This window comes from Arthrobacter sp. zg-Y238, assembly GCF_024385525.1.
GTDB lineage: Bacteria > Actinomycetota > Actinomycetes > Actinomycetales > Micrococcaceae > Arthrobacter_B > Arthrobacter_B jinronghuae.
In genome coordinates, this window is the sequence record NZ_JANFLU010000011.1 from 566943 (window position 1) to 614065 (window position 47123).

Genomic DNA, 47123 nt, shown 5'->3' on the forward strand with positions numbered 1-47123 from the left:
CGGCAATCTCGGCGTCGTACGGTGTGACAATCTGCGCCCCGCGGCCGGGGCCCTTGACCGTCCGGCCGCCCAGGTAGACCTTGTAGCCGTTGTCGGCGGCAGGGTTGTGGCTGGCGGTGACCATCACACCTGCGTCCGTGTCCAGGGCACGCACCGCGTAGGCGAGCAGCGGCGTCGGAAGCGTGCAGGGCAGCAGGAACGTTTCGATGCCGGCGGCACCGAAAACGGCAGCCGTTTCCAGCGCGAAGTCCTTCGACTTGTACCGGGCGTCGTAGCCGATCACGGCACTGGGGGTCCAGTTGTCGCCGGCTGTGTCCTGCAGGAAGGAGGCGATGCCGGCAGCGGTGCGCCGCACCACCACACGGTTCATCCGGCGGGAACCGGCGCCCAGCTCCGCACGCAGCCCAGCAGTTCCGAACTCAAGCGTGCCGGCAAACCGGTCCGCTAGGTCCGCCGCAGCTTCGTCTGCGCCGTCCGCACCGTCCGTGTCCGCGAGGGTGCGGAGGAGGGCGCGGAGTTCACGGGCGGTGTCCGGGTCAGGGTCACTGTCCGCCCACGCGTGCGCGGCGGCGGTTAGTTCTTCGAGGTCGACGGGGATCAGAGTCATGTGGATACCTACTGTTGCTGGTGCGGGTAGCTGTGCGGCGGAGAGCTGCTAGATCTTGTTGATGATCTCGGCAAGCAGCTTGGAGATGCGCGGTCCGGCGGCCTGTCCCGCTTCCAGGACCTCGCCGTGGCTCAGTGCCACCGGGCTGATGCCGGCGGCCAGGTTGGTGACCAGGGAGATGCCGAAGACCTCCATGCCGGCGTGCCGTGCGGCAATGGCTTCGAGTGCCGTGGACATGCCGACCAGATCGGCGCCGATGGTCTTGGCGTAGCGGACCTCTGCCGGAGTTTCGTAGTGCGGGCCGGTGAACTGGGCGTAAACGCCTTCATCCAGGGTCGGGTCCACGCTGCGTGCCACGTCCCGCAGACGGGACGAGTACAGGTCCGTCAGGTCTACGAACGTGGCGCCTTCAAGCGGGGAGGTGGCCGTCAGGTTCAGGTGGTCGCTGATCAGCACCGGGGTGCCCGGCGTCCAGTCGGGGTTGAGCCCGCCGCAGCCGTTGGTGAGGACCATGACCTTCGCGCCGGCAGCTGCTGCCGTGCGGACACCGTGGACGACGGCGCGGACGCCCTTGCCCTCGTAGTAGTGGGTGCGTGCACCCAAGACCAGAGCACGCTTGCCGTCGGTGGTGAGGACGGAGCGGATGGTGCCGACGTGCCCCTGCACGGCGGGGGCGGAGAAGCCCGGGATATCCGAGGCGGAAAGCGTTGCGGTGGTCTCGCCGATCAGTTCGGCGGCTTCTCCCCAGCCGCTTCCGAGGACCAGTGCAATGTCGTGGGAGGGTACGCCGGTGTGCTCTGCAATGTAGTCGGCGGCCTGCTGGGCAAGTTCAAATGGGTCGTTAGTCACTTAATAAACTTACAGCCTTGCCGGCCTGCCCAAGTCCGCGCCCGGTACCGCCGTTTGAGCGCCGTCACTCGATGGGACAGAATAGAGCCTTGTGACCACCCAACTAGATTTCACTGCCCGAAAACTTGCAATTCTCGGAGGCGGCCCCGGCGGCTATGAGGCTGCCCTCGTGGCAGCATCCCTCGGAGCGGACGTAACCATCGTCGAGCGGCAGGGACTGGGCGGCTCCGCCGTACTCACCGACGTCGTTCCTTCCAAGACCCTGATCGCCACCGCCGATGTGATGACGCGGATGAACGCGGCCCGGAACCTCGGCGTCGAATTCGGTGATGTGGCTTCTCCGGTCTTCGCCGACCTGAAGGTGGTCAATCACCGCCTGCTGGCGCTGGCCAAGGAGCAGTCCAACGATATCCGCAGCACCCTTGAACGTGCGGGCGTGAAGGTGAAGATCGGCAGCGGCCGGCTCCTGGACAACTCCACCATCGAGGTCACGGCCGACGACGGCACCGTGGAAACGGTCAAGGCCGAGGCGCTGCTGATTGCCACCGGCGCGAACCCCCGCGAGCTGGACACCTCGGTGCCCGACGGCGAACGGATCTTCACCTGGAAGCAGATCTACAACCTCACCGAGGTTCCCGAGCACCTGATTGTCATTGGTTCCGGCGTTACCGGCGCGGAATTTGCCTCCGCCTACAACGGGCTCGGCACCAAGGTCACACTGATCTCCAGCCGTGACCGGGTGCTCCCCGGCGAGGACGCGGACGCCGCCGTCGTTCTGGAGGACGTCTTCCAGGCCCGCGGCATGACCGTGCTCAGCCGGTCCCGCGCCGATTCCGTGAAGAACACCGGCGACGGCGTTCTGGTGACGCTTTCCGACGGACGCACCCTGGAGGGCAGCCACTGCCTCGTGGCCGTGGGTGCCATTCCCAACACCGCCGGAATCGGGCTGGAAGAGGCCGGCGTGCAGCTGGACGAACGCGGCCAGATCCGGGTCGACGGCGTCTCCCGCACCACGGCGGACAACGTCTACGCCGCGGGCGACTGCACCGGCGTTTTCAACCTGGCATCCGTGGCGGCCATGCAGGGCCGCATTGCCGTAGCGCACCTGATGGGCGACGGCGTGAAGCCGCTGAAGCTCAAGACCGTGGCCTCCAACATCTTCACCTCCCCGGAAATTGCCTCCGTGGGTGTCTCCGAGGCCGACGTGGCCGAGGGCCGCTACCAGGGCGACGTCATCAAGCTGTCCCTGCACACCAACGCCCGGGCCAAGATGATGGACGTCAAGGAAGGCTTCGTGAAGATCATTGCCCGCAAGGGCTCCGGCAGTGTGATCGGCGGCGTTGTGGTGGGGCCCCGTGCCTCGGAACTGATCTTCCCGATTGCCATTGCGGTCAGCCAGAAGCTGCACGTGGATGACCTGGCCAGCACGTTTGCCGTGTACCCGTCCCTCACCGGATCTATTTCGGAGGCTGCCCGGCGGCTGCACGTGCACCTGTAGGGATTACTCTTTTCTTTCCCGCGTCCGCGGCGGATTATCCGTCGCGGGCGCGGGATTTTTTCTGTCCGGATATCGGCGCTCCGAAACATTTGTCCATTATCTGGACATAAATCTCAAATAACGGACGCAAGCTCCTAGGATGTGTGTACTTCAATTCCTCTTGCGAAAGAGTTCCAATGTCTACTAAGAATCCCTCCGCGGCATCCACGCCGGTGCCGGTGCCGGCCAAGGCCAATTCCAAGGGCCGCGTGATTGTCGCCAGCCTCGTCGGAACCTCCATCGAGTTCTACGACTTCTACGTATACGCAACGGCTGCAGTCCTCGTCTTCCCCCGGTTGTTCTTTCCGAACGCCGAGGGGGTCACGGCCCTGCTGAGCTCGTTCGCCGTCTTTGGGGTGGCTTTCATTGCCCGGCCGCTGGGCTCCATCGTCTTCGGGCACTTCGGTGACAAGGTGGGCCGCAAGGGAACCCTGGTGGCATCGCTGCTGACCATGGGCATTGCGACGTTCCTCATCGGTTGCCTGCCGACCGCGGAAAACGGCTGGACGATCCTGGCTCCCGCAATGCTGGTGGTCCTGCGGTTTGCCCAGGGTCTGGCCCTGGGTGGGGAATGGTCCGGAGCGGCGCTGCTCGCCACGGAGAACGCGCCGGCCAACAAGCGTGCCGTCTGGGGAACCTTCCCGCAGCTGGGCGCGCCGATCGGGTTCATCCTGGCCAACGGCCTGTTCCTGCTGCTGAGCCTCCAGCTGGATGCCGAGCAGTTCGACTCCTGGGGCTGGCGCGTGCCGTTCCTGGCCAGCGCCATCATGGTGATCATCGGCCTGTACGTCAGGCTGAAGCTGGTTGAGACGCCGGCCTTCCAGAAGGTTGTGGATTCGGGAGAGATCAGCAAGCTGCCCCTGAGCCGCGCCTTCAAGTACAGCTGGCGCCAGATGATTGCCGGCACCTTCATCATGCTGGCGACGTATGTGCTGTTCTACCTGATGACCACCTTCACGCTGTCCTACGGGACCGCGGCTAAGAGCGAGGAAGCCGCCAAGGCTGCCGCGGACAAGGCCGGCAAGGCCTTCGACCCGGAGACCTTCACCGCCGGTCTGGGCTACGCCCGCAACGACTTCCTGATCATGCTGATTATCGGTGTGGTGTTCTTCGGGATCTTCACGCTCGTCGCCGGTCCGCTGGCGGAGAAGTTCGGACGCCGCAAGACACTGTTGGTTGTCACCGCCGGCATCTTCCTCTTCGGCTTCACGTTCTCGCCGCTGCTGGGCGGCGGAACCGTGGGGGTGATGGCACTGCTGATCATCGGCTTCACGCTCATGGGCCTGACCTTCGGACCGATGGGAGCCCTGCTGCCGGAGCTCTTCCCGACCAACGTGCGGTACACGGGCTCGGCCATTGCCTACAACTTCTCGTCCATCCTGGGTGCGGCCGTGGCTCCGTTCATCGCCGTCGCCCTGTGGCAGGCAGCGGACGGCAGCCCGTGGCTGGTGGGGATCTACCTGTCCTCCATGGCGGTGCTGACGCTGATCGCACTATTCGTGACCAAGGAAACCCGCGACGTCGACTACGAAAACAATTCCAGTGAGGCCGTGAAGGTCCTCTAGACCGTTCAAGCACAGCAGGCCCGGTTCCCTCTGCGGGAACCGGGCCTGCTTTTTGCCTGTTGGGCTGCCGTTGCCCCGGGATCGTCCGGGATCAGTCCAGGATCGAGGCGATGACGGCGCCGGCGGACACCGTCGCGCCGGGCAGTGCGCTCAGTCCGGAGATGGTGCCGGACTTGTGCGCGGTCAACGGCTGTTCCATCTTCATGGCCTCGAGCACCACCACGAGGTCACCCTCACGAACTGCCGCGCCGTCCTCGACGGCCACCTTGACGATGGTTCCCTGCATGGGGGAGGTCAGGTCATCGCCCGCGGCCGCGGTGGAAGCACCTCCGCGGGAACGCTTGCGGGACTTTCCGTTGCCGCGGGCGCCGTTGGGAGCGCCGGCTGCGGGGCCGCCAAGGCCGGCCGGGAGCACAACCTCGAGCCGCTTGCCGCCTACCTCAACGGTGACGCGCCGACGCTCGTCGTCGTCGCCCGTTCCGGGTTCGCCGCTCCAGGCCGGGATGGTGTTCTCGAACTCGGTCTCGATCCAGCGCGTGTGGACGCCGAAGGTGTCCTCGCCGGTGAAGGCGGGGTCTGCGGTGACGGCGCGGTGGAAGGGGAGCACGGTAGGCAGGCCGACGACGTCGATTTCCGCCAGGGCACGGCGTGCACGCTGCAGCGCTTCGCGGCGGGTGGCGCCGGTGACAATCAGCTTGGCGAGCATGGAATCGAAGTTCCCGCCCACGGTTTCGCCCGCTTCGATGCCCGAGTCCACGCGGACGCCGGGGCCGGTGGGCAGCTTGAACTCGGAGACGGTGCCGGGGGCGGGCATGAAGTTGCGTCCCGGGTCTTCGCCGTTGATGCGGAACTCGAAGGAATGCCCGCGCACTTCCGGGTCGCCGTAGCCCAGTGCCTCGCCGCGGGCGATGCGGAACTGTTCGCGGACCAGGTCCAGGCCGGTGACTTCCTCGGAGACCGGGTGTTCCACCTGCAGCCGCGTGTTGACCTCCAGGAAGGAAATGGTGCCGTCCTTGCCGACCAGGAATTCGCAGGTTCCGGCGCCCTGGTAGCCGGCTTCCTTGAGGATTGCCTTCGACGCCGAGTAGAGGCGGGCGTTCTGCTCTTCGGTGAGGAACGGGGCCGGGGCTTCCTCGACAAGCTTCTGGTTGCGGCGCTGCAGGGAGCAGTCGCGGGTGGAAATCACCACGACGTTGCCGTAGGCGTCCGCCAGGCACTGGGTTTCCACGTGGCGCGGGGCATCCAGGAAGCGCTCGATGAAGCACTCACCGCGGCCGAAGGCAGCCGTGGCCTCGCGGACGGCCGAGTCGAACATTTCGGGAATCTCTTCGCGGGTGCGGGCAACCTTGATGCCGCGGCCGCCGCCGCCGAAGGCTGCCTTGATGGCCAGCGGCAGTCCGTGGCGGTCCGCGAAATCCAGGACATCCTGGGCGGACTCGACCGGATCCTGCGTGCCCGGAACCAGCGGGGCGCCCACCTTGGCGGCGATGTGGCGGGCCTGCACCTTGTCCCCGAGTGAGGAGATGGCGCTGGGGGAGGGGCCGATCCAGGTCAGGCCGGCATCGATGACGCGCTGCGCGAACTCGGCGTTTTCGGAGAGGAAGCCGTAGCCGGGGTGGATGGCGTCGGCGCCTGCGCGTGCGGCGGCGTCGAGGATCTTGTCCATGTCCAGGTAGGACTCGGCCGCGGTGCTGCCGCCCAAGGCGTAGGCCTCGTCGGCGAGGCGGACGTGCAGGGCGTCGCGGTCGGGATCGGCGTAAACCGCAACGGCGGCAATTCCCTCATCGCGGGCGGCGCGGATAACCCGGACCGCAATCTCGCCGCGGTTGGCAATGAGGATCTTGGTGAGTGCCTTGGCGGGGGTCGCAGCAGGCTCGGGGATGTTCTGGCTCATTGGTGCACTGGCTCCTTTTGATCTGTTCGGAGCCTAGCGCGGTTTTGTGGTCTCGGGCCATAATGCGTGCTGTTTCTGCGTGGGAACCGGCCGTTCGTTGTGGGGATTCTACAAAAGCCGGGAGCTCCTTGGGCGCGCGGCGGGGTCGGCAACTATCCCTCCACCGGCGTCTACCCTTCCTCGTCCGGAGGCTCTGTTCCTCCACCGGCCGATGCTGACGGCGCGCTGCTCCCGGTAGGGCCCGCTGGGGGTGCGAACTCCGATGCCGCGTGGTTGATGGAGACATGAGATCTCCCAGTCCGCTCCCTGCCGGGATTAATGGCACGCCCTTCACTGTCTCGAAAGCCCAGGCACAAGGTGTCGGTGCGGAGCGGCTCCGTGCTTCTGACCTGAGGACTCCCAGCCGGTCCGTCCGCGTGCCAGCAGGAGGCCGGTTCTCCCTGGCTGAGAGCTGCCGTCCGTACGTGGAGTTACTGCCGGACGCCGTCGTCAGCCATGCAACGGCGGCGCGGCTGCACGGACTGGTGCTTCCGCGGAGGCTGGCCGAGGAACCGGTGATCCATTTGAGCCGGCCCCCAGGGCGAGGGAAGCCAAGGAGACGGAATGTCGTGGGGCACCGTTTGGACCTAATGGCGCATGAGACGGAGGAGGTCCAGGGACTGCCCGTCACCAGCATTGCCCGCACGTGGCTGGATCTTGCCGGGATGTTGTCTCCGGAAGAGCTTGTTGTTATGGGGGACCAGATGGTCAGCGAGCATCAGCGGAATTTTGGAACGCCCCGTGTGGCGCTCGTGCAATTGGCGGATCTGCGCGAATTTATCAACGACAAGGCGAACAACTCCCATGTCCGTAAATGCCGGACTGCACTGGACCTCCTCCGCGTGGGAGTGGATTCACCGCCGGAAACGCGGTTGCGGTTGATGCTGCTTGCTGATCCGGAACTGCCCGAATTCCTTCCAAATGTTGCCATCTGTGATGCCACGGGGGAGCCGCAGGTATGGACTGATCTCGGCTGCAGGGAATACCGGACCTGTCTTGAGTACGACGGCGTGCATCACCTAACTCCCGAACAGCAGGCCCGTGATCACTATCGGGATCTCAAGACGGCCGAGCTGGGCTGGATTCAGGTCAAGATAAGCAAAGCTGACTTCGCGCAGGGCCAGCACCGTATCAGGGCAAAGGTACGGAGAGGCCTGGCCCTGGCCGGGTGGCGCCCGGGTAGCGGCTCGTAGGGCTGCTGTCCCGCGGTGCTAGTACAGATAACGGGGTTTTGGGGTCGGGATAAGCCCGTTATCTGTACAACGGTTGCGGTCCGGGCCCGGGTAAGCACGTTATCTGTACAACGGTTGCGGTTGCGCGGTGCTAGTACAGGTAACGGGGTTTTGGGGTCGGGATAAGCCCGTTATCTGTACAACGGCTGCGGACCGGGTCGGGATAAGCCCGTTATCTGTACAACGGCTGCGGTCCGGGCCGGGATGAGCCCGTTATCTGTACAACGGCTGCGGTTGCGCGGTGCTAGTACAGATAACGGGGTTCTGGCGCCGGGATAAGCCCGTTATCTGTACAACGGCTGCGGACCGGGCCGGGGTAAGCCCGTCATCCGCTCAGTAGATCGCCCCAGCACCGTCAAACGCGGCGCAGGAACTACTTCCAGAGGTCGATGATCCGCACGTCGGCGCTGGCCAGCAGCTGGCGCAGCGTCGAAACGGAAAGACCGACGACGGCGTGCGGGTCGCCGTCGACCCGCTCGATGAACGCCCCGCCCAGGGAATCGATAGTGAAGGAACCGGCCACCTGCAGCGGCTCGCCCGTGGCGATGTAGGCCTCGATCTCGTCCTCCGAAAGCTTCACGAAGTGCACCTCGGCGGAGGACACCGCCCCGAGGGTGGCCCCGGAACCGTCCTCGTCCGTGTCGCGGCAGTCCACCAGCCAGTGCCCGGTGTGCAGCACCCCGGAGGAACCGCTCATGCGGCGGATCCGTTCGCGGGCGACGTCGGCCTCCCACGGCTTGCCGTGCGCCTCGCCGTCGAACTCGAAGACCGAATCGCAGCCGATCACCAGGGCGCCGTCGGCCTCGGGCAGGGACGCCACGGCTTCGGCCTTGGCGCGGGCCAGCAGCAGGGCCGTGTCGTGCGGGTCGGTCAGGCCGTAGCGGGCGGTGACGGCGTCTTCATCGACGTCGGAGACGAGGACGGTGTGGCTGATGCCGGCGTCGGTCAGCAGCTTGGTGCGGGCGGGGGACGCGGAGGCCAGGATGAGGCTAAGGTTCGGGTTGGTCACGGGTTCAAGCCTAGTGCCGGTGCGGACCGGCCAGGAAACCAAAAACGCCGGGCCGCCCCCGAAGGGACGGCCCGGCGTCGTACTGCAGGGAGGATCAGCTCTTGGACTCAACCAGCAGGGGAACCTCGATCTGCTCGGAATCGTCCGCGAAGGGATCGCCCTGGCGGCGTGCGTTGTACAGTCCGCTGTCCAGCAGTCCGTTGCGCCGGGCCACGAGGGTGGGGACCACCGTCTGGCCGGCCACGTTCACGGCGGTGCGGCCCATGTCCAGGATCGGATCGATGGCCAGCAGCAGGCCGACGCCGGCCAGCGGCAGGCCGAGGGTGGACAGGGTCAGCGTGAGCATCACGACGGCGCCGGTGGTGCCGGCGGTTGCGGCGGAACCCAGGACCGAAACCAGTGCAATCAGCAGGTAGTCGGTGAAGACCAGGTCCACGTTGAAGAACTGTGCCACGAAGATCGCGGAGACGGCCGGGTAGATGGAGGCGCAGCCGTCCATCTTGGTGGTTGCACCCAGGGGCACGGCGAAGGATGCGTAGGCGCGGGGCACGCCGAGGTTGCGCTCGGTCACTCGCTGGGTCAGCGGCAGCGTTCCCACCGAGGAGCGGGAAACGAAGGCCAGCTGGATAGCGGGCCAGGCGCCGGAGAACCACTGGCGGACGGAGAGGCCGTGGGCCTTGATCAGCGCCGGGTAGACACCGAACAGCACCAGGAACAGGCCGAGGTAAACGGTGAGGGCGAACATGCCCAGGGATCCGATGGTGTCCCAGCCGTAGGTGGCGACGGCGGTGCCGATGAGGCCGACCGTGCCAACCGGTGCGAGGCGGATGATCCACCACAGGACCTTCTGGATGACGGCCAGCGCCGAGGCATTCAGGGCCAGGAACGCTTCAGCGGGCTTGCCGACCTTGAGGGCGGCGATGCCGACGGCGATCGCGATCACGAGGATCTGCAGCACGTTGAAGCTGACGCTAGTGGTGACGTCACCGGACTCCGCCACCTTGGAGCTGGCACCGAGTCCCAGGAAGTTGGCCGGCACCAGTCCGGTCAGGAAGCCCACCCAGCTGCCCTGGCTGCCGTTGAACTCCTCACCCTGGCTCACGTCGGCGTTGTTGCCGGGCTGCAGGAAGAAGCCGAGCAGGATGCCGATGACAACGCTGATAAGTGCCGTAATGGCGAACCAGAGCAGCGTCTGCCAGGCCAGGCGGGCGGCGTTGGACACGGCCCGGAGGTTGGCGATGGAGCTGACCACGGCGGTGAAGATCAGCGGGACAACGGCGGCCTTCAACAGCGAGACGTAGCTCGTGCCGATGGTGTCCAGAGTGGTGGTGAGCCAGTTCGGCTCATCGTCAACGGTACCCATTGACTTGGCCAGCAGGCCCAGCGCCAGGCCCGCAATAAGGGCGGCGATGATCTGCGGTCCGAAGGACGTTACCCACTTGGGCAGCCGCCGGGCGGGGGATTCAGGGGAGGAGGTCTGTGAGGTCACGGAAAGACTCTAGCCGTGCGCCATTATCAGAACTGCCTCAAAGTTGCGAAATGTGACGGACCGAAAAAGCTGCGGCAGGTACCTGGTGGTGGCCGGATCCGCGCCGTTACTGCCAGGAAACGGCAGTGGCCCGGGGGACTCCCCGGGCCACTGTGACTAAGATCGCAGGCGCTTACTTCCCAAGCAGGGCCCGCCGCAGCGTGTCCAGTCCCACGGAGCCGAGCTGTAGGGCCCGGGTGTGGAAAGCCTTCTCATCGAACGCCTCGCCCTCCCGGCTGCGGACCTCGTCGCGGATCTGTTCCCAGAGCCGCTGGCCCAGCTTGTAGGAGGGGGCCTGGCCCGGCCAGCCCAGGTACCGGGTGAACTCGAAGTTCAGCTGTCCCTCGCTGATGGTCATGTTTTCCTTCAGGAACGCGTAGCCCTTGTCGGCGGTCCAGGTGCCTTCGCCCCAGCGTTCCGGGATTTCCAGTTCGAGGTGGACTCCGATGTCGAAGACCACGCGTGCGGCACGCATCCGCTGCGCGTCCAGCATTCCCATCCGGTCGCCCGGGTCGCTGAGGTAGCCCAGCTGCTCCATGAGCCGTTCGGCGTACAGCGCCCAGCCCTCGCCGTGGCCGGAAACCCAGCAGATGTTCCGCCGCCAGTCGTTGAGCAGCCCGCGGGAGGCGGTCGCCGTCGCAATCTGCAGGTGGTGCCCCGGAACGCCCTCGTGGTAGACGGTGGTGGTTTCCTGCCAGGTGGTGAAGGTGTCCTCGCCGGCCGGCACGGACCACCACATGCGGCCCGGACGGGAGAAGTCGTCGCTGGGGCCGGTGTAGTAGATCCCGCCCTCCTGTGTGGGGGCAATCATGCACTCGATCCGGCGCATCGGTTCGCTGATCTCGAAGTGGGATCCGGACAGATCGGCGACGGCACGGTCCGCCAGGTCCTGCATCCAGGCCTGCAACTCGTCCGTTCCGTGCAACTGGCGTGCCGGGTCCTCATCGAGGATGCGCATGGCTTCAGCCACGGTGGCGCCGGGCCGGATCTGCTCGGCCACGGCTTCCTGCTCGGCGATGATGCGGTCCAGTTCCTCCACGCCCCACTGGTAGGTCTCGTCCAGATCAACGGCGGATCCGAGGAACTGGCGGGACATCAGTGCGTAACGCTCCCGGCCCACGGCATCCTCGGCAGGGGCCGCCGGAAGCAATTCCTCTTCAAGGAACGAAGCGAGGCTGGTGTAGGCCCGGCGGGCCGCGTCGGCGCCGGTCCGCAGGTCTGCGCGAAGTGGGGCGGGCAGCTCCGCGCCGCCGGGCAGGGAGGCGTTGGCGGCAAGGGCGTCAAAGAATCCGCCGTCCTCGGCATAGGCGGAGGCCTGCTCAATGACGATCTTCACCTGCCGGCGGGCGGCCACCCGGCCGCGTGCGATGCCGCTGCGCAGGCTGGTGATGTAGCCCGCGACGGCGTCGTCCACGTTGTTCAGGCGGCCCGCAATATGGAGCCACTGCTCCTCGGTGTCCGTGGGCATCAGGTCGAAGATGCTGCGGATTCTCTGCGCGGGGGAAGCAATGTTGTTCAGCTCCGCCAGGTCCCAGCCGGACTCGTGGATTTCCAGGTCCAGGCCGAGGCGCTCGTGCATGGCGTCAAGGGTCACGCTGTCGACGTCGTCAGCGGGCTGCAGTCCGTCCAGCCGTCCGAGCGTCTCCCGGACGGCTTCGGCCATGGACTCCAGACCGGCAGGCGAGTAGTCGCCGTATTCGGTTTCCCGGCCGGGGATGCCCAGGGACGTGGCGAGGGAGGGGTCCAGCTGCAGGAGCGTGGCGGTGAAGGCATCGGCAACGGCGTCGATGGCGGTGGGCTGGCGTACCGGGGCACTGCTGGCAGCGGCGGACGCGGGCACGAAAGGAGGTGTCTGTTGGGTCACAAAGGTAGCCTAACCGCAGAGCGGCACGCCGGTCTTGTTTGTGACTAGCGGAAACTCCGCCGCCAGGACCCGGGCCCGGGCTTCGGGTCCAGGCGCAGGTTCCGCCGCCGTGCCCACGCGCGGTGGGCCGGGCGGACAGGAGGCAGGGGTGCGGTCTGTGCTCCCAACCCGGCGACGACGGCGGCCAGGGCCGCGAGTTCCTCGTCCGTCGGGGAACCGGAAACCACCGAAAACAACGGCTCCGGAGCCGGTTCCGGGGCCGTGCCGTCGATGCTCACAGCGGCATGTTCCCGTGCTTCTTGGCGGGCAGGGATGCCCGCTTGTCCCGCAGCGCACGCAGGCCCCTGATCAGCTGCAGGCGGGTCTCCGAAGGGGCGATGACGGCGTCCACGTAACCGAGCTCGGCCGCCTGGTAGGGGTTGAGCAGCTCGTCTTCATACTGCTCGATGTATTGGCGCCGGACGTCCTCAACGTCCCCGCCGGCGTCGGCCGCTGCCTTGAGCGGTGCACGGTAGAGGATGTTCACCGCACCCTGGGCGCCCATCACGCCGATCTGCGCCGTGGGCCAGGCGAGGTTAATGTCCGCGCCGAGCTTCTTGGAGCCCATCACGATGTAGGCGCCGCCGTAGGCCTTGCGGGTAATGACCGTCAGCTTGGGAACCGTGGCCTCGGCGTAGGCGTAGAGGAGCTTGGCGCCGCGGCGGATGATGCCCTGGAACTCCTGGTCCTTGCCCGGCAGGAAGCCCGGCACGTCCACGAAGGTCAGGATCGGGATATTGAAGGCGTCGCAGTTGCGGACAAACCGGGCCGCTTTCTCGGAGGCGGCGATGTCCAGGGTGCCGGCAAACTGCATGGGCTGGTTGGCCACGATGCCTACGGTGTGGCCCTCCATGCGGCCGTAGCCGATGATCACGTTCGGGGCGTACAGCGCCTGCATTTCCAGGAAGTGCCCGTCGTCCAGGACGGTCTCAATGACGGTGCGGATGTCATAGGGCTGGTTCGCGGAGTCAGGGATCAGCTCATCCAGGGCCAGATCGGCGTCGGTGGTTTCCGGATCGGAGTCGAACGCGGTCAGCGGGGCTTCGGCCAGGTTGTTCGACGGAAGGAAATCGAGCAGTTCGCGCACGAACTCCACGGCGTCCTCTTCGTCGGAGGCGAGATAGGCGGATGTGCCCGTGTTGGCGTTGTGCTGCCGGGCGCCGCCGAGGGTTTCCATATCCACGTCTTCACCCGTGACCGTCTTGATGACGTCGGGTCCGGTGATGAACATGTGCGAAGTCTTGTCCACCATCACCACGTAGTCGGTGAGGGCGGGGGAGTAGGCGGCACCGCCGGCCGAGGGACCCATGATCAGTGAGATCTGGGGAACGACGCCGGAGGCGTGGACATTGTTGCGGAAGATATCGGCGAACATGGCCAGCGAGGCGACGCCTTCCTGGATGCGGGCTCCGCCGCCATCCAGGATGCCGATCACCGGGCAGCCGTTGCGCAGGGCGAATTCCTGCACCTTGACGATCTTCTCGCCGTTGACCTGGCTCAGGGAGCCGCCGTAAACACTGAAGTCCTGGCTGTAGACAGCCACGGGGCGCCCGTCGACTGTGGCGTAACCGGAAACCAGTCCGTCGCCGAGGGGCTTCTTCTTTTCCATGCCGAAAGCCGTGGAGCGGTGCACGGCGAGGGCATCGAACTCCACGAAGGATCCCGCGTCCACCAGCAGGTCGATCCGCTCGCGGGCGGTGTGCTTGCCGCGGGCGTGCTGCTTTTCCACTGCCGCCTCCCCCGAGGGCATCGCTGCCAATGCCTGCCGACGCCGGAACTCGGCAATCTTGCCGGCCGTCGTATGCAGGGACAGGTCCTGGTCGATGCTCAAAGGGGCCTCCGGGTGCTTCAGTTCAGACGCTGCCGAGCCTTCGGGGGATCCCGGGGCTGAGGCAGTGCAGGGCGTTAAGTAGGTTCCGCACAAAATGCGTGACGGTTTACCCAGTCTAGTGAGCCGCAGCAGGGGGACCGAGTGTAGAAAACCTACAATTTCGTCTCCCGCCGGTTGGTCCGGCCCATTGAGCCCCAGGTTTGGTGAACGTCACCCTGGGTTGTCCGGATCCCTGCACGTTGTCCGGATCCCCGCGGGTTGTCCCCCCGGTTTGTCCGGATCCCCCGGGTTGTCCCCCCGGTTTGTCCGGATCCCTGCGCTTTGTGACAATCCCTCCGCCGCGCGGTGCAGGGATTGCCACAAAACGCGGGGATTGCGACAAACTGCAGGGTTTCCCCTCCCGGACACGATGTTACCGGCTAGTAACATAGCAGTGAGGTGCATTACCCTGTGCCTATGAGCATCCCCAACAGCACCCCGGAAACGGCGTCCCGGTCCCTCGCCGGACGCACCATCCTGATGTCCGGCGGAAGCCGCGGCATCGGCCTCGCCATTGCCCTGCGCGCAGCAGCGGACGGCGCCAACATCGCCATGCTCGCTAAAACGGCGCAGCCGCACCCGAAGCTCGAAGGGACCGTCTACACGGCCGCCGAACAGCTGGAAGCAGCCGGCGGCAAGGCCCTGCCGATCATCGGCGACGTGCGCAGCGACGAAGACGTTGCCCGCGCCGTCGAATCCACCATCGAGCAGTTCGGCGGGATCGACATTGTCCTGAACAACGCCTCAGCCATCGACCTTTCCGGCACCGACGCCGTGTCGATGAAGAGCTATGACCTGATGGCCGACATCAACACCCGCGGCACGTTTATGCTTTCCAAGTTCTCCCTGGATGCCCTGCGCCGCTCCGGCAACGGCCACATCCTCACCCTTTCCCCGCCCCTGAACCTGGATCCCAAGTGGGCCGGCGGCTACCTGGCGTACACCATGGCCAAGTACGGCATGTCCCTCACGACGCTCGGCCTGGCCGAGGAACTGAAGAACGACGGCGTGTCCGTGAACTCGCTCTGGCCGGTGACCGGGATTAACACCGCGGCCATCCGCAACATGCCCGGGGGAGACAAGCTCGCCGCGGCCTCCCGCAGCGCGGACATCATGGCGGACGCGGCGCACGCGGTCCTCACCCGTCCCAGCGGCCAGTCCACCGGCAACTTCTATACGGATGAGGAAGTGCTGCGGGAGGAAGGGATCACGGATTTCAGCCGCTATGCACCCGGCGTGCCCGCGGACAAGCTGATGCCGGACTTCTTCCTCTAACCTGCGCTGCCGGGCCGTGCGCGAAGGGAATGTCAGGGCGCCCGCGTAAGATCGGAAGAATGCAACTGCACTACTCCAGCATGGAAAGACCTGCCCTGGACCCCGGCCGCCTGAGGGCGGCGCTGGTGGCACCCAACGGTCCCTTCGCTGCGCTGGAAGTGGTGGAGGAGACCGGATCCACCAATACGGATCTGGCAGATGCTGCACGGCTGCGCCCCTGGGAGGTTGCGGACCTAACTGTCCTGACCGCCGAACTGCAGACGGCAGGCCGCGGCCGGATGGACCGCAGCTGGGTGGCTCCGGTGCGTTCCTCGCTGTTCGTGAGCGTGCTGCTGCGTCCGGTGAACCCGTCCGGGCGGCCCCTGCCCACAACCTCCTACGGCTGGCTGTCGCTGCTGGCCGCCCTGGCCATGGCCGAAAGCGTGGCCGCGCGCACCGGCGTCGAGGCCCGGTTGAAATGGCCGAACGATGTCATGGTGGACGGGCGGAAACTCGCCGGTGTGCTGGCCCAGTTGGTTCCGGCGTCCGACGGCGGCCCGCCGGCCGTGGTGGTCGGCGTCGGCCTGAACGTGAGCCTCACGGACGAGGACCTGCCCGTCCCCACCGCCACCAGCCTGTTGATGGAATATGCCTCCACTACGGACCGGAACATCCTCCTGCAGGATTACCTGTTGGCGTTGGCCGCCCGGTACCGGGCGTTCTGCTCGGTGGACGGCGACCCGGAAGCCGTGCCTGCCGGATCCCGGGAATCCCTGCGGGACGAGGTGGCGGCACGCCTGGGCACCCTGGGCCGGGGTGTGAGTGCGCAGCTGCCCGGCGGAAACGTCCTTACCGGACGTGCCGTTGCCCTGGCACCGACGGGAGCGCTGGTGATTGTCGACGACGCCGGCGCCACGCATACCGTCAGCGCCGCCGACGTCGTACACCTGCGCCCCGAGCAGCCGTGAGGGCCCAATCCATCCGCCTGCCGGGAGGCGCCCCGTGCGCCTGAAGCTCTCTCCCGGCGAGCACATCATCGCCGCAGGCCGCCCGCACGCCCGTTCCCTGTGGAAACCGCTGGTGTTCGCTGGAATCACCGGAGCCCTCGCCGGTTACGCCCTGGGATGGCTGGGCCGTGACTCGCTGCCCGGACAGCTGGCCGAATTCAGCCCCTACCTCCAGCCGGCGGTCGTGGTGCTGGCTGTGCTGCTGCTGGCCCGCTACGCCGTTCCGCCCGTGCTGCGCTGGCTGGCCGGGCGCATCATCCTCACCGACCGGAGGCTGATCCAGCGGCAGGGAGTGCTGATGCGCCGCGAGCACGAGATTGCCCTTGCCGCCATCTACCAGCTGGAAATCCGGCAGTCCGTGACGGACCGGATGCAGCGCAGCGGGACCCTCATCCTCGACCTCGGACACGGGCGGATCATGCAGTATCCGGCGGTGCCGGAGGTGCACCGTTTCCGCTCCATTGTGGTCTCCGCCATTGGTCAGCTGCCGCTGACTGCCATGTTCGATGGTGTAGATATGGAAACGGATGGGGAATACGACTACGAAGGGAGGGACGATGACTGATACCGGCCACGGCGAGCTCGGTCCCGCAAGCCACCCCGAACCCATGACCCCGCCAGTGCAGCCCGTTCCGGTACCTCGTCCCGACTACTCCCTGGCCAGCACCGGCACCGAGATTGACCGGGAGGATGTGCGCAGGCTGGAGGCGCAGCTGCTCGGCGGACCGCGTACGCTTCGCCGCCGCGAAGCCGCCGCCGAAGCGGGCGTCTCCCTGCTTTCCGCCCGCAAGCTCTGGCGGGCCATGGGTTTCCCCAACCTCGACGACGACGCCGTCTTCTTCACCGAACAGGACCGCGAGGCCCTGACCACCGTGATCGAACTGGTACGGGACGAGCAGCTCACCGAGGAAGCAGCTATCTCCATCATGCGGTCCATCGGCCAGATGACGGACCGGATGGTGGTCTGGCAGGTCGAAGCGCTGGTGGAGGAAATGGTGGTCCGCCGCGGAATCACCGACGCAGAGGCCCGCAAGCGGCTTGTCGAGGCACTTCCCGACCTCATTGAGCCGCTCGAGAAGACCCTTGTCTACGCCTGGAAACGCCAGCTCAACGCGGCCATCCAGCGCCTGGCCCTGCGTGCGGAGGCCGGCCTGGCAAGCCACGACGACGCCGCCTCCGATGACGCGCCGCTGCCCTTGGCGCGAGCGGTTGGTTTTGCCGACCTCGTCTCCTACACCAGCCTTTCCCGGCAGATGAACGAGAAGACCCTGGCCCAGATGGTGCAGCGTTTCGAGCACAAGTGCGCAGAGATCATTTCGGTGGGCGGCGGACGGCTGGTGAAGACCATCGGTGACGAGGTCCTCTTCAATGCGGAGACACCGGAGGCCGGGGCGGAGATCTCACTTGCGCTGGCGAAGGCGTTTACCGAGGACGATCTGCTGCCCTCTGCCCGGGTGTCCCTGGTCTGGGGCAGGGTGCTCTCACGGCTGGGCGATATCTACGGGCCCACCGTCAACCTCGCTTCCCGGCTCACCTCCCTGGCCGAACCAGGCACTGTCCTTACCGATGCCTCCACGGCTGCGGCGCTGAAGGACAACCCCAAGTTCGTGCTCATCCCGCACCAGCCGCGCAACGTGCGCGGGTTCGGCGAAATCCATCCGGTGACCCTGGCCCGGGGGACCGGGTCCGGCCTGGTGCTGGACTAGCGGCACCTCCTGCCTGGCTTGCCCTCCGCGGCTACTCGTGACGAGGCTCACCCCCTCCTGAGATGTGTGCAACACTATGCGGTGGAACTGCTGTGCCCGCCGCGTTGTCCGCGGCACTGCCTCGGTTTCGGTGCAGGTTCATAACCAGGGGGAAACATCGTGGCAGTGCGTGGGGGAAAAGCACGTCTACTCACCCGTAGGCGGCGGAAGGCGGTCTCGGTAGGGTCGGCTGTCGCCGTCACCACGGCGCTGGTCACCGGAGCCTTGCTATATCCCGGCTTCGCCAGCGCCGATGTGGACCTGAACGACGGCGGCGTCTGGGTCACCAACCGGACCCAGGGCATGGTCGGCCACCTGAACTACCCCTCCAAGCTCCTGGACGGCGGCTACACCGCCAACAGCGACAATTTTGACGTCCTGCAGAACGCAGGCACCGTCTACAACCTCAACACCGACCAGTCCAAGATCAGCCCCGTGGACGTGGCCAACGTTGTCCGCGGCGCGGAAGTCCAGCTTCCCGGAACGGCCGCTTTCTCCTTCGGCACTGAGACCGCGGCGGTCACCGACCCGGCACAGGGCAGGGTCTGGATTACCCCCGTCAGCGAGATGGGATTCTTCAGCGACGGGGAAAACGAGCCCGTACTGGAAGGCAACCCCGGGGTGCTTGCCGCGGTTTCCGCCAGCGACCAAGTGGTTGTTGCAGCACCGGAAGACGGCATGCTCTACACCTTCGAGAAGGATGAAGACGGCGGTTACGGTGAACCCGAGGGGCAGGAGGCCCCGGCGCTGAAGGACTTCAAGGACGCGCAGATAGCCGCGGTCGGGAATCAGGCCGTGGTCCTAAACACGGAGACTGAGACGCTGCTGCTACCCAACGGTGAAACGGTCGGCATTCCGGACTCCAAGAACGCGAAACTCCAGCAGAGCGGGCCGGCGAGCGACTTCGTGGCCATAGCCACGGAGGAAGCCCTTATCCTGCAGCCGCTCGACGGCGGAGATCCGGAAGTCACGGACATCGACGCCGGCGGCGGGGCTGCCGCACCGGTGAAGCTGGGAGACTGCGTATACGCCGCCTGGGCGGGAGCCGGAACCCACCTGCGGAACTGCGGCAACGATGCCGAGGACGCCCGCGAAGACATCCCCGACCTCACCGCGTCCTCCGAGCTGGTCTTCCGGGTCAACCGGGACGTGGTGGTACTCAACGATGTCAACGGCGGTGACGTCTGGCTGGTGCTCGAAAACATGCAGCTGGTGGATAACTGGGGAGACATCATTCCGCCCCAGCAGGATTCGAGCGACGACGAGGAAGAGTCAGCCAGCGAAAACCCGGTGAACACCCTTCCCGACCGCACCACGGAAAACCGGCCCCCCTCGGCAGCCGATGACCAGGTTGGTGCCCGTGCAGGGCGCACAACGATCCTCCAGGTGCTCGAGAACGACAGCGATCCCGACGGCGACCTCCTGACGGCTTCGGTTGTCGGCGACATGCCGCGGGTGGGTTCCGTGGAACCGATTTACAACGGTGCCGCGTTGCAGATCGTGGTTCCGGGCAATACCGCGGGCGGCACCGGTACCTTCACTTATGAGGTCAGCGACGGACGCGGCGGCACTGACACTGCCACGGTGACAGTGAATGTGGCGGGACCGGGCGAAAACACGCCTCCGGAGCAGCGGCGGAAGACGAAGATCCTGCTCGAACAGGGAAAATCGGTCAGCCAGAACATCCTTAATGACTGGAAGGACGCAGACGGAGACGACCTGGTGCTGGTCAGCGCCGAGCCCACCGAAGACGGGGACCAGATCCGTCCCAGCTCCGACGGCCTGCTGGACTTCCGGGACGTCGGAAAGACACAGGGGATCAAGGAAGTTTCCGTCACAGTCTCCGACGGCACGGACGAGGTCGAGGGCACGGTGACCTACGACGTCCGGCCCGGAGGGGTCCTTCCTCCGGTTGCCAATTTTGACCACGTCACCACCACTGTCGACCAGCCGGTGCAGATGTTTCCGCTGAAGAATGACCTGGACCCGGCCGGGGGACAACTGGCCCTGGCCAAGGCCGAGGGTGAAAACGGCGTGGTGGTCACGCCCGATTACCAGACCGGCTCCATCGGTTTCACGCCCACGGAAGCCGGGACCTATTACATCGAATACCTGGTGACCAACGGTCCGCAGAGTGCCAACGGCCTCATTCGTGTGGACGTCAATGCTTCCGGCCGCGGCGGTGTGCCCGTTGCCGTGCGTGACGTCGCCCTGCTGCCCCGCGACGGGAACGTCCTGGTGGATGTGCTGGCCAATGACACCGATCCCGCCGGCGGAATCCTGGTGGTGCAGTCCATCAGGGCTGCAGATGCCTCGCCTGACTCGCCGGTTAATGTCGCCGTCCTGGACCGTAACCTGCTGCAGATCCACGATGTACGGGGACTCAACCAGCAAATGGTATTGGAGTATTCCGTTTCCAACGGCACAGCGTCGAAAACGGGGGAAGTCAACATCATCCCCGTTGAGCCGCCGGCAACTCTGCTGCCGCCCACGGCCGGGGCCGACGAGGCAGTAGTCCGGGTAGGGGACGTGGTGACCATTCCGGTCCTCAACAACGACTCCTCTCCCACGGGCGGAAAGCTGGCGCTGAACCCGGTACTGCCGCAGGCAGTTGACCCTGCGGACGGACAGATGTTCGTCTCGGACGACAAGCTGCGGTTCGTCGCCGGACCGAATGCGAAGACCGTCTACGCCATCTACGAAGTCACCGATGACACGGGACAGAAAAACTCCGCCCAGGTGCGCATCAACATCCGCCCCCGTGACGACGAGAAAAACACCCCGCCGGTTCCCTTGAACGTCGAGGGACGAGTGGTCGCCGGAACCACGGTCCGCATTCCGATTCCGTTGGACGGACTGGACGCGGACGGGGATTCAGTGGTGCTCAACGGGATCGGCAGCGCCCCCACCAAGGGCGCCGCCCTGGCGGGTCCGAACTTCATCGACTACACCGCGCTGTCGCAGGCCGCCGGCACGGACTCATTCACGTACACCGTCCGGGACCGGTTGGGACTGGAAAACACCGGAACTGTTCAGGTGGGAATCGCTCCCGCCGCCCAGGCCAACCAAAAACCAGTAGCGGTTGAGGACGCAGTCACTCTGCGCCCGGGACGCGCCCATGCCGTTCCCGTGCTGCGCAACGACTCCGATCCTGACGGCGACCCGATTTCGCTGAACTCATCGATGGTCTCCGGCAGCGATCCAGCGCTCGAAACCCGGTCGGACCTTTCCCAGATCCTCCTGAAGTCACCGAAGACACCGGGTACGTACGGTGTCAGCTACGGAGTCCAGGACAACCGCGGGGCCGCGACCACGGGCAACGTCACCGTGATTGTTGATGAGAACGCTCCGCTGCTGCCCCCGGTTTCGCGCGATGACCTGGTGGACGCGTCTGAAACACGGGACAAGACCTTTGTGGAAGTTCCGGTACTGGAAAACGACGAGGATCCGGACGGACTCGCCAGCGACATGTCCGTGGAAATCCTCGGGGACCGACCCACCGCGTCAGTTTCCGATGGAACCGTGCGGGTGGACCTGACCGACGAAGCGCAGATCATCCCCTACACCGCACGGGATGAAGACGGCGGCACTTCCAGCGCCATCATCTGGGTACCGGGGCTCAGCACGCAGTACCCGATGCTGCGGGAGGCCGAGCCTTTGGAAGTCCAGGCTGGAAGCACCCTGGACCTGAACCTGAAATCCCTCGTAGTGGTGCGGGACGGCCGCACCCCCCGGATTACCGATGCCGAGTCCGTACGGGCCATTGGCACCAAGGACGGGGGAGCACGCATCATGGGCACCTCCACTCTGCGCTATGCACCCCACCCGGACTATTCCGGCCTCGGCTCAGTGACCTTTGAGGTTACGGACGGAGCAGGCCCCGAAGACCCGGACGGACTGAAGGCCACGCTGACGGTGCTGGTAAACGTCATCCCCCTGCCCGAACAGAATTATCCGCCCACTATCAGTTCGGGATCCTTGGAAGTAGCCAAGGGTGAACCGGTCAAGATCCTGGACCTTGCCGGGCTTGCTTCGGACCCCAACCCCGAGGATGCGGACCGTCTCCGGTTCAAGCTGACTGCCGGCGTTCCCACCGGCTTCGAAGGTGAACTCGATGGCAGCGAACTGAGGATCGCCGCGAGCGATGACGCAGCCGTCGGGGCCACTGCAGAGATCTGGGTGTCCGTGACGGACGGGCGCGGCGAACCCGTGGTGGGGCGAGTGGACCTCACAGTTGTGGCTTCGATGCGCTCCCTCCCGGTGGCCAATGACGATGCTGTTCCGGACGCGGTCCAGGGCCGCGAGGTGACAGTGCCGGTATTGGAGAACGACTTCAATCCGTTTGAGGATAAGCCGCTTGAGCTCGTGGACGTCAGGGCCGACGGCAACGGCACTGCCGTTATCCAGGGTTCCAACGTAGTGGTGACGCCGGGGGCGGAGTTCGTGGGCAGTATGGGGGTCCAGTACACGGTGCGGGACCGCACCGGTGAACTGAGCCGCCAGGCCGTGGGCCAAATCCGCCTGACCGTCCAGGGCAAGCCTGCTGCCCCCTCGACACCCATTGTCGAGTCCACCCGCAGCCGCACGGTTGTTCTGACTTGGAGCCCGCCCGCGGCCAACGGTTCACCGATCACCGGCTACACCGTCACCGCGGCCAACGGCTTTAGCCAGGCCTGCCCGGCAACGACCTGTACGCTAAACGGGCTCACCAACAACGTGGAGTACGTCTTCCGGGTGACGGCGACCAACGCCCATGGAACATCCGCGCCGTCGCCGACCTCCGCCGTCGCCCGTCCCGACACCCAGCCTGAGCGTCCTGCGCCCCCTACCTTGGAAGAGGGAGACCGGGAACTGACCGTCAGCTGGATACCGCCGGCCAATGACGGCTCACCCATCACGGGATACGAGCTGCAAATCTCGCCCGCGCCGCCCAACGGCGTTGTGCAGAAATCGGCACCCGCTGCAGGCGGCAAGCTGGTGTGGACCGGATTGGAGAACGGTACCAGCTACCGCGTGCGGGTCCAGGCCCGAAACTCGGCGCCTGAACCGTCCGAGTTCAGCGAATACTCGGTGCCGGAATTCCCCAACGGCCTGCCCGGCGCTCCGCCTGCTCCCACCACGGAGAGTGCCCTTCCGCTGGGCAGGGAAACCCAGATCACCGTGAAATGGAGCGAGGCACCCAGCAACGGCGCACCCGTCCTCGAGTATCGGGTGCACGAGTACCACGGCGAGTCCGTCAGCAGGACCATGGAAAGCGGAAACCAAGTGCCGGAAATGACCGTGAGGGTGGGGAACTCGGAGTTGGACTACTCCTACGCCATCCAGGCACGCAACCGGAGCGGCTGGGGTGAAATCGGTCCGCGGTCCGCGCCGCGGCGTGCCATGGGCGCCCCCGATGCTCCGCCCGCGCCGAAACTGGAGCCGGCAAACACCGGGGGCCCCGGCCGCGCAGTGAAGATTACATTCGCGCCCCTGTCCGCCGCGGCACGGAACGGCGCGAGCGAACAGGAAGTTACCTACACCGCCAAGTTCTACAGTGACGGAGCTGAAATCCAAACCCGATCGGTCCGCAGCGGGGACGTGGTGGACGGATTGGTGAACGGGAAAACCATCACCGCTGTCCTGTCAGCTTCCGTGGTGGTGGACGGATCAACCTATCCGAGCCCAGCAGGAAGCTCTTCCCTCGGCGTAGTTGCGCACGGTGCACCGGGCACACCCTTGGTCACGAAATCGGACGGGGACAGCTTCAAACCGGGCGCATCTGCAACATGGACCCCGCCCGACCATAACCAGTTCGACGTCGCCAAGCTGGAGATCAGGGTTGACGATGCAGCCGAGTGGAAGCCCGTCGACGGCAACAAAATCACCATCGACACCGACAGGGGAGTGGCGCACACGGTGCGGGTGCGGTCCGTCAACTCGGCTAATGCTCCAGGCCCCGAGAGCAGTGTGGTCATGACCACCGGGCCGAAGGTCGACAAGTGGACGATCGGTGGAGGGCACCACCTACCGCCAAACGACAAGGCATGTATGTCGTCGTTCGCCGGATACGTCGGGACCGGCAAGACCTGCGTCGGCGACCACTGGTTCTGGTACGAAGACACCATCGATGCGAACTGCTACGGCATTGCGTACAACGGTGACGTGTGGTACCGCCAGGACACCGGCAGCAGGCCAAGCAACAACGGGTACTTCGTCAACGCAATGCACACCAATATCGGTATCGACCGGCCCGTGGATATGCCGCGCTGTTAGACATGCTGCGCTGTGGGATCTCATAACAAGAACGACTGGAGATATAAGAAGATGGCAATGACTGAAGAACAGGCAGCCTGGTTCGCGGAGACCTTTGAACGGCTCACAGCGAACGTCGGTGAAGCGGTGCTGGGCAAGAAGGACGTTGTCCGGCTGGTACTGACCGCAATGCTGGCTGAAGGCCATGTGCTGCTTGAAGACGCCCCCGGGACCGGCAAGACCATGCTGGCCCGTTCACTGGCGGCCACGGTGCAGGGATCCAACTCCCGCATCCAGTTCACCCCGGACCTGCTGCCCTCCGACGTCACCGGCATCACCATCTATGACCAGAAGCAGCAGCTTTTCGAATTCCACCGCGGGCCCATCTTCGCGAACATCGTGCTTGCGGATGAAATCAACCGCGCTTCGCCCAAGACGCAGTCCGCGTTGCTGGAGGTGATGGAGGAATCCCGGGTCACTGTGGACGGGGAGACCTACACCCAGGACCGTCCGTTCATGGTGATCGCCACCCAGAACCCGATTGAGCAGGCGGGTACCTACCGGCTTCCCGAAGCCCAGCTGGACCGCTTCCTCATCAAGACCTCCATCGGCTATCCGGACCACGAGGCAACCCTGGAACTGCTCTCCGGTTCCTCCACCAGAGACCGCTCGGCGGCCCTCACTCCGGTGATTACGACGTCGGCGGTCCGGGACATGGCCGAGCTGGGCACCACGGTGCATGTGGAACCGGCGGTGCTGGAGTACATCTCGCACCTCGTGTCAGCCACCCGTACGGCAACCGAAACACGTCTTGGTGTCAGCGTCCGCGGGGCCCTGGCCATGGTTCGGGTCGCAAAGATCCGGGCAGCGTCGGAGGGGCGGAACTATGTCCTGCCCGACGACGTCAAGGCGCTGGCGCCGGCTGTCTGGACCCACCGGCTGGTCATGGACCCGGAAGCCGAGTTTGCCGGAGCCAGCCCGGAAGCCGTTCTGCTGTCAGTGCTCGCCGACGTGGCTGCACCCCAGCAGCGGGCACAGGCGCAGGCCTAGGGACGACCATGCCAAAGTTTCCCGGGCGCACCGGCCGCTGGAGCCGGCGCGCCGCAGTCAGCCTGCGCCGGCGCGTCCTGCGGCTGCGTCGTGCATTCCTCCGCTCCGCTTACTGGCGGGCCGCAGCACCCAAACTGGCACCGGCCGCCCGGCGCCTGGCTCCGGTGCTGGAACGGACGGGAGCCGGACTTGGCTCGGCGGGACACCGCCTGCGGGCCGCCATGGCAGCTGTCAGCCCGCTGGGCTGGCTGGCCGTGGGGCTCACCTTCGTTCTTGTTCTCCTCGGCACGGTGTTCAACTGGCAGGAGGCGCTGGTTGCCGCCGTCGGCTCCGGTGTCCTGCTGGTGCTGGGAACGGCGTTCGTCGTCGGCCGGCTCTCCTATGACGTGGCACTGGACCTGGCCCGCACCCGGGTTGCCGTCGGCGATGCCGCGGTAGGCAGCCTCAGCATCACGAGCACGGCCGCGCGGTCGATGCTTCCGGTGACCTTTGAGCTTCCGGTGGGCGGAGCCGTCGCCGCGTTCGACCTGCCCCGCATGCGTCCGGGACAGACACATGAGGAACTCTTCAGTATCCCTACGCGCCGGCGAGCCGTCATTGGCGTGGGCCCCGTGGAGTCCGTGCGCCAGGATCCGCTGCGGCTGATGGGCAGGCGGCTCATCTGGGCCGATGCCGTGGACCTGTACGTGCATCCCCGCACCGTGTCCCTGAGCGGTTCCACCACGGGATTCATCCGGGACCTGGAAGGCGAGCCCACAACGGACCTGTCCAGTTCGGATGTGGCCTTCCATGCCCTCAGGGCCTATGTTCCCGGTGATGACCGCCGGCACATCCACTGGAAGACCACCGCGCGGACGGGCACCCTGATGGTCCGCCAGTTTGAAGAAACCCGGCGTTCCCACGTGGCGGTCGCACTGTCTTTGAGCAGCGCCGAGTACGCCTCCGAGGAGGACCTGGAACTGGCGGTTTCGGTTGCGGGTTCACTGGGAGTCCAGGCGTTCCGCGAACAGCTGGCATTGTCGGTACTGACCCAGGACGGGCCGCTGCGCTGCGTGACTGCCGGTGCCATGCTGGACGGCCTCACCGTGGCAGAGGGCCAGACACGCACCTCCGGGATCGTCGACCTCGCCCGGATCACGGCGGACGCCGTGCCCAACGCCTCCGTCGTGTTCCTTGTTACGGGTACCGAACCCAACGGCGCCGCGCTGCGGTCCGCCTCGATGAAGGTTCCGCCGGGCATCCGCTGCATTGCGCTGCGCTGCGGGACGGGCATGGAACCGGCTTTGGCCGCCATAGGTGAGCTCGCGGTGCTGGACATCGGGGATCTCGATAGCCTCCCCGGCGTGCTGCGGAAGGCGGTCGCGTGAGTACGCACGTGACCGGCCCGGGTTTGGCAGCCCTGTTGCCCCGGCTGGCTGACTGGGCGCTCCTCACGGCAGTGTTGACCCTCGGGATCCTGGGCTTCGGACCCACCTTCGGCTGGGATATGCGGTTCCTGGTAGCCGGGATCGGCGGCATCGTGCTGGGGCTGGGCCTGGCCGAAGCATCCGCTCGCCTGCGCTGGGGATTCTGGGCCACCGCGGGCGCTGCGGCAGGCACCTATGTGCTGTTGGGCAGCGCATTCGCGGCACCGCTCGAAGCCATCGCCGGCATCGTTCCCTCGTTCGCTTCCGTCCGGGTGCTGGTCCTGGGCATCGTTTTTGCGTGGAAAGACCTGCTGACCATCGCGCCGCCCGTCGGTCTTGCGGCGGGCATGCTGGTGGTGCCGTTCCTGCTTGGCCTGGTCGGCGGACTGGTGGCCGGGCTCCTCGCCTGGCGTGCCCGGCGCCCCTACTGGGTGTTGGCCCCTGTCGTGGCAGTGTTCGTCGCAGGCATTGCCCTCGGCACGGACGAGGCGCCGCTGCCCGGCATCCGCGGGGCCGTGCTGATTGCCCTGACGATGCCTTGGCTGGCCTACCGGCGGGAGCTGGGCCGGGGCACGGTCGAAACCATTACCCTGCAGGGCAGCTCCCCGGCTGCCGGGGCGGGGGAAACGACCAGGCGAAAACTCCGCAGCGCGTCCGGGCAGCCGTCCGCTGCCGCCCGGTCCGCCCGCACCCGGCGGCTCGGTTTCGGGGCAGCCGTGCTTGCCGTAGCGCTCGCTTCGTCCCTCGGCGCGGCTCCGCTGCTGGACCAGGGCGCCGACCGCCAGGTGCTGCGCGACGTCGTCGAGCCGCCCGTGGACCTCTTCGACTATCCCAGCCCGCTCACGGACTTCCGGCGGTATGTGAAGGACGAATCGGACACCACGCTCTTCACAGTGGAAGGACTGCCCGAGGGCCAGCGCATCCGCCTGGCCGCCCTGGACGCCTACGACGGCGTGGTCTACACCGTGGACCCGGGCAGCAACGGGAACTTCACCCGCGTGGGTGACGCACGCTCGGACCTGGCACAGGCAGCCGACGAGGAGGGCACCAAGGCGAACCTGAAGTTCACCGTTGGTGAGTACGGCGGCGCCTGGGTCCCGGCAGGCGGGCAGGCGACGGGCTTCAAGGTAACGGGTGAACGTGCCGCGGACCTTGCCGCCGGCCTCTACTACAGCGAAGCCTCCGGCACCGCGTTGACGGTGGCGCAGCTGCAGCCGGGGGATACCTATGAGGCCAGCGTCCTTTTCCCCGAAGAGCCCGACGACGCCCAGTTGGCCAAGTACCGCTTCTCCTCCACCCAGCTTCCCCGGGTCTACAACGATCCGCCGATCCTGGGCTCGAAGGCGGCGGATTACGTCGGTGAGGAGTCCCGCCCGGTCCAGCGCGTGCGCCGCCTGCAGCAGATCCTTGCCTCGGAGGGCTTCTTCAGCAACGGCAAGGAGGGGGAGACCCCCTCGCTGCCCGGACACGGAGCCGCGCGGATGCTGCGGCTGATGGACGCGGACCAGATGGTCGGCGACGACGAGCAGTATGCCGTCGCGATGGCGTTGATGGCACGAAAGCTGGGCATTCCGGCTCGCGTGGTTATGGGCTTCTATCCGGATTGGGACGAAGTGAAGGATCCGTCGGCGCCGCTGGAAATCACCGGTGACGACGTCCACGCCTGGGTTGAGGTGGAGTTCGAACACGTGGGCTGGGTGCCCTTCTTCCCCACTCCGGATGAGGATAACGAACCGGTGCCGCCGCAGCAGCAACCGAAGTCCACGCCGAAACCCCAGGTCCTGCAGCCGCCGCCTCCGCCGCAGGAACCGGCCGAGCTGCCTCCGGACACGGAGGCCGAGGCCCAGGACCCCGAGGAGCAGGAAGACGATTTCTGGGTTACGTTCCGCTACTGGCTGCGCCTTGTTGCCCTGGCCTCGCTGCCGCTTGTCATCCTGCTGGGACCGTTGTTGCTGATCCTGTTGGTCAAGGTCCGACGGCGGCGCTCCCGGCGGACGTCCGGCTCACCCTCCAGGCGGGTCGGCGGCGGTTGGAAGGAAGTGGTGAGCCTGGCGACCGACCTGGGCAGCCGCCCGCCCAGCCGCGCGACCCGGCGCGAACATGCAGCCCTCCTGCAGCATGCATTCCCGGTCGCGGCGGATTCGACCGCTGTCCTGGCCCGGCGCGCCGACGCCGGTATCTTCGGCCCGGGTGAACCTTCCGAGGCTGAGGTCGAAGAGTACTGGAAGCAGGTCGAGGAGCATCTGGGCAGGCTGGCAGGATCAGTGGGTTTCTGGCGGCGCCAGCGGGCCCGCTATTCACCGCGCTCCTTGCTGCTCGACGCGAGGATGTGGACCCGCCGCCTCACGCCGGACCGCTGGGCGCTGCCGTCGGCTAGGGTAAGCAGGAGAACTCGTAAGCCAGATCACTTTAGTGAACCTTCCGGATAGGGCGTGAATGAACTCCGACGAAACTGCATCCCCGGATACCGATATGCACGCCGTGTTCGGCTACGCCTCGGACCGCGGACTGCGCCGCGAACTGAATGAGGACTCGCTCATCGCCGCTGACCCGATCTTTGCCATCGCCGACGGCATGGGCGGACACGAGGCGGGGGAGGTGGCCAGCAGCATCTGTGTCCGGACCCTGGGCGACTCCCCGATAGTGGGCAAGCACCTGCCGGAGTTCTCGGCTGAACAGCTGGAGGCTCTGGTTAAAGAGGCGGACCACCGCATCCGTGAGGCCACAGGCGGACGGGCAGGCACCACGCTGACCGGCGCAGTCCTCGTCCGGGAAGGGGGAAACCCCTACTGGCTGGTGTTCAATGTGGGCGATTCACGCACCTATCGGCTGAGCCACGGCGTGCTGGAACAGATCACGGTGGACCACTCCGAGGTCCAGGAGCTGGTGGACCTGGGACAGATCACTCCGGACGAGGCCCTGGTGCATCCGCGGCGCCACGTCGTCACCCGCGCACTGGGGACCGGAAATGATGCCGAGGCAGACTTCTGGCTGATCCCGGTGGAACCCGGGGACCGGCTCCTGGTCTGCTCCGACGGTCTCACCGGCGAGGTTGCGGACGGGCACATTCTGCAGATCCTGACGTCCGTGACCAACCCCCAGGACGCCTGTGCAGCCTTGGTCCAGGCTGCATTGCGCTCGGGCGGGCGGGACAACGTCACGGTTTTGGTCATCGACGCCGAGGGCGGACCGGACGGACACGAGTCCGCCGCCATCACGCTGCCCGGAGCTTCCCAGGAAGCGCAGCCCACCGGCCCCCGTCCCGTCGAAGGCGGCCCGGCGGGTCCCGGCATTGACCCGGCGGTCCAGCGGAAGACTGCAGAGGAATGAAAGGCCTACGCTACCGCCCCGGGACGTGGCTGTGCCTGGTTCGCGATTCGGTGCTGTGCCTGCTGCCGCCGGACACCGGGGAAGAGCGGGTACGGGAGATCTGGTCACTGCTGGCAACCGAGCCGGCACTCGACCGCGTTTTTTCGGCTGTCTCCGGGGGGCTCACCGGAAGTCTTGCGGATATGCCGTCCTTCGGTGTGCTTTCCCTGCGGGACCGGGAGCGCCTGCACGTCATCCTGCGCGGCCCGCTGGAACTGCAGGAGGCAGGGAAGGACGAGCCGGCCGCGTCGGGCGAATTCGTCACCACATGGAGCGAACGGGTCCTGCCGGCCGGCGGCTCGTTCACCCTGAAGGCCGCGGCCTCGGACGGTGCTGCCGGGAGATCCGCGGAGAGTGCGCTGCTGCCGCTCGAAAGCGGCGTTGCCCTGGTTTCGATGCTGGAATTCGGCTCGCTGGAAGTTGGGGCTCGGTTGACCGCCGATGCGAAGCCGGCCTCATCCCAGCCCGCGGCTGCCCACGCGGAACCCCGGCCGGCTGCCGTCCAGCCCGCGGAACCCCAGCCCGGCTCATCCCAGCCCGCCGCTGCTCGACCCTCCGCGCCGGCCTCAACGCCGGCCCCTTCGCCGGAAGGTAACGCTGCCGGTCCGGCTGAACCCGGCATAACAGCGGAGCAAACCGCGGAACCCGCGCAAGAGCCCGTTTCCGCGGAGGAGACGGACTTGAGCGAGACGGTCCGGCCCCCGGACGAAGCTTTCGTCCCGTCGGATACCCTCCAGCCTGTCGAAGCATCGCTTCCGCCCGCACCGAAAGCAGCCGCCGTGCCGTCCGGTGCACTGATCGATTCAGTGCCGTGGCAGCGCAGCAACTCGGCGGCCCCGGTCGGTGCTCCCGGGCGTCCGGCCGGAGTCCCGGTACCAGCAGCTTCGGTCCCGGCAGCTCGGGTTCCCGTTGCCGCAGCCGGTGCCGTTGCCGCAGCCGGTGCCGCTGCCGCAGCCGCTGCGCCGGTAGCCCCGGCGCCGTCGGCCCCCGCACCGGCCCCCGCACCGGCCCCTTCACCCATACCTGAGGCCCCGGCACCCGCTCCTGCCAGGGCCTCTGTACCGGCACCTGCCCCGGCCCCAGCTCCCGCGGTACCTGCCGGTGAGGCACCCGAGGACCTGGACCACGACGGCGACACCATCATGAGCAGCGAACTGGCCAAGGAGGCGCCGGCCCCTGCCGGCCTCCCGGCACCGGCCCCTGCCAGCCACCCGGGTACGGCCCCGACGGTTCTGGCCCGCACCTGCCCGCAGGGGCATGCAAATCCGCCTACGCGCAGCGTGTGCGTGCACTGCGGGCAGCCGCTGGGCGAAGAGCCCCACCCGGTGAGCCGTCCTGCCCTGGGACGGGCGGTGTTTTCCACCGGCCATACGGAGGTCCTGGACCGGAACATTGTTGTCGGGCGCCAGCCGTCGGTGGCGAGGACTCCGGGCTCGGACATGCCGCGGATGGTGCAGGTTCCCAGCAGCGGAGGCGACATTTCCCGCTCGCACGCGGAGATCCGGCTGGAAGGGTGGCATGTGATGCTCCGGGACCTGTTCTCCACGAACGGCACCGTGCTGGTCCGCAACGGACAGCTGCCGCACCGCCTGGGCCAGGGTGAAGGGGTGATTGTGCTCGACGGCGACACCGCCGAGCTCGGCGACGACGTCTGGATCCGGTTCGAGGGACTGGCATGAAGAAGCGTGCTCCGGCGCCCCCGCCGGAGATCTCCGGCTACCGCTACCTGCGGCACCTGGGTTCCGGCGGCTTTGCCGACGTCTACCTCTATGAGCAGGACCATCCCCGGCGGCGGGTTGCCGTCAAGGTGCTCCTCTCGGACCTGCGCACGAACAGTGCCCGGCGCAGTTTCGAGGCCGAGGCGAACCTCATGGCACAGCTGTCCTCGCACCCGTACATCGTCACCATCTATGAAGCGGACATCACTGAGGCCGGCCACTCCTATCTGGCCATGGAGTACTGCTCCCGGCCCAGCCTCGACATCCGGTACCGCCAGGGCGGCCTGCCGTTGGCTGAAGTGCTCACCATCGGTATCCAGGTGGCCTCCGCCGTAGAGACCGCGCACCGGGCCGGCATCGCCCACCGGGACATTAAACCGGCCAATATCCTCACCACGGACTACAACCGTCCCGCCCTGACGGACTTCGGGATTTCCGGCACCACCGACGCCGCCGAGGACGAGGACCTGGGACTGTCCATTCCCTGGTCGCCGCCGGAAGCGCTCACCGGCGGCCGGGCGGACGGAATCCGGGTTGACGTCTGGGCCCTCGGCGCCACCCTGTACACCCTGCTGGCAGCGCGCTCGCCGTTTGTAGTGCCCGGGCAGGGCAATACCCAGCGTGAACTGATCGACCGGATTGTCAGCCAGCCGCTGCGGCCCACCGGACGAGCGGACGTCCCGGAATCGCTGGAACTGGCTTTGGCCACGGCCATGGCCAAGTCTCCCGAGTCCCGGTTCTCCTCCGCCTACGCCTTCGGGCTGGCACTTCAGCGGATCCAGGGCGAGCTGAACCTGGCCAGTACGCCGTTTGAGGTGCTGCAGGAGCCGGACCAGGCTGAGGAGAGCGGCGACGACGAGGACCGCACCCGCATCCGGCGCGTGGTCTCCATTGATCCAGGCACCACGACGCCGCCGCGTCGGGCACCCCTGCAGCGCCCGACGTCGTCAGTCACCGGCGCCGGTGCGGCGCGGGCGGCGGTTCCTGCTGCTGTTTCCCCGGGCCCCGCTTCCGGCGGCGACGAGGCTGCTGCGGTCCACGAGGGCACGGTAATGCGTTCGGGAGTTGCGCCGGCGGGACCGGCCCTGGGGGCCGTGGACACGGGGGTTCCGGAGGCTTTCAGCTGGCCGGAACCGCCCCGACGCCGCGGCAAGACTGCACTGCGCATCGGTCTGGTGACTGCGGCAGCAGCCGCCGTCGGCATTGTCGCTGCGGCCCTGCTGCTGCCCGAAACGGAACCGAAGAGCGTCCTGCCCGCACCGTCGAAATCCGCGCAGAATCCCTTGGCGGGGACCGAAGGTGCGGTGCTCCCGCCCGAATCGCTGGCCGCCGCTGTTTCGGACGGTTCAGTGGTGTTCACCTGGAAGAACCCGGAACCGGCAGACGGGGATATTTATCTGTGGCGGACGGTCAGTGCCACCGCTCGGGGAGAGATGGTCCGGACACCGGAGGCCAAGGCACAGGTTCCGGCATCGGACGGCGAGACCTGTATAGAAGTCCAAGTGGCGAGGGACAACGGGAAAGCATCGCCGCCGGTCGCGTTCTGCGCGCCGCAGTGAGAAGCAGCAGGTGCGGATGGACAATGAAGGCGTAGCGGGGCCACGGGGGAGCCGCACGGAAAGCCGGGCAACCGGACAAGGGGGAGACGCGTGGGGGAGCTTGGCATAGAGTACTGCGGCGAATGGTACGAGCCGCAGGAAACTGCCGTTTTCAGCATCGGCAGGGAGGGCGATCTGGCCATCGACGACAATCCCTACCTGCACCGGAAGTTCCTCAGCATCGCCAAGGACAACGGGATCTGGTGGCTGACGAATATCGGCAGCCGGATCTCTGCCACCATTGCGGACTCAGGCGGCGGTATGCAGGCCTGGTTGGCGCCCGGCGCCCGGCTTCCTGTGGTCTTTGAACAGACCCGGATTATCTTCAGTGCCGGTTCCACCACCTACGAATTCGATGTCCACCTGAAAACGCCCACCTTCCGGCAGGATCCCCTCAGCGCAGCGGACGGCGGGGAAACAACCATCGGACCCGTGCTCTTTACGGAATCCCAGAAGGCAGTGATGGTGGCGCTGGCGGAACCGCTGCTGCGGCGCGACGGCACCGGGTACAGTGCCCTGCCGACCTCCGCGGAGGCAGCGCAGCGGCTGGGCTGGTCGCAGACCCGGTTTAACCGGAAGCTCGATAACGTATGCGAAAAGCTGGACCGGGTCGGTGTGGCGGGCCTCCGCGGAGCCGAGGGGAAGCCGGCGTCGAACCGGCGGGCCCGACTGGTTGAGCATGCCGTAACGTCCCAGCTCATAACCTCGGCCGACCTGCCACTGCTGGACCGTCCTGCGGATGATCCGGCAGGGACCGCGCTCGTCCGTGACAACGTGCAGGCGCAGGCACCCGAAGCGGCATCACCCGGGGACCGTACTTCGATCAACAGAACGACAAGGAACACCTAGATGGCCTCCAGTACGAACCTCGTCAATGCCACGGCTTTCCAGCGTCTGGCCGCCAAGGCACTGGACGCGTTGCCGTCAGCGGTGTTGTTGCTTGCCGTGACCTGGCTGTTTTGGCTGGTCGGGGGCGACGAGGCCCGGGTGCTGGGGATGACAACGGGAGCGGTACTGGCCGGCGGATACGCGCTGTGGCTCTGGATCTGGGAAGCGGGCTCCGGCAAGACACCGGGGAACCTCGCCTTGGGTATCCGGACCACCGGCAGCAACGGACACGCGCCGGGGCTGGTCCCCGTGCTGCTGCGAAACGTCCTGCTCGGGTTGTCCGGCGCCGTGGTGGTGGGGCCGGTGGTTCTGCTGGTCTCCAACCTGTGGGACAAGAACCACCAACGCCAGGGCTGGCATGACAAGGTTGCCGGCACCCTGGTGGTGGACGTGCGGGCCGGCCGTGATCCGCTGCTGACCGGCGGAATCCGTGCCGCCGGTTCGGCTGCCCCTGAAAGCAACGCAGACCCGGCCCAGACTCCGACAGCCGTCTCACCAGCCAGCCCGGTCACTGCGGTGCCGGGTTTCCCTGCCTCCGACGTACCCCAGGCTGCTTCCACTCCGTTCCAGACCGTGCCTGCCACCATGGCCGGAGCGCCCGCCGCACCGGCACCGGCCTCCCCGCGGCGCGCGGCGGCTGCGGCCCTGCCGTCCCCTAACCTGCCGTCCCCTGCCCCGGCAGGGGTTCCCCAGCATCCGGACGACGAGCTGGAAATGACCCGGGTGGCGTCCCGGCACCGCTCGACCGGCGTGTTGATGCAGTTCGACGACGGCGCCGCCGTCGTCGTGACCGGCACGGCGCTGCTGGGGCGGAATCCGGCAACCAAGCCCCAGGAAACGGTGGGGCAGCTGCTCGACTTCGCGGACATGGGCCGCTCGGTCTCCAAGACCCATCTGCACCTGCAGGCGGATCCGAAGGGGGTCTGGGTAACGGACCGCAATTCGACCAACGGCAGCGCCGTCGTCACCGCCCAGGGACTGCGGGAGGAACTGGAACCGCTTCGCCCCGTCCTTGCACCCGTGGGCAGCACCGTTTTCTTCGGTGACCGCAGCTTCACCGTCTCCCAGGCATAACCGGACAGGCGGCGCGGGGTCCTGGGGCCCGCGCCGCGTCCAGCCCGGACTCAGCGCCGCGCTTCTCCCGCCAACACGTCGCTGGCCGTCTCGTTCCAGAACAGCTGTAGGGTCTGCACCGGCCGTCCCGGCTGGACCAACTGGGCGCGTCCGGGTGGCAGCGCCCGGGCCCGGACACCGTTAATGAGCGTGCCTTCCCCGCGGTCGCCCGAGAGGATCAGCGCCGCGGCACCGGAATCACGCAGGGCCGTGAAGAAGGACTCGTACATGCCCCGGCTGGCACCCCGGACCCGGCGGGAAAGCACTGCGTGCAGCCCGATCTCCGGGGCCAGCGGCAGGAAGGGCGTCAACCTGCTCAGGGGCGAGGAGCCGCCGGCGGTCAGTACGTCATAGTCGTCGATCACCAGCACCACCCGTGGCAGGGCGGCGACCTCTTCGGGGGTGGCACTGATCCGTTTCTGCAGCTCGCCGGCGACGGCGGACGCCAGCTGTTCGGCCAGGGCTGCGCTCGTGGCGTATCCGCCCAGATAATCTTCCGGCACCTCATCTGCGAGCGTGCGGCGCGGATCGAACACCGCGAACACAATGTCCTCGGCGTTGTGCTGTTCGGCCAGACGGCGGATCACCGATCGCATGGCGTTGGTCTTGCCGGCGCCGTCGTCGCCCATGATCACCAGATGGCGTTCCTTGTTGTGCAGGTCCAGCAGCTCGGTGCCCAGGTCGGTCTCGCGCTGGCCCAGCGGCACCGTGGCCGGGGCCGCCGGTGTGGGTGCGGTTGCTGCGTCCACCACTGCCGGCAGCACGCGGACCTGCATGGCGCGTTCGTCCGTGGAGGCGGAAACCGCATCCACAAGATCCCGCATCCCGGAGTTGGCGGTGTCCGGGTCCGATTCGGAGTCGATGCGGGGCAGGGCAAAATGCCCCTGGAGCTTCCGGTCCGTCATTGCCCGGCCGGGTGTCCCCGGGCTCACGGACTCGGCCAGTTTCCGGCCGTGCGCCGACTCCCCGGGATCGGACAGGCGCAGTTCAATCCGGTTGCCGAAGAAGCTTTGCTGCGCAATGCGGATTTCGTTCATCCGCGAGCAGGTCACCACCACATGGATGCCGTATCCGCCGCCGCGGCTGATCAGGGCGTGTACGGATTTTTCAATCTCTTCGAACTCGTCCGAGAGCTGGCCGTAACCGTCCAGTACCATCACGATGTCCGCACTCGGCAGCTCCGGGATGCCGCCCTGCGCGCACAGGCGGCGCAGAGTGGGCAGGGAGTCGATCTGGTACTTCTCGAAGATACGTTCGCGCTGCGAGAGCATGGCGAGGATTTCGTCGACGGTACGGCGGACCACCTCGCGGTTGGTGCGGACCGCCACGCCGCCCACATGGGGGAGCCCTTCGAGCGGAACCAGCCCGCTGCCGAGGAGGTCAATGGCGTAGATGCCTACTTCGGCCGGCGAGTGGGTCAGGGACAGGCTGGCGACGAGCGTGCGCAGGGCCGTGCTCTTGCCGGTCTGCGGTCCGCCGACAATGGCCGCATTGCCGCCGTTGGCTGCCAGGTCCACTTCCCAGATGCCCTGCCACTGCTTCGCCGGATCATCGAGCAGCCCTACCGGGATCTTCAAGCCGCCGCCGGTGGCCAGACGGATGCCCTGGCTCGTGGTGTCCAGCCCGCCCGCGGCGATATCCAGCGCAATGCCTCCCGGGAGCGGCGGCAGCCAGATCGGTTCGACGGCGCGGGGGAATTTCGCGAGCGTGTCCATCAGGGTGGAGAGCACCGTGGGGCCGGTGGTCCGTTTGGAGGCGGAGGTCGACGCCGGTTTGGCGGGGTCCTGCTGCACGGCCTCTTCGAGGGTCGCGGCATACCGCGGGACGCGCAGGACGGCGGGTCGTCCGGCGTCGTCGGTTTCCGGCTCGTCCTCTTCTTCCATCTCGAGCGGGCCGGACACGTATCCGGACTTGAACCGGGTGTACGTGGTGGTGTCCACCTTCAGGTACCCGAACCCGGGGACCGGCGGCAGGTGGAAGGCGTCGGGGGTGTCCAGCACGGTCCGGGACTCAGCTTCGGAGAGTGTGCGCAGGCCGATCCGGTAGGACAAATAGGTGTCCAGGCCGCGAAGCTTGCCGCCCTCGATGCGCTGGCTGGAGAGCAGCAGGTGCACGCCGATCGACCGGCCGATGCGGCCGATGGACAGGAAGAGCTCAATGAAGTCCGGGCGTGCGGTCAACAGCTCGCCGAATTCGTCAATGATGACCACCAGGTGCGGCAGCGGCGCCAGGTCTTTGCCCTGGGAGAGCAGCTCCTGCCGGTGCAGCTGGTAGTCGGTGATGTTGGCGAGGTTGCCGGCCTCCTTGAGGACTTCCTGCCGGCGCTGGATTTCACCGGAGAGGCTGGCATAGACGCGTTCGATCAGGCTGACGTCGTCGGAAAGGTTGGTGATGACGCCGGTGACCTGGGGTGCGTTGGCGAAGGGGGCAAAGGTGGCGCCGCCCTTGTAGTCCACCAGCACCATGGCCAGCACCTCGGGGGAGTGCGTGGCCAGCAGTCCCACCACGAGGCTGCGCAGCATTTCGGACTTGCCGGAGCCGGTGGCACCCACGCACAGGCCGTGCGGGCCGTGCCCGAACTGTGCCGATTCCTTCAAATCCAGCAGGGCCGGCCGCCCGCGGTCATCGGGACCCAGCGGAACCCGCAGGAAGTCCACCTCGCCGCGGGGCTTCCACAACCGGCGGATATCGGCTTCATCCAGCCGCGGGGAGAGGCCCAGCATCTCCAGGAACCCCTGGGAGTTTTCCGAGGAATCGTGTTCCATCGAATCGGGGGACAGCCGCAGCGGGGCCAGGCTGCGGGCCAGGGACTGGGCGAGCGGGACCGGCAACTGGTCCAGGGTGCCAGCCTCGACCACCGGCTCCACGGGGTCGGTCCGGTAGTTTTCCACCCGGAACCCCTCGCCGTCCTCACTGATGCGGATCGCCACTTCGCTGGGTTCCTGCCGGCGTTCCTTCACCAGGAACAGTGTGGTGATCCCCAGGGCGCCGGGCGAGGACTGCTTGTCCGGGACTGCCAGCTCCACCGGCAGCTCTCCGTAGGAATCGGCTACCACCATCAGGCGGGGCAGCGCCGTGCCCACACCTCCGCGCAGGAAGTTTTTCCGGGACTCCGCGGCCAGGCTGGAACGTCCGTGGAGGTCATCGGCCAGCAGGTCCGACAAGATGTCCATGGACGGGGCCAGCCGCCGGACCGGCCCGGTGCGGTGAGTGCTTTTCTGGTCCGCCAAGTGCGGCAGCCAGGTGGCCCACTCCCAGTTTTCCCGTTCGGCTTCGGGCACGGCCAGGGCCAGATGGAGGTCCTCCGGGGAATGGAAGGCCGCACCCTGGACCAGCAGGAGACGGCTGACCCGCAGCACGAACTCCCTGGAGCCGACAACGCTGACATTTCCGGCGCAGTCCAGCGGTACCGTCAACGGCAGTTCGGGGCTGGACTCGTAGCGCCGCTTGAGGATCTCCAGTTCCGTCATCATGAAGGTGTCACTCTGCATCACGGCAGAGCCGGAGTTCATGATCTGCACTTCACGGTTCTGCCGCGGCCCGGTACCGATGCGCACGTCCAGGAAATCCTCGTTGTGCCGCCGCCGCTCCCAGATGCGGCGGGTATTGCGGATGATGTCGAACAGGGCGTCCGGCGGCGGGCTGGCGATGCGGGCCACCTTGACGGCCGTGTGTTCCTCGGTGCGGAGCGTGGCGCGGCAGCGTTCGAGGTATTCGAGATAGTTTTCCCGCCGGTCCTTGCGCTGGCGGCCCTGCTTTCCGCGCTGGCTGACCATCATGATGACGGAGGCCAGGATGGTCACCACCATGGCCAGTGCACCCACGGCGGCCAACGGGGAGCCGCGGAAGAGCATCATGACCGTCATGGAGACGCCGGCGCCGAGCAGGGGTACCAGCGACATCATGTTCATGCCGCCCTTGCCCTGTTCCATCTGCGGCGGGGCGTCCATGGTGAACGGTTCCAGGCCGCGGGCGGGGGCCGTGGTCCGGGCAGGCCGGTGCAGGATCCGGACGCTCATGCCGTGGCCCTCGCGAGGACGCCGGCGGCAAGGGAGGCTGCCTCGAGACGGGTTCGGCGGGCCAGCAGTGCAAGGCTGATTTCCACTCCGGCTGCGAGGTGCCGGTCGTATCCCAGCCCGACGGCGTCGATACCCATGCGCGTCAGACGGCGGGCTTCGGCGTCGGCGCGGAACGGTCCGTCCGGCAGGTTCCGGACCACCACCACCAGCAGCGGCACGGAGGCCAGTGCCGGGTCCCGCCGCCAGGCCGTGGCGTACAGGCCGGCATCTTCCAGGCCCGCTACGGAGGCAGTCGTCGCGAAGACCGCCAGATGGGATTGGGAAAGCGCCCAACGCGTGCTGGGGAGCTCCAGTCCGGTGCCGCAGTCCATGACGGTGATGGGGCAATACCGGGAGATGGCCAGGGACAGTGCCTTGGCGGCGGCGTCGTCGGCTGCCGGCCGTCCGCCGGTGCCGCGGCGCCCGGTGACCAGCAGGTTCCCGCGGCCGGCGGGTGTCAGCAGCGCCGAGAGATCAGCCAGCGACGTCGGGGGGCGGCGGGACAGTTCGGCGGCGGCGATATCCAGGGAGGCTGCGTCGGGGACCCCGGTGCGCAACGCCAGCGTGCCGCCGGAGGGGGCGTTGTCCAGGACCGTAACGGCATCGGTGCGCATGGAGGAGTAGACCGATCCGAGCAGGGCCGCCAGCGTGGTCTTCCCGGCACCGCCGCGGGAGCCCACGACGGCGATGCGCCGGCCCGTGGCCACCGGTGCCTGCGCACCGGCCGCAGCCTCGGCCAGACGGTGCGGATAATCATCCCCGCGGAAGAGGTTCCCCGCGGAGCTGACCGACCGGCGGAGCAGGCCTTCGGCAGGGCGGGTCCGCAAGGTCCGGCGGAGCCGCTGTGGGGTTGATTCGAAGCCGTCCGGGGTGGCGGCACCGGGGGCACCGTAGGGCAGCGGCCCGGCGTTCACGGGTGAGCTCATGGCTATAGTCCTCCACCGGCCGGGGCGGCCGGATCAGCGGGATGGAAGGTGTCGGATGGCGGGCAGACCCGTGGATGAGGCGATTCGCGCATCAGAAGCTGCCCAGCAGCTGGGAGTAGATGCCGAACATCCCGATGACCAGGGGAATAGAGGCCAGGATGGCGAAGGTCTCCAGGCGTTTGGCGAGCAGCCGGATGCGGGCTTCGGCGTGGTCCGGCAGATCAAGGGTCAGGCTGACCGCGATGCAGGCGGCGAGAACCAGTACCGCCAGGCCCACAGCCCAGGGCGCGGAGGAGAAGAACCGCAGGGACGCCACCGTGAGGGCGGCCAGCCCCACACCCGATGCGGCGTACAGCGAGATGCGTTCGGCCGCGAGCGGGAAGGACCGCGCCCGCAGGAAAACCGCCAGGGTCAGGGCGAACAGCAGCGGCAGCGTCCATTTCTGGTGCTCCGTGTCGGTGCCGAGCACCCAGAGCCCCAACGCTATGGAAACCGACGTGAGGATCGCGCCCAGGGTGAGCCCCCGATGGGCACCGGCCACGGCCTCGAGCGCATCCGTCCTGCTGATGGTTCCACCCGTGGCACGCTGGTCATCCAGGGTTGCCAGGCCGGAGGCGGACAATGCCAGTTTCGGGAGCAGGCCGAGCAGGAGAACACTCGATACCGCGGCCAGTGCTGCCGCGCGGGGAGGGCTCTCGGAAATGAGTCCCGCCGCCGCCCAGATGACGGTGGCCAGGGCAAGGGTGCCGGCGCCCGTGAAGAGCGCCCGCGGGTTGGCTGCGCTGAGTCCCACTCCCACAAGGGTCAGTACGGACAATCCGGCGATCAACAGCAGGGTTGTTTCCGGGTCCAGATCTCCGCGCAGCAGGGCGCCGAGTCCCAGCAGCCAGCCGGCCCCCTGCAGGGTTGGACCGATGGCGGAGGTTCGGGGCGGCCGTGCCAGCGCGGTGCCGGCAGTGAGGAGTACCAGGGATGCGGAGAGCAGCAGCCACCAGGCGTCGTCGGGGGCCACCGAGCCCAGCAGGATCTCAGCCCCTGCCCACAGACCGACGGCGGCGGAGACACCGGCGGTCAGCTCCCGGAACCTGTCGGTCCAACGTCCCGATACAGCCTCGGTCTCGCTGACCACCAGGTCCGTGACGTCATAGACGACGGCGGCGGGCGGCGCCTCGGAGGCGTTGCAGAGCAGCAGAGAGGAACCATCGGCTATTTCCGCGCTGCTCAGCGTGCTCTCCGCGGCCAGCTCCGTGCCGTCGGGTCCGACCAGTACCTTGGCGGCTACCTCGTCCGCCGGCTGGTCGTTCAGCAGCTCCAGTACCTGCGGCATCAGTGCGCCGACGGGCTGGTCCGACGGCAGCAGCAGGTCCAGATGGCGCCGGGAGCCGATCAGTGTCACTCGGGTGAAGGCATGGGCCATGGCGGCTAGGATCCTGTCTGCATCGAAAAGGCAACGTTGTACCGGCCGCCGGCGGGGCCGGCGTCGTAATCCGCCCCGTGGGGGTCCGAAGAGCGGTGCGGAGCAGAGTTTTGCTGCCGGCGCTGTTCTTCCTGCTTTTGGCGGTTCTCTTCCAGGAGGTTGCTGACAAAGGAGTACCCCACGCAGACCGCGGCGATGACTGCTGCGGCCGCCACGCTGAACAGGAACAGGCGCACGCTGTCCATCCACCGGCGCTCGTTCGGGTTTTCCCCGTACAGCAGGGCGCCGAGCAGCCGGTTCCGGCGCACGGTCACGGATTCGATCAGCTGATTGTCATAATCGCTCGCCAAAATAAGTCCCCCCACCACTTGGACAAGTACCGACATATCCTTACACGATCCGGGTGGGGTCTGCGTCACACTCGCCGGAGCCGCACCGTTGAAGCTGAGGCGTACGTTGTGTGTGTCGGGCCACGGGTGCTAAAGCTTGACTAATTACTTACCGCACACGCACCGATGAAGGAGCCGCAATGAGCACCAACCCGGAGATGGAAGAGCGCCGACTGAACGACTGGAGCAGGCGCCTCACCCAGGCGCTGCAGATCCTGGATCTTGAAGTGGACCACAAGATGCTTGTGGAGCTGGGGGAGAAATCGGCCGAGACCGTTGCAGACAACGCGGGCCTGGTCAGCGCCTTTGTGGTCGGGTACGCAGCCGGACTCACCACTACCAGCGGGCGGAAATCCTCCGAAGAAGCGGTTCAAAAGGCGGCAGACACCGCCTTCCAGCTGGCCGAGACCGGTCTGGAAGGGCCGGACCAGCCGGGTTGGAAGGGCTCTGCCCAGTAAGCAGCACGTTGGGGCCAGGTCATTGCGGGCCCACCCATCCGAAGATACAACAGGCCAGGACCGAAGTCCTGGCCTGTTGTGCGTCTTGGCTGTTGCTGCCTACGTGGGTGCCCTACACCGGAGCCGTTTCGCGGCGCATCTTGTCTTCCGGCCCCGCAGCCTGCTGTGCGGCCGGTTCCACCCGGACCAGCACGGTCTTGGACACCGGGGTGTTGCTGCCCTCGGCAACATGGTCCAGCGGTACGAGCACGTTGGCTTCCGGGTAGTACGCCGCTACGCAGCCCTTGGGCGTGGGGTAGGAGACCACCCGGAAATTACGCAGGACGCGCTCGGCGCCGTCGTGGTGGACACCGTGGATGTCGATGTACTGGCCGTCTGCCAGGCCGAGTTCCTCGATGTCGCCGGAGTTCATAAACAGCACGTGGCGGCCACCCTTGATGCCGCGGTACCGGTCATTGTGCCCGTAGATGGTGGTATTCCACTGGTCATGTGAACGCATGCTCTGCAGCAGCAGGGTGCCTTCCGGACGCTGCACCGCTTCCAGGTCATTAACCGTAAGGACGGCCTTGCCCGTCGGGGTGTGGAAGGACCGCGAATCGCGGGGGCCGTTGGGCAGTACAAACCCGCCCTCATGCCGGATCCGCTCGTTGTAGTCTTCGCAGCCCTCCACTACCCGCGAGATGTGGTCCCGGATCAGGTCGTAGTCCTTTTCGAAGCCGGCCCAGTCGGCGTCGATCCGGTCGCCGATCACCAGGGCACCGAGCCGGGCGACGAGGGCCGGTTCGGAGAGCAGGTTCTTCGAGACAGGTTCCACCCCGCCGTGCGAGGCATGGACCACACAGACCGTGTCCTCCACCGAAACGAACTGCCGGCCGGTTTCCTGGACGTCGATTTCGGTGCGGCCCAGAACCGGAAGGATCAGCGCTTCCTTGCCGGTGACCAGGTGGGAGCGGTTGAGCTTGATGGACATCTGCACGGTCATGTCCGTCTTTTGCATGGCAGCCTCGGCGAACTGGGTGTCCGAGATGGCGGAGATCAGGTTGCCGCCGAGTGCCATGAAGAATTTGATCCGGCCGTCCTGCATCCTGAGGAAGGTTTCCACGGCGTCGGCGCCGTGGTCGCGCGGCGGGTCGAAGTTGAATTCCTTGCCGAGTGCGTCCAGGAAGGTCCCCGGCATCTGTTCCCAGATGCCCATGGTGCGGTCGCCCTGAACGTTGCTGTGCCCGCGGATGGGGGCGGCGCCGGCACCGGGCTTGCCGATGTTGCCGCGCAGCAGCAGGAGGTTGATGATCTCCTTGATGGTGGCAACGCCCTTTTTCTGCTGGGTGATGCCCATTGCCCAGGTGATGATCACCTTTTCGGCCCGCAGGTAGCGCTCGGCCAGTTCGTCGATTTCCTCGGCGCGCAGCCCGGTGGCTTCCAGCACTTCCTCATCGTCGAGCAGCAGCAGATGTTCCTTGAGGTCTGCCAGCCCCTCGCAGTGCTCCTCGAGGAATTCGTGGTCGAGGACGGTTCCCGGGTTCTTGTCCTCTGCCTCGAACACCCGCTTGGAAATGGCCTGGAGCAGGGCCATGTCCCCGCCGAGCCGGATCTGCAGGAACTGGTCCGCGAGCTCGGTGCCCTTTCCTGCGATGCCCCGGGCCTTCTGGGGGTTCTTGTAGCGCTTCAGCCCGGCTTCGGGAAGCGGGTTCACGGCTACGATGTTGCCGCCGTTGCGCTTGCACAGTTCCAGTGCGGTCAGCATGCGCGGATGGTTGGTGCCCGGGTTCTGGCCCATGAGGATGATCAGGTCGGCCTGGCCGAAATCGTCATAGGTCACCGTGGCCTTGCCGATTCCGATGGTCTGGCCCATGGCCCAGCCTGAGGACTCGTGGCACATGTTGGAGCAGTCGGGCAGGTTGTTCGTGCCATAGGCGCGAACGAACAGCTGGTACAGGAAGGCTGCCTCGTTGGAGGTACGCCCGCTGGTGTAGAACGCTGCTTCGTGCGGGGAATCCAGGGCCTTGAGCCGGTCGGCCACGATCCCCAGTGCTTCATCCCAGCCGACGGGACGGTAATGGTCTTCACCGGCGGGTTTGTACAGGGGCTCGGTCAGCCGGCCCTGCATGCCCAACCAGTATTCCGAGCGCCCGCGCAGGTCCGTGAGGCTGTGTTCGGCCCAGAAGTCCGAGGAAATAACCACCGGGGTGGCTTCCCACGTGACGGCCTTGACACCTTCTTCGCAGTATTCGAACGGGCTGCGGTCCTTCGGATCCGGCCACGCGCAGCTCGGGCAGTCGAAGCCGTGCTTCTGATTCATGCGGAAGGTGGTCCCCAAGGCACGGGCGAGCCCCATGTGTTCAATGGCGGGTTTCATGGAGTGATAGACGGCAGGAAGTCCCGCCGCCCACTCCTTCGGCTCTCCCTTGACCTCTATGTCGCTCTCGTTGACTTCCTTCACGCGGGGTTCTTTCCTGGCCACGCCGCACTTCCCTTCATCGCGAGGTCTGCCGCAAAAGCGGCGACTGCTTCTACCGCAGTTTATCTATCAACAGGCCTAGCAGTCAGGGCGCACCACCGCAAGGACTGCTGCCGTCCGACGGCGGCGGGCGCTTTGGGAATAGCCGGAACATTATCCGCGGGCACTGGCCACATGGGTAGTTCTGCCCATGTGTTTTCCTTGACCGGGTTGGTTTTGGTGGGTTTGATGGGGGTTACCGGCAAACGGAACGGGATTTACCTTTGGTGAATTCGTCCGCTGCTCGGGGGAACAGTTCGGACGAGGGTGCCGAGGGGTGCCGAAAAGGTGGTTTGCCATGAAGTTTGATATGGGTTCTTCGACCCTTGGGACGTTGACGCAGCAGACGAGTTCCTCCAATGAGGATCTGGGTCAGCTGGTGCGGAGCCTGATGGAGGCTGCGGCGCCGCTGGAGGGCAAGTTCAACGGTGCCGGCCGGGTGAAGTTTGACGAGTTCAAGGCCCGCACGGACGAGGTTGCCAATGAGCTCAACAGCTCCCTCTCGGCGATCCTGATGGGTCAGTCGGAGATGGACCGGCACTTCCAGACCGGTGACCAGGAGGCTGCGGACAATGCGGCCCAGCAGCAGGGGTCGGCGTCGTTCGACTCTGCGCGTTTTGGTTCTTCGCGCTAGTTCTTCTGTCCCTTTTTAGTTCTTCCTTAGTTCCGTTGCTTTCCGGCGCGTGGGTGCCGGTGTTGAAAGGATTTGCCATGTCCCAGGATCGTTTGAGCTATGACACTGATACTTCCTCTGCGGTGCAGGGGGATATCCAGTCGATTGTTGCGCGGCTGGAGTCGTTGATCGGTGAGCGTGAGAAGGCTGTGAATGCGGCTATGTCGGATTTCCAGGCTGATGGTGTGTCGGAGGATTACCAGGCGGTGGAGAACCGTTTCCGGAATGCTGCCAACGAGACGCGGAACATTATTGCGTTGGTGAAGCAGACGCTGTCGCAGAATGATGAGACGGCTGCGGGTGCGGGTGCCCGGGCGAAGTCCGCCGTGCAGAACATCGGCTAATCACTGATTGCACAACACAACGGCGCCGGGCTGGATCCGGCGCCGTTGTTGTTTTAACCGAACCGCCTGCATGGCCCTTTTATTCGAGCTCGATCTCGATGGGTAGTTCTGCCCATGTGTTTTCCTTGACCGGGTTGGTTTTGGTGGGTTTGATGGGGGTTACCGGCAAACGGAACGGGATTTACCTTTGGTGAATTCGTCCGCTGCTCGGGGGAACAGTTCGGACGAGGGTGCCGAGGGGTGCCGAAAAGGTGGTTTGCCATGAAGTTTGATATGGGTTCTTCGACCCTTGGGACGTTGACGCAGCAGACGAGTTCCTCCAATGAGGATCTGGGTCAGCTGGTGCGGAGCCTGATGGAGGCTGCGGCGCCGCTGGAGGGCAAGTTCAACGGTGCCGGCCGGGTGAAGTTTGACGAGTTCAAGGCCCGCACGGACGAGGTTGCCAATGAGCTCAACAGCTCCCTCTCGGCGATCCTGATGGGTCAGTCGGAGATGGACCGGCACTTCCAGACCGGTGACCAGGAGGCTGCGGACAATGCGGCCCAGCAGCAGGGGTCGGCGTCGTTCGACTCTGCGCGTTTTGGTTCTTCGCGCTAGTTCTTCTGTCCCTTTTTAGTTCTTCCTTAGTTCCGTTGCTTTCCGGCGCGTGGGTGCCGGTGTTGAAAGGATTTGCCATGTCCCAGGATCGTTTGAGCTATGACACTGATACTTCCTCTGCGGTGCAGGGGGATATCCAGTCGATTGTTGCGCGGCTGGAGTCGTTGATCGGTGAGCGTGAGAAGGCTGTGAATGCGGCTATGTCGGATTTCCAGGCTGATGGTGTGTCGGAGGATTACCAGGCGGTGGAGAACCGTTTCCGGAATGCTGCCAACGAGACGCGGAACATTATTGCGTTGGTGAAGCAGACGCTGTCGCAGAATGATGAGACGGCTGCGGGTGCGGGTGC

At 66.4% G+C, this 47123-nt stretch carries 34 protein-coding genes (1 of these 34 only partly in view); 21 read left to right on the forward strand and 13 right to left on the reverse strand.

Annotation, left to right across the window (positions count from 1 at the left end):
- A protein-coding gene (locus tag NNX38_RS14350) for a phospho-sugar mutase (RefSeq protein ID WP_255798608.1) crosses the window boundary here: on the reverse strand, window positions 1–607 show its 5' portion. It extends 1160 nt beyond the left edge of the window; only the first 607 of its 1767 coding nucleotides appear in the window; its start codon is at window positions 605–607; its stop codon lies off the left edge, out of view.
- Between the two features lie 48 nt (window positions 608–655).
- Window positions 656–1456 carry a purine-nucleoside phosphorylase gene (locus tag NNX38_RS14355; RefSeq protein WP_255798609.1) on the reverse strand — a complete coding sequence of 267 codons (801 nt, stop codon included), beginning with the start codon at window positions 1454–1456 and terminating at the stop codon, window positions 656–658.
- 91 nt (window positions 1457–1547) lie between these two features.
- Here NNX38_RS14355 and NNX38_RS14360 point away from each other — a divergent pair, with 91 nt between their 5' ends.
- Window positions 1548–2954, forward strand: coding sequence for an NAD(P)H-quinone dehydrogenase (locus NNX38_RS14360; RefSeq protein WP_255798610.1), 1407 nt, complete (start codon window positions 1548–1550; stop codon window positions 2952–2954).
- Between the two features lie 176 nt (window positions 2955–3130).
- Window positions 3131–4558, forward strand: a complete 1428-nt coding sequence (locus NNX38_RS14365; protein ID WP_255798611.1) for an MFS transporter — start codon at window positions 3131–3133, stop codon at window positions 4556–4558.
- 91 nt (window positions 4559–4649) lie between these two features.
- Here NNX38_RS14365 and NNX38_RS14370 read toward each other — a convergent pair whose 3' ends face one another.
- Entirely contained in the window at window positions 4650–6452 is a 1803-nt protein-coding gene (locus tag NNX38_RS14370; RefSeq protein WP_255798612.1) for a biotin carboxylase N-terminal domain-containing protein, read from the reverse strand.
- A 629-nt stretch (window positions 6453–7081) separates the two neighbouring features.
- On the opposite strand from NNX38_RS14370, the gene NNX38_RS14375 reads away from it, so the two are divergent.
- Complete coding sequence (locus tag NNX38_RS14375) at window positions 7082–7684, forward strand: hypothetical protein (RefSeq protein ID WP_255798613.1); 603 nt, start codon at window positions 7082–7084, stop codon at window positions 7682–7684.
- 412 nt (window positions 7685–8096) lie between these two features.
- Here the strand turns inward: NNX38_RS14375 and NNX38_RS14380 are convergent, their stop codons facing one another.
- The 5 genes from NNX38_RS14380 to NNX38_RS14400 all read right to left on the reverse strand — a co-directional run bounded on the left by NNX38_RS14380 (window position 8097) and on the right by NNX38_RS14400 (window position 13988).
- The gene (locus NNX38_RS14380) at window positions 8097–8732 is read right to left on the reverse strand and encodes a nucleoside triphosphate pyrophosphatase (RefSeq protein WP_229952398.1); all 636 of its coding nucleotides are present in this window, start codon (window positions 8730–8732) and stop codon (window positions 8097–8099) included.
- Between the two features lie 94 nt (window positions 8733–8826).
- Window positions 8827–10221, reverse strand: a complete 1395-nt coding sequence (locus NNX38_RS14385; protein WP_255798614.1) for a dicarboxylate/amino acid:cation symporter — start codon at window positions 10219–10221, stop codon at window positions 8827–8829.
- 172 nt (window positions 10222–10393) lie between these two features.
- Window positions 10394–12124, reverse strand: a complete 1731-nt coding sequence (locus NNX38_RS14390) for a DUF885 domain-containing protein (protein WP_255798615.1) — start codon at window positions 12122–12124, stop codon at window positions 10394–10396.
- A 44-nt stretch (window positions 12125–12168) separates the two neighbouring features.
- Entirely contained in the window at window positions 12169–12402 is a 234-nt protein-coding gene (locus NNX38_RS14395) for an acyl-CoA carboxylase epsilon subunit (protein ID WP_255798616.1), read from the reverse strand.
- Window positions 12399–13988: an acyl-CoA carboxylase subunit beta gene (locus NNX38_RS14400; RefSeq protein ID WP_255798667.1), complete on the reverse strand. Its 1590-nt coding sequence runs from the start codon at window positions 13986–13988 to the stop codon at window positions 12399–12401. The genes NNX38_RS14395 and NNX38_RS14400 overlap by 4 nt, the downstream gene beginning before the upstream one ends.
- Before the next feature lie 462 nt (window positions 13989–14450).
- Here NNX38_RS14400 and NNX38_RS14405 point away from each other — a divergent pair, with 462 nt between their 5' ends.
- The 13 genes from NNX38_RS14405 to NNX38_RS14465 all read left to right on the forward strand — a co-directional run bounded on the left by NNX38_RS14405 (window position 14451) and on the right by NNX38_RS14465 (window position 35376).
- Entirely contained in the window at window positions 14451–15308 is an 858-nt protein-coding gene (locus NNX38_RS14405) for an NAD(P)-dependent oxidoreductase (RefSeq protein WP_255798617.1), read from the forward strand.
- 59 nt (window positions 15309–15367) lie between these two features.
- Window positions 15368–16255, forward strand: a complete 888-nt coding sequence (locus NNX38_RS14410) for a biotin--[acetyl-CoA-carboxylase] ligase (protein ID WP_255798618.1) — start codon at window positions 15368–15370, stop codon at window positions 16253–16255.
- Window positions 16256–16289: 34 nt separating this feature from the next.
- Complete coding sequence (locus NNX38_RS14415) at window positions 16290–16859, forward strand: PH domain-containing protein (RefSeq protein WP_255798619.1); 570 nt, start codon at window positions 16290–16292, stop codon at window positions 16857–16859.
- A complete protein-coding gene (locus NNX38_RS14420) occupies window positions 16852–18000 on the forward strand; it encodes an adenylate/guanylate cyclase domain-containing protein (protein WP_229952391.1) in 1149 nt (382 codons plus the stop codon). The genes NNX38_RS14415 and NNX38_RS14420 overlap by 8 nt, the downstream gene beginning before the upstream one ends.
- A gap of 159 nt (window positions 18001–18159) precedes the next feature.
- The gene (locus tag NNX38_RS14425; RefSeq protein ID WP_255798620.1) at window positions 18160–24294 is read left to right on the forward strand and encodes an Ig-like domain-containing protein; all 6135 of its coding nucleotides are present in this window, start codon (window positions 18160–18162) and stop codon (window positions 24292–24294) included.
- A 51-nt stretch (window positions 24295–24345) separates the two neighbouring features.
- Window positions 24346–25323: a MoxR family ATPase gene (locus NNX38_RS14430; RefSeq protein ID WP_255798621.1), complete on the forward strand. Its 978-nt coding sequence runs from the start codon at window positions 24346–24348 to the stop codon at window positions 25321–25323.
- An 8-nt stretch (window positions 25324–25331) separates the two neighbouring features.
- The gene (locus NNX38_RS14435; protein WP_255798622.1) at window positions 25332–26690 is read left to right on the forward strand and encodes a DUF58 domain-containing protein; all 1359 of its coding nucleotides are present in this window, start codon (window positions 25332–25334) and stop codon (window positions 26688–26690) included.
- Window positions 26687–29158: a transglutaminaseTgpA domain-containing protein gene (locus tag NNX38_RS14440; RefSeq protein WP_255798623.1), complete on the forward strand. Its 2472-nt coding sequence runs from the start codon at window positions 26687–26689 to the stop codon at window positions 29156–29158. The genes NNX38_RS14435 and NNX38_RS14440 overlap by 4 nt, the downstream gene beginning before the upstream one ends.
- A 7-nt stretch (window positions 29159–29165) precedes the next feature.
- Window positions 29166–30059 carry a PP2C family serine/threonine-protein phosphatase gene (locus tag NNX38_RS14445; RefSeq protein ID WP_255798624.1) on the forward strand — a complete coding sequence of 298 codons (894 nt, stop codon included), beginning with the start codon at window positions 29166–29168 and terminating at the stop codon, window positions 30057–30059.
- Window positions 30056–31777: an FHA domain-containing protein gene (locus NNX38_RS16855; RefSeq protein ID WP_304661712.1), complete on the forward strand. Its 1722-nt coding sequence runs from the start codon at window positions 30056–30058 to the stop codon at window positions 31775–31777. The genes NNX38_RS14445 and NNX38_RS16855 overlap by 4 nt, the downstream gene beginning before the upstream one ends.
- On the forward strand, window positions 31774–33375 hold the full coding sequence (locus tag NNX38_RS14455; RefSeq protein ID WP_255798625.1) for a serine/threonine-protein kinase: 1602 nt from the start codon (window positions 31774–31776) through the stop codon (window positions 33373–33375). Before NNX38_RS16855 ends, NNX38_RS14455 begins: the two co-directional genes overlap by 4 nt.
- A 90-nt stretch (window positions 33376–33465) precedes the next feature.
- Window positions 33466–34263 (forward strand): hypothetical protein, encoded by a 798-nt coding sequence (locus NNX38_RS14460; protein ID WP_255798626.1) that lies wholly within the window; start codon window positions 33466–33468, stop codon window positions 34261–34263.
- Window positions 34264–35376 carry an RDD family protein gene (locus NNX38_RS14465; protein ID WP_255798627.1) on the forward strand — a complete coding sequence of 371 codons (1113 nt, stop codon included), beginning with the start codon at window positions 34264–34266 and terminating at the stop codon, window positions 35374–35376. It abuts the gene before it with no gap.
- A gap of 50 nt (window positions 35377–35426) precedes the next feature.
- Here the strand turns inward: NNX38_RS14465 and eccCa are convergent, their stop codons facing one another.
- The 4 genes from eccCa to NNX38_RS14485 all read right to left on the reverse strand — a co-directional run bounded on the left by eccCa (window position 35427) and on the right by NNX38_RS14485 (window position 42202).
- Window positions 35427–39434 carry a type VII secretion protein EccCa gene (gene eccCa / locus NNX38_RS14470; RefSeq protein WP_255798628.1) on the reverse strand — a complete coding sequence of 1336 codons (4008 nt, stop codon included), beginning with the start codon at window positions 39432–39434 and terminating at the stop codon, window positions 35427–35429.
- Entirely contained in the window at window positions 39431–40399 is a 969-nt protein-coding gene (locus NNX38_RS14475; RefSeq protein ID WP_255798629.1) for a hypothetical protein, read from the reverse strand. The genes eccCa and NNX38_RS14475 overlap by 4 nt, the downstream gene beginning before the upstream one ends.
- Before the next feature lie 91 nt (window positions 40400–40490).
- Entirely contained in the window at window positions 40491–41816 is a 1326-nt protein-coding gene (eccD, locus tag NNX38_RS14480; RefSeq protein WP_255798630.1) for a type VII secretion integral membrane protein EccD, read from the reverse strand.
- A 5-nt stretch (window positions 41817–41821) separates the two neighbouring features.
- Entirely contained in the window at window positions 41822–42202 is a 381-nt protein-coding gene (locus tag NNX38_RS14485) for a hypothetical protein (protein ID WP_255798631.1), read from the reverse strand.
- Between the two features lie 143 nt (window positions 42203–42345).
- Here NNX38_RS14485 and NNX38_RS14490 point away from each other — a divergent pair, with 143 nt between their 5' ends.
- Window positions 42346–42663, forward strand: coding sequence for a DUF6457 domain-containing protein (locus NNX38_RS14490; protein ID WP_255798632.1), 318 nt, complete (start codon window positions 42346–42348; stop codon window positions 42661–42663).
- 112 nt (window positions 42664–42775) lie between these two features.
- Here NNX38_RS14490 and NNX38_RS14495 read toward each other — a convergent pair whose 3' ends face one another.
- Window positions 42776–45124 (reverse strand): FdhF/YdeP family oxidoreductase, encoded by a 2349-nt coding sequence (locus NNX38_RS14495; protein ID WP_255798633.1) that lies wholly within the window; start codon window positions 45122–45124, stop codon window positions 42776–42778.
- A gap of 334 nt (window positions 45125–45458) precedes the next feature.
- On the opposite strand from NNX38_RS14495, the gene NNX38_RS14500 reads away from it, so the two are divergent.
- The 4 genes from NNX38_RS14500 to NNX38_RS14515 all read left to right on the forward strand — a co-directional run.
- The gene (locus NNX38_RS14500) at window positions 45459–45794 is read left to right on the forward strand and encodes a hypothetical protein (protein ID WP_255767095.1); all 336 of its coding nucleotides are present in this window, start codon (window positions 45459–45461) and stop codon (window positions 45792–45794) included.
- Between the two features lie 77 nt (window positions 45795–45871).
- The gene (locus tag NNX38_RS14505; protein ID WP_227924368.1) at window positions 45872–46177 is read left to right on the forward strand and encodes a pore-forming ESAT-6 family protein; all 306 of its coding nucleotides are present in this window, start codon (window positions 45872–45874) and stop codon (window positions 46175–46177) included.
- Window positions 46178–46438: 261 nt separating this feature from the next.
- On the forward strand, window positions 46439–46774 hold the full coding sequence (locus NNX38_RS14510) for a hypothetical protein (RefSeq protein WP_255767095.1): 336 nt from the start codon (window positions 46439–46441) through the stop codon (window positions 46772–46774).
- A gap of 77 nt (window positions 46775–46851) precedes the next feature.
- Window positions 46852–47123, forward strand: a 272-nt coding sequence (locus NNX38_RS14515; protein ID WP_255798634.1) for a pore-forming ESAT-6 family protein, incomplete at its 3' end; no start/stop codon positions are given.

Coding starts and splice junctions, on each gene's coding strand:
- eccD (WP_255798630.1), bottom strand. CDS start 41,816: ATGGCCCATGCCTTCACCCGAGTGACACTGATCGGCTCCCGGCGCCAT.
- NNX38_RS14500 (WP_255767095.1), top strand. CDS start 45,459: ATGAAGTTTGATATGGGTTCTTCGACCCTTGGGACGTTGACGCAGCAG.
- NNX38_RS16855 (WP_304661712.1), top strand. CDS start 30,056: ATGAAAGGCCTACGCTACCGCCCCGGGACGTGGCTGTGCCTGGTTCGC.
- NNX38_RS14435 (WP_255798622.1), top strand. CDS start 25,332: ATGCCAAAGTTTCCCGGGCGCACCGGCCGCTGGAGCCGGCGCGCCGCA.
- NNX38_RS14505 (WP_227924368.1), top strand. CDS start 45,872: ATGTCCCAGGATCGTTTGAGCTATGACACTGATACTTCCTCTGCGGTG.
- NNX38_RS14365 (WP_255798611.1), top strand. CDS start 3,131: ATGTCTACTAAGAATCCCTCCGCGGCATCCACGCCGGTGCCGGTGCCG.
- NNX38_RS14485 (WP_255798631.1), bottom strand. CDS start 42,202: ATGTCGGTACTTGTCCAAGTGGTGGGGGGACTTATTTTGGCGAGCGAT.
- NNX38_RS14370 (WP_255798612.1), bottom strand. CDS start 6,452: ATGAGCCAGAACATCCCCGAGCCTGCTGCGACCCCCGCCAAGGCACTC.
- NNX38_RS14405 (WP_255798617.1), top strand. CDS start 14,451: ATGAGCATCCCCAACAGCACCCCGGAAACGGCGTCCCGGTCCCTCGCC.
- NNX38_RS14465 (WP_255798627.1), top strand. CDS start 34,264: ATGGCCTCCAGTACGAACCTCGTCAATGCCACGGCTTTCCAGCGTCTG.
- NNX38_RS14455 (WP_255798625.1), top strand. CDS start 31,774: ATGAAGAAGCGTGCTCCGGCGCCCCCGCCGGAGATCTCCGGCTACCGC.
- NNX38_RS14430 (WP_255798621.1), top strand. CDS start 24,346: ATGGCAATGACTGAAGAACAGGCAGCCTGGTTCGCGGAGACCTTTGAA.
- NNX38_RS14445 (WP_255798624.1), top strand. CDS start 29,166: ATGAACTCCGACGAAACTGCATCCCCGGATACCGATATGCACGCCGTG.
- NNX38_RS14475 (WP_255798629.1), bottom strand. CDS start 40,399: ATGAGCTCACCCGTGAACGCCGGGCCGCTGCCCTACGGTGCCCCCGGT.
- NNX38_RS14490 (WP_255798632.1), top strand. CDS start 42,346: ATGAGCACCAACCCGGAGATGGAAGAGCGCCGACTGAACGACTGGAGC.
- NNX38_RS14410 (WP_255798618.1), top strand. CDS start 15,368: ATGCAACTGCACTACTCCAGCATGGAAAGACCTGCCCTGGACCCCGGC.
- NNX38_RS14420 (WP_229952391.1), top strand. CDS start 16,852: ATGACTGATACCGGCCACGGCGAGCTCGGTCCCGCAAGCCACCCCGAA.
- NNX38_RS14510 (WP_255767095.1), top strand. CDS start 46,439: ATGAAGTTTGATATGGGTTCTTCGACCCTTGGGACGTTGACGCAGCAG.
- NNX38_RS14375 (WP_255798613.1), top strand. CDS start 7,082: ATGGCGCATGAGACGGAGGAGGTCCAGGGACTGCCCGTCACCAGCATT.
- eccCa (WP_255798628.1), bottom strand. CDS start 39,434: ATGAGCGTCCGGATCCTGCACCGGCCTGCCCGGACCACGGCCCCCGCC.